At 43.3% G+C, this 57,671-nt stretch carries 51 protein-coding genes, 7 tRNA genes, 2 rRNA genes and 1 pseudogene; 49 read left to right on the forward strand and 12 right to left on the reverse strand.

All coding sequences use genetic code 11. The features are described 5' to 3' along the window. Positions 1–128 precede the first annotated feature (128 nt). The 8 genes from QR721_RS00975 (at position 129) to QR721_RS01010 (ending at position 7,514) form a co-directional block, all read left to right on the forward strand. Positions 129–3,042, forward strand: a 23S ribosomal RNA gene (locus QR721_RS00975). Between the two features lie 119 nt (positions 3,043–3,161). Next, positions 3,162–3,277, forward strand: a 5S ribosomal RNA gene (gene rrf / locus QR721_RS00980). A 41-nt stretch (positions 3,278–3,318) separates the two neighbouring features. Next, positions 3,319–3,393: transfer RNA gene (locus tag QR721_RS00985), tRNA-Asn, on the forward strand. A 7-nt stretch (positions 3,394–3,400) separates the two neighbouring features. Next, a tRNA-Thr gene (locus tag QR721_RS00990) sits at positions 3,401–3,473 on the forward strand. A gap of 570 nt (positions 3,474–4,043) precedes the next feature. Continuing rightward, complete coding sequence (locus QR721_RS00995) at positions 4,044–4,511, forward strand: chemotaxis protein CheX (RefSeq protein WP_348028296.1); 468 nt, start codon at positions 4,044–4,046, stop codon at positions 4,509–4,511. A gap of 135 nt (positions 4,512–4,646) precedes the next feature. Then, a complete protein-coding gene (locus QR721_RS01000; RefSeq protein WP_348028298.1) occupies positions 4,647–5,366 on the forward strand; it encodes a (Fe-S)-binding protein in 720 nt (239 codons plus the stop codon). A gap of 14 nt (positions 5,367–5,380) precedes the next feature. Further along, positions 5,381–6,823, forward strand: coding sequence for a LutB/LldF family L-lactate oxidation iron-sulfur protein (locus QR721_RS01005; protein ID WP_348028300.1), 1,443 nt, complete (start codon positions 5,381–5,383; stop codon positions 6,821–6,823). After that, a complete protein-coding gene (locus QR721_RS01010) occupies positions 6,804–7,514 on the forward strand; it encodes a LutC/YkgG family protein (RefSeq protein ID WP_348028301.1) in 711 nt (236 codons plus the stop codon). The genes QR721_RS01005 and QR721_RS01010 overlap by 20 nt, the downstream gene beginning before the upstream one ends. Positions 7,515–7,594: 80 nt before the next feature. Here the strand turns inward: QR721_RS01010 and fabI are convergent, their stop codons facing one another. Further along, a complete protein-coding gene (fabI, locus tag QR721_RS01015; RefSeq protein ID WP_348028302.1) occupies positions 7,595–8,371 on the reverse strand; it encodes an enoyl-ACP reductase FabI in 777 nt (258 codons plus the stop codon). 284 nt (positions 8,372–8,655) lie between these two features. Between fabI and QR721_RS01020 the strand changes: the two genes are divergently transcribed. From QR721_RS01020 to QR721_RS01085, 14 genes are all read left to right on the forward strand, one after another. Next, positions 8,656–8,727 (forward strand) — tRNA-Glu (locus tag QR721_RS01020). A 7-nt stretch (positions 8,728–8,734) separates the two neighbouring features. Further along, positions 8,735–8,807 (forward strand) — tRNA-Thr (locus QR721_RS01025). A 54-nt stretch (positions 8,808–8,861) separates the two neighbouring features. Continuing rightward, a tRNA-Tyr gene (locus QR721_RS01030) sits at positions 8,862–8,946 on the forward strand. A 17-nt stretch (positions 8,947–8,963) separates the two neighbouring features. After that, positions 8,964–9,038, forward strand: a tRNA-Gln gene (locus tag QR721_RS01035). Between the two features lie 16 nt (positions 9,039–9,054). Beyond that, positions 9,055–9,127, forward strand: a tRNA-Lys gene (locus QR721_RS01040). Positions 9,128–9,369: 242 nt separating this feature from the next. After that, positions 9,370–10,659: a hydroxymethylglutaryl-CoA reductase, degradative gene (locus tag QR721_RS01045; protein ID WP_348028303.1), complete on the forward strand. Its 1,290-nt coding sequence runs from the start codon at positions 9,370–9,372 to the stop codon at positions 10,657–10,659. Then, entirely contained in the window at positions 10,656–11,633 is a 978-nt protein-coding gene (gene mvk, locus QR721_RS01050) for a mevalonate kinase (protein ID WP_348028305.1), read from the forward strand. The genes QR721_RS01045 and mvk overlap by 4 nt, the downstream gene beginning before the upstream one ends. 27 nt (positions 11,634–11,660) lie before the next feature. Further along, positions 11,661–12,638, forward strand: a complete 978-nt coding sequence (gene mvaD, locus QR721_RS01055) for a diphosphomevalonate decarboxylase (RefSeq protein ID WP_348028307.1) — start codon at positions 11,661–11,663, stop codon at positions 12,636–12,638. 18 nt (positions 12,639–12,656) lie between these two features. Then, positions 12,657–13,757, forward strand: coding sequence for a phosphomevalonate kinase (locus QR721_RS01060; RefSeq protein ID WP_348028309.1), 1,101 nt, complete (start codon positions 12,657–12,659; stop codon positions 13,755–13,757). Between the two features lie 225 nt (positions 13,758–13,982). Further along, a complete protein-coding gene (gene rocF / locus QR721_RS01065; RefSeq protein WP_348028310.1) occupies positions 13,983–14,882 on the forward strand; it encodes an arginase in 900 nt (299 codons plus the stop codon). A 248-nt stretch (positions 14,883–15,130) separates the two neighbouring features. After that, positions 15,131–16,183, forward strand: coding sequence for a sulfate ABC transporter substrate-binding protein (locus QR721_RS01070; RefSeq protein WP_348028312.1), 1,053 nt, complete (start codon positions 15,131–15,133; stop codon positions 16,181–16,183). A 16-nt stretch (positions 16,184–16,199) separates the two neighbouring features. Beyond that, on the forward strand, positions 16,200–17,030 hold the full coding sequence (cysT, locus tag QR721_RS01075; RefSeq protein WP_348028314.1) for a sulfate ABC transporter permease subunit CysT: 831 nt from the start codon (positions 16,200–16,202) through the stop codon (positions 17,028–17,030). Between the two features lie 3 nt (positions 17,031–17,033). Next, on the forward strand, positions 17,034–17,912 hold the full coding sequence (cysW, locus tag QR721_RS01080) for a sulfate ABC transporter permease subunit CysW (RefSeq protein ID WP_348028316.1): 879 nt from the start codon (positions 17,034–17,036) through the stop codon (positions 17,910–17,912). A gap of 3 nt (positions 17,913–17,915) precedes the next feature. Beyond that, positions 17,916–18,986: a sulfate/molybdate ABC transporter ATP-binding protein gene (locus QR721_RS01085; protein WP_348028318.1), complete on the forward strand. Its 1,071-nt coding sequence runs from the start codon at positions 17,916–17,918 to the stop codon at positions 18,984–18,986. A 56-nt stretch (positions 18,987–19,042) separates the two neighbouring features. Here QR721_RS01085 and QR721_RS01090 read toward each other — a convergent pair whose 3' ends face one another. Continuing rightward, complete coding sequence (locus QR721_RS01090; protein WP_348028320.1) at positions 19,043–19,201, reverse strand: aspartyl-phosphate phosphatase Spo0E family protein; 159 nt, start codon at positions 19,199–19,201, stop codon at positions 19,043–19,045. Positions 19,202–19,483: 282 nt separating this feature from the next. Here QR721_RS01090 and cdaA point away from each other — a divergent pair, with 282 nt between their 5' ends. The 8 genes from cdaA to glmS all read left to right on the forward strand — a co-directional run bounded on the left by cdaA (position 19,484) and on the right by glmS (position 29,367). Beyond that, positions 19,484–20,305, forward strand: a complete 822-nt coding sequence (gene cdaA, locus QR721_RS01095) for a diadenylate cyclase CdaA (RefSeq protein WP_348029757.1) — start codon at positions 19,484–19,486, stop codon at positions 20,303–20,305. Further along, positions 20,298–21,521: a CdaR family protein gene (locus tag QR721_RS01100; protein ID WP_348028322.1), complete on the forward strand. Its 1,224-nt coding sequence runs from the start codon at positions 20,298–20,300 to the stop codon at positions 21,519–21,521. The genes cdaA and QR721_RS01100 overlap by 8 nt, the downstream gene beginning before the upstream one ends. Before the next feature lie 84 nt (positions 21,522–21,605). Next, a complete protein-coding gene (glmM, locus tag QR721_RS01105; RefSeq protein WP_348028324.1) occupies positions 21,606–22,952 on the forward strand; it encodes a phosphoglucosamine mutase in 1,347 nt (448 codons plus the stop codon). 140 nt (positions 22,953–23,092) lie between these two features. Next, positions 23,093–23,761: a response regulator transcription factor gene (locus QR721_RS01110; protein ID WP_348028326.1), complete on the forward strand. Its 669-nt coding sequence runs from the start codon at positions 23,093–23,095 to the stop codon at positions 23,759–23,761. A 69-nt stretch (positions 23,762–23,830) separates the two neighbouring features. Continuing rightward, positions 23,831–25,207, forward strand: coding sequence for a sensor histidine kinase (locus QR721_RS01115; RefSeq protein WP_348028328.1), 1,377 nt, complete (start codon positions 23,831–23,833; stop codon positions 25,205–25,207). 126 nt (positions 25,208–25,333) lie between these two features. Further along, positions 25,334–26,410, forward strand: coding sequence for an ABC transporter permease (locus QR721_RS01120; protein WP_348028330.1), 1,077 nt, complete (start codon positions 25,334–25,336; stop codon positions 26,408–26,410). Then, positions 26,407–27,102 (forward strand): ABC transporter ATP-binding protein, encoded by a 696-nt coding sequence (locus tag QR721_RS01125; protein WP_348028332.1) that lies wholly within the window; start codon positions 26,407–26,409, stop codon positions 27,100–27,102. The genes QR721_RS01120 and QR721_RS01125 overlap by 4 nt, the downstream gene beginning before the upstream one ends. 462 nt (positions 27,103–27,564) lie before the next feature. Beyond that, positions 27,565–29,367, forward strand: coding sequence for a glutamine--fructose-6-phosphate transaminase (isomerizing) (glmS, locus tag QR721_RS01130; RefSeq protein ID WP_348028334.1), 1,803 nt, complete (start codon positions 27,565–27,567; stop codon positions 29,365–29,367). Positions 29,368–30,085: 718 nt separating this feature from the next. On the opposite strand, the gene QR721_RS01135 is transcribed toward glmS, so the two are convergent. Then, the gene (locus tag QR721_RS01135) at positions 30,086–30,598 is read right to left on the reverse strand and encodes a DoxX family protein (protein WP_348028336.1); all 513 of its coding nucleotides are present in this window, start codon (positions 30,596–30,598) and stop codon (positions 30,086–30,088) included. Between the two features lie 344 nt (positions 30,599–30,942). After that, on the reverse strand, positions 30,943–31,269 hold the full coding sequence (locus QR721_RS01140) for a MazG nucleotide pyrophosphohydrolase domain-containing protein (RefSeq protein ID WP_348028338.1): 327 nt from the start codon (positions 31,267–31,269) through the stop codon (positions 30,943–30,945). Between the two features lie 95 nt (positions 31,270–31,364). Between QR721_RS01140 and QR721_RS01145 the strand changes: the two genes are divergently transcribed. From QR721_RS01145 to QR721_RS01185, 9 genes and pseudogenes are all read left to right on the forward strand, one after another. Further along, positions 31,365–31,949 (forward strand): LOG family protein, encoded by a 585-nt coding sequence (locus QR721_RS01145; RefSeq protein WP_348028340.1) that lies wholly within the window; start codon positions 31,365–31,367, stop codon positions 31,947–31,949. A gap of 139 nt (positions 31,950–32,088) precedes the next feature. After that, positions 32,089–32,298 (forward strand): hypothetical protein, encoded by a 210-nt coding sequence (locus QR721_RS01150; protein ID WP_348028345.1) that lies wholly within the window; start codon positions 32,089–32,091, stop codon positions 32,296–32,298. A gap of 103 nt (positions 32,299–32,401) precedes the next feature. After that, a pseudogene (locus tag QR721_RS01155) lies at positions 32,402–32,727 on the forward strand (antibiotic biosynthesis monooxygenase family protein). 143 nt (positions 32,728–32,870) lie between these two features. After that, positions 32,871–33,359 carry an NfeD family protein gene (locus QR721_RS01160; RefSeq protein WP_348028347.1) on the forward strand — a complete coding sequence of 163 codons (489 nt, stop codon included), beginning with the start codon at positions 32,871–32,873 and terminating at the stop codon, positions 33,357–33,359. A gap of 20 nt (positions 33,360–33,379) precedes the next feature. Then, a complete protein-coding gene (locus QR721_RS01165; RefSeq protein WP_348028349.1) occupies positions 33,380–34,885 on the forward strand; it encodes a flotillin family protein in 1,506 nt (501 codons plus the stop codon). Between the two features lie 376 nt (positions 34,886–35,261). Next, a complete protein-coding gene (locus QR721_RS01170; RefSeq protein ID WP_348028351.1) occupies positions 35,262–35,711 on the forward strand; it encodes a reverse transcriptase-like protein in 450 nt (149 codons plus the stop codon). A 404-nt stretch (positions 35,712–36,115) separates the two neighbouring features. After that, positions 36,116–36,796: a uracil-DNA glycosylase gene (locus tag QR721_RS01175; RefSeq protein ID WP_348028353.1), complete on the forward strand. Its 681-nt coding sequence runs from the start codon at positions 36,116–36,118 to the stop codon at positions 36,794–36,796. 466 nt (positions 36,797–37,262) lie between these two features. After that, positions 37,263–38,825 carry a Vga family ABC-F type ribosomal protection protein gene (locus QR721_RS01180; protein WP_348028355.1) on the forward strand — a complete coding sequence of 521 codons (1,563 nt, stop codon included), beginning with the start codon at positions 37,263–37,265 and terminating at the stop codon, positions 38,823–38,825. 76 nt (positions 38,826–38,901) lie between these two features. Further along, the gene (locus QR721_RS01185) at positions 38,902–39,276 is read left to right on the forward strand and encodes a VOC family protein (protein WP_348028357.1); all 375 of its coding nucleotides are present in this window, start codon (positions 38,902–38,904) and stop codon (positions 39,274–39,276) included. A gap of 298 nt (positions 39,277–39,574) precedes the next feature. Here QR721_RS01185 and QR721_RS01190 read toward each other — a convergent pair whose 3' ends face one another. Then, positions 39,575–40,255 carry a hypothetical protein gene (locus tag QR721_RS01190; protein WP_348028359.1) on the reverse strand — a complete coding sequence of 227 codons (681 nt, stop codon included), beginning with the start codon at positions 40,253–40,255 and terminating at the stop codon, positions 39,575–39,577. A 128-nt stretch (positions 40,256–40,383) separates the two neighbouring features. On the opposite strand from QR721_RS01190, the gene QR721_RS01195 reads away from it, so the two are divergent. From QR721_RS01195 to QR721_RS01225, 7 genes are all read left to right on the forward strand, one after another. After that, entirely contained in the window at positions 40,384–41,373 is a 990-nt protein-coding gene (locus QR721_RS01195; protein ID WP_348028361.1) for an aldo/keto reductase, read from the forward strand. Between the two features lie 359 nt (positions 41,374–41,732). Next, positions 41,733–42,713, forward strand: a complete 981-nt coding sequence (pucL, locus tag QR721_RS01200; protein ID WP_348028363.1) for a factor-independent urate hydroxylase — start codon at positions 41,733–41,735, stop codon at positions 42,711–42,713. Positions 42,714–42,875: 162 nt separating this feature from the next. Beyond that, the gene (locus QR721_RS01205; protein ID WP_348028365.1) at positions 42,876–43,076 is read left to right on the forward strand and encodes a PLDc N-terminal domain-containing protein; all 201 of its coding nucleotides are present in this window, start codon (positions 42,876–42,878) and stop codon (positions 43,074–43,076) included. Next, a complete protein-coding gene (locus QR721_RS01210) occupies positions 43,073–43,975 on the forward strand; it encodes an ABC transporter ATP-binding protein (protein ID WP_348028367.1) in 903 nt (300 codons plus the stop codon). Before QR721_RS01205 ends, QR721_RS01210 begins: the two co-directional genes overlap by 4 nt. Beyond that, positions 43,972–44,754: an ABC transporter permease gene (locus QR721_RS01215; RefSeq protein WP_348028369.1), complete on the forward strand. Its 783-nt coding sequence runs from the start codon at positions 43,972–43,974 to the stop codon at positions 44,752–44,754. The genes QR721_RS01210 and QR721_RS01215 overlap by 4 nt, the downstream gene beginning before the upstream one ends. A 161-nt stretch (positions 44,755–44,915) precedes the next feature. After that, positions 44,916–45,071, forward strand: coding sequence for a hypothetical protein (locus QR721_RS01220; RefSeq protein ID WP_348028371.1), 156 nt, complete (start codon positions 44,916–44,918; stop codon positions 45,069–45,071). Between the two features lie 198 nt (positions 45,072–45,269). Continuing rightward, positions 45,270–45,680 (forward strand): GNAT family N-acetyltransferase, encoded by a 411-nt coding sequence (locus QR721_RS01225; protein ID WP_348028373.1) that lies wholly within the window; start codon positions 45,270–45,272, stop codon positions 45,678–45,680. Positions 45,681–45,739: 59 nt separating this feature from the next. Here QR721_RS01225 and cydC read toward each other — a convergent pair whose 3' ends face one another. The 6 genes from cydC to QR721_RS01255 form a co-directional block, all read right to left on the reverse strand. After that, entirely contained in the window at positions 45,740–47,452 is a 1,713-nt protein-coding gene (gene cydC, locus QR721_RS01230; protein WP_348028375.1) for a thiol reductant ABC exporter subunit CydC, read from the reverse strand. Next, positions 47,445–49,172: a thiol reductant ABC exporter subunit CydD gene (gene cydD, locus QR721_RS01235; RefSeq protein WP_348028377.1), complete on the reverse strand. Its 1,728-nt coding sequence runs from the start codon at positions 49,170–49,172 to the stop codon at positions 47,445–47,447. The genes cydC and cydD overlap by 8 nt, the downstream gene beginning before the upstream one ends. Then, positions 49,172–50,185 carry a cytochrome d ubiquinol oxidase subunit II gene (gene cydB / locus QR721_RS01240; RefSeq protein WP_348028379.1) on the reverse strand — a complete coding sequence of 338 codons (1,014 nt, stop codon included), beginning with the start codon at positions 50,183–50,185 and terminating at the stop codon, positions 49,172–49,174. Before cydB ends, cydD begins: the two co-directional genes overlap by 1 nt. Next, positions 50,175–51,584, reverse strand: a complete 1,410-nt coding sequence (locus tag QR721_RS01245) for a cytochrome ubiquinol oxidase subunit I (protein WP_348028380.1) — start codon at positions 51,582–51,584, stop codon at positions 50,175–50,177. Before QR721_RS01245 ends, cydB begins: the two co-directional genes overlap by 11 nt. A 188-nt stretch (positions 51,585–51,772) precedes the next feature. After that, positions 51,773–52,564: a YibE/F family protein gene (locus QR721_RS01250; protein ID WP_348028382.1), complete on the reverse strand. Its 792-nt coding sequence runs from the start codon at positions 52,562–52,564 to the stop codon at positions 51,773–51,775. Next, positions 52,561–53,688, reverse strand: coding sequence for a YibE/F family protein (locus tag QR721_RS01255; protein WP_348028384.1), 1,128 nt, complete (start codon positions 53,686–53,688; stop codon positions 52,561–52,563). The genes QR721_RS01250 and QR721_RS01255 overlap by 4 nt, the downstream gene beginning before the upstream one ends. 139 nt (positions 53,689–53,827) lie before the next feature. On the opposite strand from QR721_RS01255, the gene QR721_RS01260 reads away from it, so the two are divergent. The 3 genes from QR721_RS01260 to QR721_RS01270 all read left to right on the forward strand — a co-directional run bounded on the left by QR721_RS01260 (position 53,828) and on the right by QR721_RS01270 (position 56,114). Next, positions 53,828–54,322, forward strand: coding sequence for a PH domain-containing protein (locus QR721_RS01260; RefSeq protein ID WP_348028386.1), 495 nt, complete (start codon positions 53,828–53,830; stop codon positions 54,320–54,322). Further along, positions 54,319–55,794 (forward strand): PH domain-containing protein, encoded by a 1,476-nt coding sequence (locus QR721_RS01265; RefSeq protein WP_348028388.1) that lies wholly within the window; start codon positions 54,319–54,321, stop codon positions 55,792–55,794. Before QR721_RS01260 ends, QR721_RS01265 begins: the two co-directional genes overlap by 4 nt. Positions 55,795–55,877: 83 nt before the next feature. Continuing rightward, positions 55,878–56,114: a hypothetical protein gene (locus QR721_RS01270; protein WP_348028390.1), complete on the forward strand. Its 237-nt coding sequence runs from the start codon at positions 55,878–55,880 to the stop codon at positions 56,112–56,114. Between the two features lie 90 nt (positions 56,115–56,204). Here QR721_RS01270 and sstT read toward each other — a convergent pair whose 3' ends face one another. Next, positions 56,205–57,425 (reverse strand): serine/threonine transporter SstT, encoded by a 1,221-nt coding sequence (gene sstT / locus QR721_RS01275; RefSeq protein WP_348028392.1) that lies wholly within the window; start codon positions 57,423–57,425, stop codon positions 56,205–56,207. Between the last annotated feature and the right edge of the window lie 246 nt (positions 57,426–57,671).

Here is a 57,671-nt window from a genome sequence, read left to right on the forward strand (position 1 = left end):
CGGAAGACATAAACAGGTTGTTTGTTCAGTTTTGAGAGAGTGAATCTCTTTCAAACTAGGATAGTTTGTTCCTTGAAAACTAAATAAGAGCAAAACAAGACATCAAAACGTTTTAACGCGTCAAACTTAGTTAAGTGAATAAGGGCGCACGGTGGATGCCTTGGCACTAGGAGCCGAAGAAGGACGGGACTAACGCCGATATGCCTCGGGGAGCTGTAAGTAAGCATTGATCCGAGGATTTCCGAATGGGGAAACCCACTGTTCGTAATGGAGCAGTACGTTCATCTGAATACATAGGATGATCGAGGCAGACCCGGGGAACTGAAACATCTAAGTACCCGGAGGAAGAGAAAGCAAATGCGATTTCCCAAGTAGCGGCGAGCGAAACGGAAACAGCCCAAACCAGAAGGCTTGCCTTCTGGGGTTGTAGGACACTCTATACGGAGTTACAAAGGAACGGGATAGACGAAGCGGTCTGGAAAGGCCCGCCATAGAAGGTAACAGCCCTGTAATCGAAATTTCGTTCTCTCCAGAGTGGATCCTGAGTACGGCGGAACACGTGAAATTCCGTCGGAATCCGGGAGGACCATCTCCCAAGGCTAAATACTCCCTAGTGACCGATAGTGAACCAGTACCGTGAGGGAAAGGTGAAAAGCACCCCGGAAGGGGAGTGAAAGAGATCCTGAAACCGTGTGCCTACAAGTAGTCGAAGCCCGTTTATGGGTGACGGCGTACCTTTTGTAGAATGGACCGGCGAGTTACGTTTGCATGCAAGGTTAAGCAGAAGATGCGGAGCCGCAGCGAAAGCGAGTCTGAATAGGGCGATTTGAGTATGCAGGCGTAGACCCGAAACCGTGTGATCTACCCATGTCCAGGGTGAAGGTCAGGTAACACTGACTGGAGGCCCGAACCCACGTATGTTGAAAAATGCGGGGATGAGGTGTGGGTAGGGGTGAAATGCCAATCGAACACGGAGATAGCTGGTTCTCTCCGAAATAGCTTTAGGGCTAGCCTCAAAGATCGAGTACCGGAGGTAGAGCACTGATTGGACTAGGGGCCCTCACCGGGTTACCGAATTCAGTCAAACTCCGAATGCCGGATACTTAGCTTTGGGAGTCAGACTATGGGTGATAAGGTTCATAGTCGAAAGGGAAACAGCCCAGACCGCCAGCTAAGGTCCCAAAGTATACGTTAAGTGGAAAAGGATGTGGAGTTGCCCAGACAACCAGGATGTTGGCTTAGAAGCAGCCACCATTTAAAGAGTGCGTAATAGCTCACTGGTCGAGTGACTCTGCGCCGAAAATGTACCGGGGCTAAACGTATCACCGAAGCTGCGGATTGTCTTCGACAATGGTAGGAGAGCGTTCCAGTCGCTGTGAAGTCAGACCGTGAGGACTGGTGGAGCATCTGGAAGTGAGAATGCCGGTATGAGTAGCGAAAAAGAGTGAGAATCTCTTTCACCGAATGCCCAAGGTTTCCTGAGGAAGGCTCGTCCTCTCAGGGTTAGTCGGGGCCTAAGCCGAGGCCGAAAGGCGTAGGCGATGGACAACAGGTTGATATTCCTGTACCACCTCTTAGTCGTTATGAGCAATGGGGGGACGCAGTAGGATAGGGAATGCGCACTGATGGATATGTGCGCCCAAGCAGTTAGGGAGTCAGATAGGCAAATCCGTCTGGCAATCCTGAGCTGTGATGGGGAGGGAAATTTAGTACCGAAGTTCCCGGTTCCACACTGCCGAGAAAAGCCTCTAGCCAGATTAAAGGTGCCCGTACCGCAAACCGACACAGGTAGGCAGGTAGAGAATACTAAGGTGAGCGGGAGAACTCTCGTTAAGGAACTCGGCAAAATGACTCCGTAACTTCGGGAGAAGGAGTGCTTCTCTGCCGAGAAGCCGCAGTGAATTGGCCCAAGCGACTGTTTAGCAAAAACACAGGTCTCTGCGAAGCCGAAAGGCGAAGTATAGGGGCTGACACCTGCCCGGTGCTGGAAGGTTAAGGGGAAGTGTTAGCGCAAGCGAAGCACAGAACTGAAGCCCCAGTAAACGGCGGCCGTAACTATAACGGTCCTAAGGTAGCGAAATTCCTTGTCGGGTAAGTTCCGACCCGCACGAAAGGTGCAACGACTTGGGCACTGTCTCAACGAGAGACCCGGTGAAATTATACTATGCGTGAAGATGCGCATTACCCGCGACAGGACGGAAAGACCCCGTGGAGCTTTACTGTAGCCTGATATTGAATGTTTGTACAGCTTGTACAGGATAGGTGGGAGCCTGAGAAACGTGAGCGCCAGCTTGCGTGGAGGCATCCGTGGGATACCACCCTGGCTGTATGAACCTTCTAACCCAGGGCCGTGATCCGGTCCGGAGACAGTGTCAGGCGGGCAGTTTGACTGGGGCGGTCGCCTCCTAAAAGGTAACGGAGGCGCCCAAAGGTTCCCTCAGAATGGTTGGAAATCATTCGTAGAGTGCAAAGGCAGAAGGGAGCTTGACTGCGAGACCTACAAGTCGAGCAGGGACGAAAGTCGGGCTTAGTGATCCGGTGGTTCCGCATGGAAGGGCCATCGCTCAACGGATAAAAGCTACCCCGGGGATAACAGGCTTATCTCCCCCAAGAGTTCACATCGACGGGGAGGTTTGGCACCTCGATGTCGGCTCATCGCATCCTGGGGCTGTAGTCGGTCCCAAGGGTTGGGCTGTTCGCCCATTAAAGCGGTACGCGAGCTGGGTTCAGAACGTCGTGAGACAGTTCGGTCCCTATCCGTCGTGGGTGTTGGAAGTTTGAGAGGAGCTGTCCTTAGTACGAGAGGACCGGGATGGACACACCGCTGGTGTACCAGTTGTTCCGCCAGGAGCATAGCTGGGTAGCTACGTGTGGAAAGGATAAGTGCTGAAAGCATCTAAGCATGAAGCCCCCCTCAAGATGAGACTTCCTCGCACTTTAAGTGAGTAAGATCCCTCAGAGACGATGAGGTTGATAGGTCCGAGGTGGAAGCGTGGTGACACGTGGAGCTGACGGATACTAATAGATCGAGTACTTAACTATCTTTAATTTGATTCTTGTCTAACGCTCTTATTTAGTTTTCAGGGTGCAAATATCCCTTGAAAAAAGCTTGCATTCTCTTGAGGATGCGCTATAATAAGCTTTATTCACAAAAGCATATGTCTGGCAGTGATGGCGGGGAGGTCACACCTGTTCCCATACCGAACACAGCAGTTAAGTTCCCCAGCGCCGATGGTAGTTGAGGCTTTGCCTCTGCAAGAGTAGGACGCCGCCAGGCAGATATTTCTTACATATAAGCTTCCATATAATTTTCCCCATTCCACAGTAGCTCAGAGGTAGAGCAATCGGCTGTTAACCGATCGGTCGTAGGTTCGAATCCTACCTGTGGAGCCATTTGCATGCTTCCATAGCTCAGTTGGTAGAGCACCACCATGGTAAGGTGGGGGTCGCAGGTTCAAATCCTGTTGGAAGCTTAGGAAAACACCCATTCAGAGTGAATGGGTGTTTTTTGTCTTTGACATGCATTTAGGGAGCATTCTTTTATACATATAGTCAATTAATCCTCAGTGGATTGACTTGCTCGGCAAGAGTAAAGGATGATCATTTCGGAACTTCTTTTCTCTTCAAAGTTAAGACTGGCCAACCTGAGGTTGTCCAGTTGCTACGAAATTCAGTTAGTAGGATGAGATTCACTTTCTTGTATACTGCAGCTTTATCTAGGAATGAGATAAACCCTTTATTTGAAAGTATACCTGAGTGATTCAAATAGGATTACTTATTAGCTCCATGAAGCAAATCAGGCTATTATATTCCTCCTATACCTATTTGCTCATTAACAAACATTTAGACACAAGAGGCGAGGAGTGAAATAGGATGAAAATCTCAATATAATTAAGAAAATGATTTACAAGGAACTCCTATTATGATTCAATAATACTATGTGACTATGACTTTTGAATTATTTACTCTGGGGATTTGTTCTTCGGATAATTGGTAATATTTGCAGGCGAAACAAAAATAAAAACAGCATGAGGAGGGCTTGCATGAGTATACAGCTACTTAGGGATCAGGAGCCATGGACGACGGAGTTGCTTAACATGACAGTAACTGCTTTAAAAAATGTCGTGCCATTGTCTCCTAAAGTAACACCGCCAAAGGTGCTAAGAAGTGAATTGGAAATGACTTATGGTGTTTTGATCGGATTCACTGGAGACTTAAAGGGGAACCTCGTCATCAGGGGAGATGTCAATACATTTGGTAATCTGGGACAGGTGATGTTTGGGATGCCATTGCAAGATGAGATGCTTCAATCGTTTACTGGAGAATTGGGTAATATGCTTGCTGGTTCCATGGCTACACTTGTTTCATTGGAAGGTAGAGCTACAGATATAACAGCTCCGACGGTCATGCAGGGAAGCTCCATTCTCGCTGGCTATGAACAATCCATTATGCTTTCGGTTCATTATGAAATGGTGGGCAAACTGGATATTTTCCTTATGTTAAAAGAGTAATTCGTCAAGCGGATGCAGGACAGTGTCAGACACTGGTTTTGCGTCTGCTTTTTTGCTGCCTTTTAAAAAGGGAGTTTTTCCATTAGAATAAAAGGATAAGAATCATGAAAATTAGAACAGCGGTGGTGACAACAGTTGAAGGTTTCTCTATTTATAACGTGCTTGTGCGATACAATGACGCCGCGTGTCGGTAGAAATACAGTAGAAATTTTGGAACGTCTCGGTTGTGAAGTGGATTTCCCAGAGTTGCAGACTTGTTGTGGGCAACCTGCTTATAACAGTGGCTACTTTAAACAATCTAAAGAAGCGATGAAACAGATGATGCGGGCCTTTGAGCATTCAGAATACGTAGTTGGACCGTCGGGGTCTTGTGTAGCAATGTTGAGAGAGTATGCGCATATTTTCAAAGACGACCCTGAGTGGGCGGAGCAGGCTGAAGCACTTGCTAAGAAATCTTATGAACTCACTCAATTCCTTGTAGAAGTACTTAAAGTAACAGATGTTGGTTCAACATTCAAAGGAAAAGTGACCTATCATCCTTCGTGCCATATGACGCGCCTGCTTGGTGTAAAAGACGCGCCGCGTATTCTTCTTGATCATGTAGAGGGCTTGGAATTGGTTCCTCTGCCGCTAGCAAGCGATTGTTGCGGGTTTGGCGGTACATTTGCGGTTAAGAGTCCGATCATTTCTGAACAGATGGTACAGGAGAAGGCTCGTCATGTCATCGAAACAGAAGCAGAATATCTTGTTGGCGGAGACATGGGTTGTCTTATGAATATCGGTGGTCGGTTGAGAAGGATGGGCGAACGAGTAAGGGTCATTCATATTAGTGAAATTCTGAACCACTGCGATTAAAGGAGGGGAACATCATGGGAATCAAAATTGGCAGTCCTTCATTCAAGGAACGGGTACAGCAAGGAATTGACAATGACTTCATGCGACATGCTGTCTCTTCCGCTCAAGGGCGATTCAGAAGCGGCCGTGAGAATGCAGCTGAAGAACTTGGCAACTGGGAAGAGTGGAGAACGCTAGGTGAAGAGATTCGCAGTCATACGATTGAGAATCTTGATTATTACCTTCACCAGCTTAGTGAAGAAGTAGCAAAGCGCGGCGGACAAGTCTATTTTGCGGATACGGCTGAGGATGCCAATAAATACATTCAAGAAGTCGTTAAAAGGAAGAATGGCAAAAAGGTAGTCAAATCAAAGTCAATGGTAACTGAGGAAATCAGTTTGAATGCAGCTTTGGAAGCGGTTGGTGCCGAAGTTGTGGAAACAGACCTTGGGGAGTGGATTTTGCAGCTGGATGATGAGCCGCCTTCTCATATCGTAGCACCTGCTGTTCACCTGAATAGAGAACAGATCAGAGAGACATTTGCAGAAAAGAAAGGTTATGACTCCACCAACACTCCGGAAGACCTTGCTCTTTTTGCGAGAGAGAAGCTTCGTGAAGAATTCTTGAGCGCTGATATCGGAATCACTGGTTGTAATTTCGCTATCGCCGAATCAGGGACTGTGACACTTGTTACGAATGAAGGAAATGCCCGTATGGTGACAAGTTTGCCTGACACACAGATTACAGTTATGGGAATGGAGCGGATTGTGCCGACATGGGAGGATATGGAGGTTCTCGTCAGTTTGCTTACGCGAGCAGCAGTTGGACAAAAGCTTACGAGCTATATTACATCGATTACCGGAACGAGACTTGAAGGGGAAGTAGACGGACCGGAAGAATATCACCTCGTCATTGTGGATAATGGCCGATCCAAAATACTCGGCACAGAATTCCAATCAGCTCTTCATTGTATACGTTGTGCGGCATGTATCAATGTATGTCCGGTTTATCGCCATGTTGGCGGGCATGCTTACGGCTCAATCTATCCAGGGCCGATTGGTGCCGTGCTAACACCTTTGCTTGATGGATATGAGGATCATCAGGATCTTCCTTATGCATCCACACTATGTGCAGCTTGCACGGATGCATGCCCGGTCAAAATTCCACTGCATGAACATTTGATCCGTCATCGGGAAATTATTGCTGAGCAACAAAAAAAGGGGCCGATGTCTGAGCGGTTCATGATGAATGGTTTTGCAAAATGGGCCTCAACACCGGCTGCTTATAAAATGAGTTCAAAAATGGCCCGAACAGCGTTAAAGCCATGGACAAAGGATGAGTATATTTCTAACGGACCGGGACCGCTAAAAGGATGGACGGATGTGCGTGACTTCCCAGCTCCAGCAAAGGAGAATTTCCGATCCTGGTTTAAGAAACGCGGAAAAGGGGGGCAAACAGATGGCGATTCAGAATCGTGATGTTTTTCTTGAGCGGCTTGCAGGGAGACTTGGACGCGGCCCACGTACTGTAGGTGTTGAGCGCCCAGAGTGGACCGTAAGACCTCAGCATAAGGTGCTTGTCGATGCTAGTCAGGATGAACTTGTTGACGTACTTAAAAGACAATGTAAAGTCATCCATACGGATTTCAGGAAGACGAACATTGAATCCCTAGCCCAAACCCTTGATGAGGTTATTAAAAACTACAGTGGGAACAAAATTATTATTGCAAATGATCAGCGTACAGCAGATGCTGAGCTGGATTTTTACTTTGATAGGAAACGTGCAGATGGATGCCTGGTGCACGTATGGGATGAGGAAATAGGTAAAGAAAATCAACAAAGGGCGGAGCAGGCGGATATCGGCATTACATTTAGTGATATGACGTTGGCCGAATCTGGAACGATTGCGCTGTTTAATGATAAGAACCAGAGCCGATCCATCAGTCTGTTGCCACATAGCTATATTGCGATTATTCCTAAAAGCACGATTGTCCCGCGCTTTACCCAGGCGGCGCAGCAAGTCCGTAAGCGTTTGGCTGCAGGTGAAAAAGTCGGTTCATGTGTCAGTCTTGTGACAGGTCCGAGCAATAGTGCGGATATTGAGATGCATCTTATTGTAGGGGTGCATGGTCCAGTTGAAGCGACATATATTGTTGTTGAGGATATGTAAATTATCTTCTAGTGATGTTCTAGAGAAAGATAATAAAAAGCTTCTGCTCACTTTAAGTGTGCAGAAGCTTTTTATTGAGATTAGCCACCAATAATATGATAGCCTGAATCAACATGAATGACTTCACCGGTAATTCCGCGGGCCATGTCACTGATAAGGAAGAGAGTTGCATCTCCGACTTGATCTTGATCTACATTACGGCGTAGAGGAGCTTTTTCCTCTATGACAGCTGTTTTTTCATTAAATCCAGATACACCTTTTGCGGCTAATGTACGGATTGGGCCAGCTGAAATGGCGTTGACACGGATACCGTCTTTACCAACATCTTCAGCGAGGTATTTTACGCTTGACTCTAGTGCTGCTTTGGCAACGCCCATTACATTATAATTCTGAATGACGCGTTCGGCACCAAGGTAGGATTGTGTAACGATGCTGCCGCCCTCTGTCATCAACTTGCGAGCTTCCCTTGTCACAGCTACTAAAGAGTAGGCGCTAATGTTCTGAGCGAGCAGATATCCTTCTCGTGAAGTACTAGCATACTCTCCTTGAAGTTCTTCTTTTTTTGCGAAGGCGAGAGAGTGGACAAGGCCATGAATGACACCGACCTTTTCTTTGATTTCAGCAAAAGCAGCTTCAATACTTTCATCGCTCTCAACATCGCAGTTGACCATCGCTTTGGGCTCAATCCCATCTTTTTCAAGCAACTTCTGCAGCTTCTGTGCAGATCTTTCCTGTCTATTTGTAAATATAAGTTCTGCTCCTGCATTATGCAGAGATTTTGTAATACCCCATGCAATGCTGCGCTCATTGGCAACACCCATGACGACAATTGTCTTTCCTTCAAGCAAACCTGCCATATGGACACCTCCAAAAAATATGTAACTTTCTTCATTATAGCGTATCTGTTTGAATAATCTCCAATGCTTTCATTCATAATAGAAAATGTCGTATTAAAAGCTGATATTTAGATGTTCTCCTCTTATATTGCTGAATTTGTGATTCCCTTAAACTCAAGCGGGGCAAGGGTTTAGCCGTTTCCTTTTTAAAACGTAAAAAAAATTTTTAAAAACCCTTTACTTTCGTCAAAAACCGATATATAATAAATTTCGTTGAGTTGAGAGACACAACGACTACTGAAACTGGCCCGTTGGTCAAGCGGTTAAGACACCGCCCTTTCACGGCGGTAACACGGGTTCGAATCCCGTACGGGTCATCAAAATGCCGGCCTAGCTCAATTGGTAGAGCAACTGACTTGTAATCAGTAGGTTGGGGGTTCAAGTCCTCTGGCCGGCATCTTTTTTTATTTTCATTTTATTGAATAGACTTTCAATAAAATGTTCATTATATGGAGGGGTAGCGAAGTGGCTAAACGCGGCGGACTGTAAATCCGCTCCCTACGGGTTCGGCAGTTCGAATCTGCCCCCCTCCACCATCTTTATTGTGGATCGTTGGGCTATAGCCAAGCGGTAAGGCAACGGGTTTTGGTCCCGTCATTCCTAGGTTCGAATCCTAGTAGCCCAGCCACTTTTTATATTATAACGAGCCATTAGCTCAGTTGGTAGAGCATCTGACTTTTAATCAGAGGGTCGTAGGTTCGAATCCTACATGGCTCATCTCGTTTTAAACAAAATTTTGGGCCACCAGAATACATAATACATTGAATAAACAAGGTCGTTCTGAATGGGGCACCTTGTTTATTTGCATTTTCGGACGTTTTTTAACATAATGAGAACAGTCTTTTACATTCAAATGAAATCGTATTCAAATTTTATTATAAAAATTCTCTGTGTTCAGACAGTGTTAAGGCTCTGTCGGAATTGCATCCAAATAATCTGTCGAAAAAGGATGGGTTTGTATGAAAACTTCGAGGATTTCCGGATTCTACCGCAAACCTGTGGAAGAACGCAAGGAACTGATTTTAGATATGATGGAGCTTAACGGGGGAGAGCGCAGCGCTTTTTTCCCGACTGAACCACTGGAGCTGGAGATTGCTGATCATATGGTTGAGAATGTTGTCGGTACTTTCCCGTTGCCTCTCGGTGTCGGTCTTAATTTCCTTATTAATGATAAGGAATATGCCGTTCCGATGGCGATTGAAGAAGCATCGGTCATCGCCTCTGCCAGTCATATTGCCAAAATTGTACGAGATGCCGGCGGCTTTAAAGCAAGTTCAGGAGAGCGGTTGATGATCGGTCAGATTCAAGTAGTTGGCTGTCCGGACTTTGAAGAGGCGAAAGCGGCGGTTCTAAATGAAAAGTCCGAGCTAATTGAAATTTGTAATGATGCCTATCCGAGTTTAATCCAACGGGGAGGCGGTGTGCGCGATCTAGACGTACGCATCCTTAACGAGCATGAAGATTCGGATTACAGTAAAATGCTGATTGTCCATATATATGCAGATACTTGTGATGCAATGGGTGCCAATATGATTAATACGATGGCAGAAGCTGCAGCTCCAAGAGTAGAACTGCTGACAAAAGGGAAAGTATATTTGCGGATTCTGTCTAACTATGCAGTAAAGTCACTTGCGCGTGCGACTTGTATCATTCCGCCAAGCTTGTTGAAGACTGGTGATTTTGATGGGGAAGCGGTTCGTGATGGTGTTATACACGCATATGAATTTGCTGCATCGGATCCTTTCCGCGCAGTTACACATAATAAAGGCATCATGAATGGTATTGACCCTGTAGTTATTGCAACAGGAAACGACTGGCGCGCAGTCGAGGCGGGGGCACATGCCTACGCAGCTAGATCCGGTCAGTACAGCTCAATGTCTGTCTGGAGCAAGGATGAAGCGGGAAATCTTGTCGGTGAGCTTGAACTGCCAATGTCGATTGGGACGGTAGGTGGTGCGACACGTGTACACCCAATGGCGCAAATGGCTCTTAAAATGCTTGATATCAAGTCGGCTTCAGAACTTGCCCAAGTCATTGTTTCTGTTGGTCTTGCACAAAATCTTGGGGCACTGAAGGCACTAGCGACGGACGGCATCCAAAAAGGCCATATGGCTTTGCATGCACGCTCTGTTGCTGTAGCAGCAGGTGCGACTGGTGAACTTATCGAAATAATAGCTGAGAAAATGATTGAGACGAAAGAAATACGCTCAGGAAAAGCTAAAGAATTGGTGGAAGAGTATACGCTATGAGTGCAGAAAAAGCAGCAAGTTCAGAACAAATCGCAGTCGGTATTGCTCACAGCAAGCTCATACTGATTGGTGAACATGCGGTCGTACATGGACAGCCAGCCATTGCGATCCCATTTCCGTTAGTCGGTGTGGAATCATCCATTGAGCATAGACCGGGAGAAGTCAGATTGGAAAGTAACCTATATGAGGGTGTTATGGATCAGGCTCCAGAGCCACTTATCGGTATTAGGAATTGTGTAAGAGCTACTATGCAATATTTGGAAATCCCGTATAAGGACCTTATTATTCGCATAAAGTCGAGCATCCCGCCTGGAAAAGGGCTTGGCTCCAGTGCATCAGTAGCGATTGCCGTTGTACGTTCATTGTTCGCCTATGCGGGCAAAATGTATAAGCGGGAAGAGTTGCTGGAGCTTGCGAATATTTCGGAGACTTACGCCCATGGGGCTCCATCAGGCATCGATACTTTGACAATTACGTCCAAATGTCCTGTATGGTTTGAGAAAAACGGTGATATCGACTATATATTCCCAAGCGATGATTTTCACTTTGTTGTAGCTGATACGGGAAGAGTCGGTGATACACGTACAGCAGTAGAATCTGTAGCTAATCTGCTGAAGGCAGCACCTAAGAAAATCCAATCCAAAATCAGCCGAATTGGAGAAGTGACACATCAGGCACGTCACGCGCTTGAAAAAGCGAGCAAGCATCTGCTTGGACAGCTTCTCGATGAAGCACAGAAGGAATTAGAAGCGCTTGGAGTAAGTGACGCAGGGTTGAACAGGCTTATTCAGTTTGCCCGTCAGGAAGGTGCGCTTGGTGCCAAACTGACTGGAGCTGGAAATGGCGGATGTATTATTGCGCTTGCAAGAAATGAATTGCATTCGCGTCAGCTCTCTGAAAAGTTAAAGCGTTTCGGTGCGGATAAAGTTTGGCCTTTCGTATTAAAGAGACAAGATCATGGCGAGGGGCAGTAGAACGGTATATTGGAAAAGGGGAGCATTATGAAAGCAACCGCAAAGGCGCATACAAATATTGCGCTGATCAAATATTGGGGAAAGCGTGATGAATCGCTTATTCTCCCAATGAACAATAGTCTTTCACTCACGCTTGACGGTTTCCATACGACTACGACTGTGGAATTCCAAGAAGGGTTGGAAAAGGATACTTTCAGCTTGAACAGTGTTGGAGCGGAAGGTGTTGAATTGGAACGGGTTTCGGTATTTTTGGATTTGATCCGCAGCCAGTATGATATCGGACCAATTCATGCTCAAGTCCAATCGACTAACACGGTGCCAACAGCTGCCGGATTTGCATCATCTGCTTCCGGCTTCGCTGCTCTTGCAGCAGCTGCGACTAGAGCTCTTGGTCTTGAACTGGATGATACAGAACTTTCACGCCTGACGAGACAGGGATCGGGTTCGGCTTGTCGTTCGGTTTATGGCGGCTTTGTAGAATGGCAGATGGGGGAGCGGGCTGATGGAATGGACTCTTATGCAGTTCAGGTCGCTCCGGCCAACTACTGGGATGTACGTATGGCTGGTGTTGTCCTTTCTGATAAAATGAAGAAAGTTTCCAGCCGTGAAGGGATGAAACGCACTGTCGATACATCGCCGTTCTACAATGCTTGGGTTGATAGCATCGCGCCTGATCTTGCGGGCATTAAAGATGGAATTCGTGAACAGAATTTCGAAAAGGTTGGAGAAATAGCCGAAGCGAACTGTTTGAAGATGCATGCAACGACGCTTGGAGCTGTGCCACCGTTTACGTACTGGTTGGATTCAACAATGGCAGTCATGCAGACAGTCCGTTCCATGCGAGATGCAGGAGTTCCAGCTTATTTCACGATAGATGCCGGTCCGAATGTAAAAGTGCTATACTTACCTGAAAATGAAGAAGCAGTGCATACGACATTGCGGAATATCCCTGGTGTTGCAGACGTTATTTTGAGCAGAACAGGACAGGGCATCACATATTTATAAAGAAGAGGAGTTGACAGGATGGTAAAATCACCACTAACGGTTAAAGTCCCTGGCAAGCTGATGGTTGCCGGGGAGTATGCCGTACTTGATCAGTATCAGAGACTTATCGTCATGGCCGTGGACAAGTATTTGTACGCGACAATCGAAAGCGCAGAGGAAAATAAATTGAGCCTCGTAAACTTTGATTTAAAGAACCTTAGCTGGTCTTTTGATGAGGACACTATACATATTGATTCAGATGTCGAGCAAACACGTTTTGTGAAAGAAGCACTTCGCGTAGTGCTTACATATGTCAAAGAGCAGGAAATTGAAGTTCCAAACTTTGCCTTGGAAATCCGAAGTGAACTTGATGACGTCTCTGGTGCAAAATACGGCCTCGGGTCAAGTGCGGCATCTGTAGTTGGAACTGTTTCTGCCATCCTGACACATCTGTTGCCGGAAGAACCTGATACAGAGCTCATCTTTAAGCTTGCGGCAATTGCACATATAAATGTCCAGAAGAGTGGGTCTGGAGCAGATATTGCTGCATCTTCATATGGTGGCTGGCTCGCTTACTCTTCATTCCAAGCGGAGTGGCTGCTAGAAGAACTTGAGAGAAAAAACATGTCCATTTCTCGCCTTGTAAAGAAGAGCTGGCAATACCTAAAAGTAGAACAGCTTGACTTCCCTGAAAGCCTTCATCTATGTGTAGGCTGGACAGGTGAACCTGCCTCCACAACAGAACTTGTTGCAGCTGTTCGCAAAATGAAGCATGAGAAGCATTCGGATTATGCTGGTTTCATGGTTAAGAGCGGTACTTCTGTACAGGGGATTACTCACGGAGTAAAAGAAAATGACGATTCTCTTATCCTTGAAGGGATTACAATGAACCGTCAAGCATTGAAAAAGCTCGGTGAGGATGCAGGTATTGAAATTGAAACTGCAGAGCTTGCCAAGCTTTGTGACATTGCGGAGGAACATGGTGGTGCAGCGAAGCCATCCGGAGCAGGTGGCGGTGATTGCGGCATTGCATTTGTACCAACCCTCGAGCAAAAGGAACAGATTGAGGCAGCTTGGAAGGGAGCGGGCATCGTGCCGCTTCCAATCCAGCCTCAGAAGACTGGAGCCCATATTTTATAAAGTTTAAGAGAAGTTCGGCCTTTCCCGGTCGGACTTCTTTTTTTGCTTGGAAAGCCCGTTCTGTTTATTCTGTGGCTGAATACTATGATGAGTACAGAACTTTGCCTGTTCGTTTGCATGTGATTATAATTCGATAATCTTGAAGATTGCTTGACTGGCGTATGCTTTGGGAAAAGAAGAGTAAGGTTGAATTCCAGCGGACAGACAGAATAAGGGGGAGCTCATATGAATGTAAACAGAAATATCTCCATTATTGGGGTACCTATGGATCTCGGCCAGTCGCGTCGGGGCGTTGATATGGGGCCGAGTGCTGTGCGATATGCCGGAATGAAGGAACGTTTGCTCGAGATTGGGTATGAAGTGAAAGACCTCGGAGATATAACAGTGGATCACACACTGGATGAAAGTGAAGGGCAGCTTAAGAATCTTAATGAAATTGCAAGAGTATCAGATGAACTTGCCGCAACATCAGACGGCGTTATAAAAGAAGGAAATTTTCCCCTGATCGTCGGGGGAGACCATAGTATTGCGATTGGCAGCTTGGCTGGCATTTCCCGTAACTATGAGAACTTGGGAGTCATTTGGTATGATGCCCATGGTGATCTGAATACTCCCGAAACCTCTCCTTCAGGCAATATTCACGGCATGCCGCTTGCCGCAAGTCTTGGTATTGGTCACAAACGGCTCGTTAACCTGTATGCTGAAGGGGCGAAAATCAAGCCGGAAAACCTTGTCATAATCGGAGCAAGGTCGTTGGATCCCGGCGAGAAGGAGCTTATTAGAGAAAAAGGCATTCGAGTCTATACAATGCATGAAGTAGATCGAATGGGCATGCCAGCAGTGATTGATGAGGCAATTGGTTATTTGAAGGAGCGGACAGACGGCTTGCATCTGAGCCTTGATCTCGACGGTCTGGATCCTTCCGAAGCTCCTGGAGTCGGAACACCAGTGATGGGAGGCATGACTTACAGGGAAAGTCATCTTGCCATGGAAATGATCCACGAATCTGGTATGCTCACTTCAGCTGAATTTGTAGAAGTGAACCCGATACTTGATGATAGGAATCGGACAGCTGACCTAGCCGTAGGGTTAATGGGCTCTTTGTTTGGTGAAAAGTTAAAATGAAATTTCTAGATCGATTTGCCATGAAGGCGGATCGGTCTTTTTTTATGAAATCAAAATTTACATAAAACATAGTTTACTTATCGGTTTAATTATATTATGATGTATGGAACCATAAAGGGAATGCTTCCCAGTTGGAGAAAGGGGATGATGATTTGGGAGCGGTGCGAACAGTTGTGAATGGTTTGCGATGTTGGTCGGCATAATTCAAAAGTTGGCAGATCAATAGAAAAACCAAGGGGGATTTCCAAATGTATAAACGTTTTGGTAAGAAGTTTATCCTAATCGCAATTTTAATCGTATTCTCACTTATCACAGCAGCTTGCGGCAACTCAGAGAACGCATCCAACGGTAAGGCAAAAGGTAAGAAGACGAGAGAACTACTGAATGTCAGCTATGATCCTACACGTGAACTGTACAAGGAATTCAATACAGCCTTCAGTAAACATTGGGAAGAAGAGACTGGCGAGAAGCTGACAATCAAGCAATCACATGGAGGTTCTGGAGCTCAAGGTCGCTCAATCATCGACGGGGTTAATGCAGATGTAGCTACACTCGCGCTCGCCTATGACATTGATGCAATTGCAGAATCACGCAAACTTTTACCTGATAACTGGCAGGAAAAACTACCGGAAAACTCGACACCATATACGTCTACAATTGTTTTCCTCGTACGAAAAGGTAATCCGAAGCAAATCAAAGACTGGGACGATTTGGTTCGTAAAGACGTCTCCATAGTTACGCCGAATCCGAAAACATCAGGTGGTGCACGGTGGAATTATCTTGCAGCCTGGATTTATGCAAAAGACAAATACAACGGTGATGAACAGAAGATAAAAGGGTTTATGAAAAATCTTTTCTCCAACGTGGCTGCTTTGGACTCAGGAGCGCGTGGAGCAACGACTTCATTCGTTGAACGGGGAATTGGGGATGTGCTGATTGCATGGGAAAACGAAGCGATTCTTTCACTTGAAGAGCTTGATAAGAACAAATTCGATATTGTCGCTCCTTCGATTAGCATTCTGACTGAACCGCCAGTAGCCGTTGTCGAAAAGAATGCAGACAAGAACGGAAACCGTGAAGTCGCAGAAGCTTATCTGAAATACCTCTACACTGAAGAAGGACAGGAAATTGCAGCCAAGCATTATTACCGTCCGCGCAACAAAGAAATTTATGAAAAGTACAAAGATGTTTTCCCCGAGGTGAAGCTTGTAACAATCAACGATGAATTCGGAGACTGGCAAAAGGCTCAGAAGACGCACTTCGCTGATGGTGGAACATTTGACGAAATCTATCAGAAGTGAAGAGGAGGGACCTGAGATGAAAAAGAGAAAAGTGAAAAACGTACTCCCCGGCTTCGGACTGAGTATGGGTCTCGTCCTTGCATATTCAAGTCTGCTTGTTGTAATCCCTTTGCTCATGGTTTTCATCAACTCATCACAAATGGGGTGGAGCGGCTTCATTTCAGCTGTAGGCAACCATCGAGTGCTTGCAGCATTGAAGCTCAGCTTCCTGACAGCTTTTCTTGCAGCTTCCATTAATGTCATCTTCGGTATATTGCTTGCCTGGGTGCTTGTCCGGTATTCTTTTCCGGGCAAGCGCATTATTGACGGACTGATCGATTTGCCGTTTGCGCTTCCTACAGCGGTGGCTGGAATTGTTTTAACTACGCTATATTCGAAAAACGGCTGGATAGGGAAGTTCCTGCCTTTTAAAGTATCTTTTACAGAGTTCGGAATTGTCATCGCCTTGATTTTCATAGGCATTCCATTTGTTGTGAGAATGGTACAGCCAGTGCTTGAGGATTTGGATCCGCAGCTGGAAGAGGCGGCTGTAAGTCTTGGGGCGAGCCGGGTACGTACAATCACTAAAGTGATCATGCCGGAGTTGACACCAGCCATACTGTCCGGCTTTGGCCTGGCATTCGCGAGAGCGGTCGGTGAATACGGTTCAGTAATTTTTATAGCTGGAAATCTTCCATACAAGACAGAGATTGCTCCACTACTCATCATGACAAAGTTGGAGCAATACGATTATGCGGGAGCAACCGCTATTGCCGCAGTTATGCTAGTCATTTCATTCGCAATCTTAATTACAATCAACTTCCTCCAAATGCGTGCTGTAGGACGTGTGCTGGCGAAAGGGGTGTAGCAAATGGAAGCTTTGGAGACTTTGCAGACATCACATAAGGTGAAAAGCTTTAAAAAAGCAAACACAGAGCCGCGCTGGTTGCAAGGACTTCTGATCAGCATTGCGGTTCTGTTTATCGGATTGTTTCTCATAGTGCCGATGGTGGCCATTTTCACTCAGGCATTTGCCAAGGGAGCTGATGTTTATTGGGCAGCGGTTACAGAGCCGGATGCACTTTCCGCGATTAAACTCACCTTGCTCGTTCTTCTAATCTCCCTGCCAATCAACGTAATATTCGGTATTGCGGCAGCCTGGTTGATTACGAGGTTTAGATTTAGAGGGAAAAACCTGCTGCTTGCTTTGATAGATCTTCCATTTGCCGTATCTCCAGTTATTGCCGGGCTTGTCTTCATCCTGTTGTTTAGCTCAAATGGTTTATTTGGACCGTTCCTGGAACAGTATAATCTTCAAATTGTTTTTGCCTTACCTGGTATTGTACTGGCCACATTATTCGTAACAATGCCGTTTATCGCCAAAGAGCTCATTCCTGTTATGCAGGCTCAGGGACGAGAGGAAGAGGAAGCAGCGCGTACCCTAGGGGCAAATAGTTGGCATATGTTCCGCTATGTCACGTTCCCGAATATAAAATGGGGCTTGCTCTATGGAGTAATCCTGTGCAGTGCTAGAACTGTAGGTGAATTTGGTGCCGTATCCGTTGTTTCCGGACATATTCGCGGTTTAACAAATACTTTACCGCTCCATATCGAAATCCTTTATAACGAGTATCAATTTTCTGCTGCTTTTGCAGCAGCTTCGCTTTTGTCAATTATCGCGATCTTTACAATTGTCATTCAGCATATCTTGCATTACAGGAAAAGTGGTAGCTTGGGAAGGAGTAGATGACAGATGGGCATTGCAATTAAGAATATTTCAAAGGAGTTTGGGAGTTTCAAAGCGGTAGATGATATCTCACTCGATATACCAACAGGAAAACTTGTTGCATTGCTTGGTCCCTCTGGCTCCGGAAAGACATCGCTTCTTAGAATTGTCGCTGGATTGGAGGAGGCAGATCAAGGTGTCGTTTATTTTGATGATGAAGAAGTGACGAATGCGAGTGCGAAAGAGCGCAATATCGGTTTTGTTTTTCAGCATTATGCACTGTTTCGTCATATGACCGTATTCGACAACATTGCATTCGGCTTGCGGGCAAGACCTAGGAAAACAAGGCCATCAAAAGATGAAATACGCAATCGTGTTGAGGAACTACTCGCTCTCGTGAAACTGGAAGCATTCGCCGACCATTATCCTATGCAGCTATCTGGAGGACAAAGACAAAGGGTGGCACTTGCCCGTGCAATTCTTATCGAACCACGTGTGCTGCTGCTTGATGAACCGTTTGGGGCGCTTGATGCAAAGGTAAGAAAGGAATTGCGTAAATGGCTCAGAAATCTGCACCGTAATCTGGACGTAACAAGTGTATTCGTGACTCATGATCAGGAAGAGGCACTTGAAGTGGCCGATCTTGTTGTCATCATGAATAAAGGACGTATTGAACAGATTGGGACACCAAGAGAGGTTTATGATAATCCAGCATCTCCTTTTGTCTATGAATTTCTAGGAAATGTAAATAGAATCAGTGGAAAAGTTGAGGATGGTGTTTTGAAAGATGGTTTCCTTCAGTTTGATGCACCTGCACATATTCCACATGACCAGGAGGTCGTCGGTTACGTGCGGCCGCATCATATTGCAATTGAGCGTGAAGCCAATTGGCCGGATATGATTATGGTTGAGGTCACTCATATCCAACCATTCGGTTCTACAGTACAGATCGAAGTGCTCCGCAAGGATAATGGTAAGTATCTTGAAGCTGAAGTTTCAAGAGAGCAATACGAGGAGCTGGATTTAATGCTGAAAGATCATGTGTTCATACGCCCCAACCAGTTTCAGATTTTTATACCAGATGATTATATTATATAAAAAGAAACAGGAAGCCTTGCAAACTGGTTGTTCGCAAGAGCTTCCTGTTTTTTAGGTTAACCTGTCCGCTCGACATCCTCAAGGCGATTGAGCAAGTGATCCAGATGCTTACTCGTCTGAATTACAACAAGGGCACTTAGCCCATATTTATCAGATAAGCTGATCATTTCCTGGCGACATGACTCAATGGCTGCCTGTAGTTCAATCTTGTCCACTTTTCTATCTCCCCTCGCGCCTGATTCAGTTAACAAGATACCCCTCAAAGAAGAAATTAAACATAAATTGGAATTAAAACATTTTATCACAAAATTCGACAATACCTGCATCTTTCTTCATAGTTTAATAAAGGGAAGTAGCGTGAACTTATGTTATAATTACTGAATAAGTTTTCATGAAATCATTTAACATGGGCAATCATATGTTAACTTGAAGATAATCACTTTCCCCCTAAGGGAATCATTATATAATCGGCGCAAGAAGGATGTGGAGACATGGGCATATTCGACGGGGGAATTGATCTTATAAAGTGGTTAAAAATAGGCGTGGATATCGCGCTTGTCTGGTATATCATATACAAGCTCATCATGCTGATCAAAGGCACAAAGGCGATTCAACTTCTTAAAGGAATTATCGTTGTGCTGGCAGTACGGATGGCGAGTCTGCTTTTTGGTTTAAAAACATTACAGTGGCTTACATATCAGGCAATTCTATGGGGCTTCCTTGTTATTATCATTCTCTTCCAGCCTGAGCTGAGAAGAGCACTAGAGCAGCTCGGTCGAGGCCGTCTGTTCTCAAGGGGAGCCAAATCTGCCGAGGATCATCTTGAGAAAACAATTACAAGTATTGTGGACTCGTGCAATTATATGGCCAAGCGCCGTATCGGAGCACTGATCACTATTGAACGTGAGACAGGCATTGGTGAATACACTGAGACAGGAATACCAATCCAGGGAAAACTGAGCAACCAGCTTTTGACGAATATTTTCACACCGAATACACCGCTTCATGACGGAGCAGTTATCATCGTCGGTGATAAAATTGAGGCAGCGGCCTGTTATCTTCCACTCTCGGAGAGTCCTTTCATTTCTAAGGAACTCGGTACACGCCATAGGGCTGCAATGGGAATCAGCGAGGTAACCGACGCGCTTACAATTGTTGTGTCTGAAGAAACCGGCGGTATTTCCTGTACGAAGAACGGGGAATTAAGACGTGATCTGGACCTCGACAGCCTGAGGGATTTCCTGAAGAGCAATTTGGCTTTGAGCTCGAAGGTTTCGCAAAGCAAAGGCTGGAACTGGAGGGGGAAGAAAAATGGATAAATGGCTGCGCAGCAAGTGGTTTGTCAGCATTCTTTCTCTCGCTTTGACAATCTTGCTTTATGTATTTGTAAATGTTGAAACGACGACATCACAAAAAGATCCCCGTTACACTCCGAGTAACTCAGAAGAGACAGAGCAGGTTGAGAATATGCCTGTTAATATCAAAATCAATGATGAAAAGTATGTTGTCAGCGGCGTACCGGAATCGGTCAATGTATCTCTTGAAGGGTCTGCGAGCATTCTGCGCCCGACAGCGAGACAACGGGCATTCGATGTATATGTTGATTTGCGTAACCTCGGACCGGGTGAACATACAGTAGAAGTTGAGTATGCGAACATTCCCAAAGGGTTGAAAGCATATATAGAACCGAAGACAGTTGATGTCACGCTTGAAAAGCGGGCGACAAAAACTTTCAAGGTAAAAGCAGATTATATTAACGAAGATAAGCTTCCGAAGGGCTATGAACTTGGCGAACCGGTCATCGAACCGGACACGGTCAAGATTACGAGTTCTGATAGTGTCATTGACCAAATTGCACTTGTAAAAGTGTTTGTGGATGTGACAGGCTTGACGGATTCGGTACACAAGCGGGAAGTTCCGGTGAATGTATACGATCATCTTGGCAATGAACTTGATGTTAAAATTGAGCCGAAAAATGTACTTGTTTCGCTTGATGTACACAATCCGAATAAGCGTGTTCCGGTAAAGCTGAAGACCGAGGGTGAACTGCCGGATGGGCTTGAGCTTAACTCAATCAAGGCGGAGCCAAATGAAGTAGAAATCTACGGGAAGAAAGATTTGTTGAAGGAAATAGACAGCATATCCACTGAAACAATTGATCTGGCAAAGGTAAAGGGCAGCGGTAAAATTGATGCCAATCTTAAATGGCCAGACCAGGTGAAGGCATCTAAGAAAACAGTGATCATTACAGTTGAATTAAAGCAAAAGCTCACGATTAAAGATGTGCCGATTCAGGCAGAGGGACTTGGCGCAGGTTTGCAAGTTCAATTTGAAAAACCTGATGATGCGGTTACGGATGTGGCGGCAGAGGGTAAAGAAGAGCAAGTTAGCAACCTTGCAAGCGATGATCTGAGGGCGAAAGTGGACCTCAGTGGCCTGGATAAAGGCAAACATGAAGTGATCATTACAGTAACAGGGCCAGATCAGGTTAAACTCACTCCTAAGACAGAAAGTGCAACTGTAGTAATCAGTTAATGCAATACCGTTCTCCGCTTGAGTAAGCAGCGGATGCGTGAAAATAAACTTATTTAATCATAAATAGAAAGAGGTACACGATCTATGGGTAAATATTTTGGAACGGACGGTGTCAGAGGCATCGCCAATAAAGAGCTGACACCCGAGCTTGCATACAAGCTGGGCAGATGTGGCGGATATGTACTGACAAAGGATGCCGATCGACCGAAAGTGATGATTGGAAGGGATACGAGGATTTCCGGTGAAATGCTGGAAAGTGCATTGATGGCAGGCCTTCTATCAATAGGTGCTGAAATCATGCGCCTTGGTGTTGTTTCCACACCGGGAGTTGCGTTCCTTACAAAAGCCAATAGCGCACATGCAGGTGTAATGATCTCCGCATCGCATAATCCTGTGGAGGACAACGGCATTAAATTCTTTGGTCCGGATGGTTTCAAACTGTCAGACGCCCAGGAAGCTGAAATAGAAGAGCTGATGGATGCGGAGGAAGACAATCTTCCACGCCCAGTCGGCGCTGATATCGGCATGATCAATGACTACTTTGAAGGCGGACAAAAGTATCTCTCTTATCTTAAGGAGACAGTCGATACGGACTTTGAAGGAATACGGATTGCTCTTGATTGTGCTCATGGTGCAACATCATCATTGGCAACGCATCTCTTCGCAGACCTTGAAGCTGATATTGAAACAATTGGCTCTTCACCAAATGGCCTTAATATTAACGATGGATATGGCTCAACTCATCCTGAAAAATTACAGGCCTTCGTTTTGGAAAAGGAAGCCGATATCGGGCTTGCTTTTGACGGTGACGGTGACAGATTGATTGCTGTCGATGAGAAAGGACAAATTGTCGACGGTGACCAGATCATGTTCATTTGTGCGAAGCATTTGAATGAAAAAGGATTGCTACGTCATAATACAGTTGTCTCTACAGTAATGAGCAATCTTGGGTTCTACAAAGCTTTGGAAGCAAACGGCATGAAAAGTGATAAGACATCCGTTGGTGACCGCTATGTCATGGAAGAAATGCGCAAAGGCGGGTACAACCTCGGCGGTGAACAGTCCGGACATATTATTTTCCTAGACTTCATCACAACTGGTGATGGACTTCTTTCTGCGATCCAACTTGTGAACGTCATGCGTGAGACAGGCAAGAAGTTGTCTGAGCTTGCTGCAGAAATGGAAAAATTCCCGCAAGTCCTGAAGAATGTAAGGGTCATCGATAAAGAGAGCGCGATGGCGAATCCTCAGGTACTAAGTGAAATTGAAGCAGTTGAAAATGAGATGAATGGAGCTGGCCGTGTACTTGTGCGCCCATCTGGTACAGAACCGCTCGTCCGTGTCATGGTTGAAGCGAAAACTCAGGAAGAATGCGAACGTTATGCAGATCGTGTAGCGAATGTAATAGATGAATTACTTGGTGTAAAATAATATTATCGAAAAAGGCTGCTTTCTACTGGGGGAGCAGTCTTTTCTTGTTTTCAGGATAACCAGGTAACTGTTTAGAAATTATAATCCTGTAAGTGATCCGCATCCGATAACCATTTTCCAAAAGGAGGCATTACTTTCCGGTGAAGAGAATTCTAATTGTTGATGATGATATGCATATTCGTGAGCTGCTCAGATTTTATCTACAGCGTGATGGTTATCAGACGGTAGAAGCTGCGGATGGAAGAGAAGCGCTTGCCGTGCTTGAACAGCAAGATGTTCATTTAGCAATTGTTGACATTATGATGCCACATGTCGATGGTTATGAACTTTGCAAAGAGATCCGCGAGCTTCATGATCTTCCTGTCTTAATGCTCACAGCGAAAGGCGAGCTTGCGGACAAAGAGAAGGCATTTATTGCAGGGACTGATGATTATCTCGTCAAACCATTTGAGCCAAAGGAAGTACTATTCCGTGTACGTGCCCTTCTGCGTCGATATCAGATGGCGTTTGAGGATAAAATCCGTGTTGGCAATGTTACGATTAATAGAAAAAGCTATCAGATTGAAACAGACAGTAGTACATTTGAAATGCCGTTAAAGGAGTTTGAACTGCTGGCCCAACTGGCGGAATTCCCAAATCGAATTTTTACAAGAGAGCAACTGATTGACCTCGTTTGGGGAAGTCAGTTTGAAGGAAATGACCGGACTGTTGATGTTCATATCAAGCGACTGCGTGAACGGTTTCCTGCCGAATCAAGCGGATTTTCCATTGAAACAGTTCGAGGTATGGGATACAAACTTGTTGTATAAATGATTTGTTCATCCTAAGTTCATAGAACGCTGGTTAAATGAGAGTTAACGAAAGTAGGAGGTGGACTTATGCGGACATTGTATTCCAGAATTATACTGTTTGCACTTGGAATCATGGTTGCAAGTGCACTTGTCGCCTTTTGGGTGACGAACTTGTACTACCATTTTAATCTTAAATCGGAGAATGACGAGAAAATAACGGGCATTGCGAAAAATATTGCAAACATATACGAATCGGGGAGTGGGCAGCCGCTTGGCGACTACTTAGACGAGCTTACAGCGCTTGGTTATCAATTCCATGTCGTGGAGCCAGACGGAAAGGAATACCAATATGGTGCAAGTTTCCGTTCTGACAGATTGGACCAAAAGGATGTTACAAATGTTTTGCATGGTAAAGTCTATCACGGCATAGCCGCCTACCCATGGAAAATCAATGTGACCGGTTTCTTTGATAATGAATTGAAAAATACTGTCGGCGTTCCAGTCCAGACAGATAAGGGCACAGTTGCCATGTTCGTCCGCCCGAATACACAGCTGCAATTCGGGGAAATGCGTACATTTCTGGCCATCATGCTCATATTGTTGCTTGTACTCAGTTTCTTGCTTATTCTTTTCGGCTCACGCTTTATCGTAGAACCGATCAAAAGGCTCGCAGCAGCCACGAGGAAGATAGCAGGGGGGAATTATCATCTGAAGTTAGGAATAGAGCGCAAAGATGAGCTCGGCAGGCTTTCAAAGGACTTTCAAACGATGGCACATGGACTTGCTCAAGTAGAAGAGAAACGTCAAGAGTTCGTATCGAATGTCTCTCACGAAATTCAGTCACCTCTTACATCTATTAAAGGTTTCTCGCAGGCATTGCGGGAAGAAGGGTTGCCGGATGAACTCCGGACACACTATCTTGAGATTATTGAAAGCGAAAGCACCCGACTATCAAGTCTCAGCCAGCAATTACTCACACTTTCTTTTCTTGATCATGAAACGGATAAGAGTGCGTGGTCATCATTTGATATTAGTGAGCAATTAAACGGTACGGCTGCAACCACAGCATGGCAGAGGCAGGAAAAGAATCAGACGATTGAGCTTGATCTGGAGCCGGCTGTGATTCATGGCGACCCCAAGCTTTTGCAGCTTGTCTGGACGAATCTTATTGGCAATGCCATTCGTTATACACCAGATGGGGGATTGATCAACGTTCGTTGCCGTGATTTGAGAAATGAAGCTGAAGTAGTTGTTTCGGATACGGGTATTGGAGTAGACGAAAAGGATCTGCCTAATCTCTTTGAGCGCTTTTATAAAGCAGATACTGCTCGAACCCGGACTGAAAAAAGTACTGGGCTTGGTCTATCTATCGTCAAAAAAGTACTCGAACTTCATAACGGTACAATTGAAGTTAAAAGTACACCAGGTGAGGGGACGACCTTCACGTGCAGATTACCGAAGTGATTCACTCGAAAAGAGGCTTGAAGATTTTTATCTTCAAGCCTCTTTTGTTCTGTAATTATCTGTTCATCATCTGTTCACATTGACGGAATATACTTGCCTTATTGAAACGGAAGGGAGCGGAAATGAATGTTTCTCGCATTGAAGGAATTAATTTATGCAAAAACACGTTACTTGCTGATTGGGTTCATTATCGTGCTTGTAGCGAGCTTGATTTTCATCATTTCCGGTCTGGCAAAAGGACTTTCGGCGAATAATGCTTCTGCGCTGGAAGATTTGCCGGCTGATTACATCATCATGGATAAGGGAGCTGATACAGAGCTTGCCAAGTCAACAGTCCCGAAATCGGATATTGAAAAATTGAAGAACATTAAGGATGTACAGGATGCGGCACCGCTTTCCATCCGCATGGCGAATACAACGAATGCAGACGATAAAGCCGTGGATATCGCACTTTTCGTGACGGATAAAGGAAGCATGCTAATTCCGAAAGCAGTAAAAGGATCTGGCATCAAGAATACAAATGACATCATTCTTGATGAGACCGCAGCAGACGACGGCGTCAAGTTAGGCGACACATTAAAATTCGGTGATATGAAACTACACGTTGCAGGCTTTTCCGAAAATCAGCGCTATAGCCATACACCTGTCGCTTATGTAACGAATGAGGTTTTTGGTGATCAATCAAAGGCTGAGAATGAGAAAGTGAATGGTTTCGCTGTTAAAACAAACCTTGGTAAGGACGAGGTCTCTTCTAAAATGAAAGGTTATAGTGTCTTTACTAAGAAAGAAGCTCTCAAAGGCATCCCAAGCTATTCTGAAGAACAGGCTTCATTGCAAATGATGATCGTCTTCCTACTGATCATTGCTGCATTCGTCCTCGCCGTTTTCTTCTATGTAATGACTTTGCAGAAGCGAGGACAGTTCGGTATTTTGAAGGCGCTTGGAGCTAAAACGGGTTACCTTGTAAGAAGTTTGCTTAGCCAAGTAGCGACAATCTCGATCGTTTGTATCGCAGTTGGCGCTGGATTGACTTACTTGATTGGAAAATTCCTGCCAGATGGAATGCCATTCGTCATTGAGCCTGGTATGATGGCACAATCAGCTGCATTGATACTTGTAATGGCGCTCGCTGGATCACTCGTATCTATGTTCCAAGTTGCCCGAATTGACCCACTGGAAGCGATTGAGGGGGGAGAGAAATGAGTCTAGTTCTTGAAAACGTGACAAAGGTATTTAAAGACGGACCAAAGGAATTCAAGGCGGTAGACAATGTATCGCTCACAGTCGAACCAGGTGAATTTGTCGGGGTTATCGGTCCTTCGGGTTCGGGGAAAAGTACGCTTCTTTCCATTACTGGAGCCCTACTGTCGCCGACAAGCGGCAAGGTCATCCTTGATGGACAGGATGCTGCCAAATTGTCCGGCAAAGAATTGACCGAGTTACGCTTGGAGAAAATCGGCTTCATTTTCCAGGCGGCTCATCTCATTCCGTATTTGAAAATCCGCGATCAGCTGAAAATGATCAATATTTTGGCAAAAGAGAATAACAAAGAACAAGAGCGCCGTGCTGAGGAGTTGCTAGGACATTTCGATCTTTCTCATCGGCTGAACAGCTTTCCGAATGAGCTTTCAGGCGGAGAACGTCAGCGTGTTGCTATTGCCAGAGCGTTAATAAATGACCCGAAAATCATTCTTGCTGACGAACCTACGGCAAGTCTTGATTCCAAAAGAGGTCGTGATGTAGTAGAGCGCATTTCCCAGGAAGTAAAGGAACGTGGCAAAGTCGGTGTCATGGTGACACATGATGAACGTGTGCTAGATCTATGTGATCGTATTATCACAATCAAGGACGGAAAGCTTGTAAAAACAGAGCATGAATTTGTTGCCTCACATTGAGCGATGGCAGCCAGTCTATAGGATTGGCTGCCATTTTGCCTTTTGAAGAGAATAAATAGTCAAATCGTCAATTCAAATTTGGAGAAAATTGTTTGACCATATTAGTCTAAGTCATGTAAAATATGATGAACTCTTTTTCACCATGTCGCATCTTATATAATTGTTTAGAAATTTAGCGAGAGGGGTATCTAGAGTTCAGCAAGCAACCAACCAAGCGCCAGGACTGTTTTCGAACGGATATGAGAACAGTTGACGAGGTGGAGGAGTATCGAATGTTTCGGCGGATGCCTCCCGATTGTACATCTCAATCGATAAGCTCTTTTTAAAAGCGGCAAGGTGACTTGACGGACAAAGAAAAGGGCAAGATGCATATAACTGGGAGCAAGCAGGCAGAGTACTGCTTTTTTTGGGCTTTTTAGTGCTTTGGCCTGCCTGTTCCTCGTATGAGGAGGATTTATACGCATGTGCGGAATTGTAGGTTACATTGGAGAGAATAATTGTAAGGATATATTACTGGATGGTCTGGAGAAACTGGAGTATCGCGGTTATGACTCAGCAGGTATCGCATTGCTGGAAAACAACGATGTCCAGGTTATTAAAGTAAAAGGCCGGATTGCTGCTCTAAGAGAAAAGGTCGGAACAACAGCGGCAGGAAAAGTCGGCATCGGTCATACACGTTGGGCAACACATGGGGTACCAAGCGAGACGAATGCTCACCCGCATCAGAGTGCGTCCGAAAGATTCACGCTTGTTCATAATGGCGTAATCGAAAATTATAAAGAACTTAAGAAAGAATACTTGCAAGGCGTTGAATTTAAGAGTGAGACAGATACAGAAGTTGTCGTCCAGCTCATCGAGAAATTCAATTCAGAATCAGATGATACAGCTGAAGCGTTCAGGAAAGTAATACGTCTTTTGCATGGATCATATGCATTCGGCCTAATTGATAAGGAAAACCCAGAAACACTTTATGTCGCAAAGAATAAAAGTCCGCTTCTAATCGGTGTAGGCAAAGGATTTAATGTAGTAGCTAGTGACGCAATGGCTACACTAAAAGTGACAGATCAATATGTGGAGATCCATGACGAGGAAGTTGTTCTTCTGAAGAAAGACAGCTTCACAATCATGAATCTTGATGGTGAAGAAATTGAGCGCGAACCTTACACAGCTGAATTGGATATGAGTAATATTGAAAAGGGCACATATCCGCACTTCATGCTTAAAGAAATTGATGAACAACCATTCGTCATGCGCAAAATTATCCAGGAATATAAAAATGAAAAGGGCGAGCTCAAGCTGGATGAGGATATTCGCCAGGCAATGAAAGAAGCAGATCGCCTGCATATCATCGCAAGCGGAACAAGTTATCATGCGGGACTTGTCGGGAAGCAGCTTATTGAGAACTTGGCAGAAATTCCAGTAGAGGTCCATGTGGCAAGTGAATTTGCTTACAATACACCACTTCTTTCTAAGAAACCGTTATTCATCTTCATCTCTCAGAGCGGCGAGACAGCAGATGCCCGTGCGGTTCTTGTGAAAATTAAGAAACTCGGCCATAAAGCAATGACAATTACAAACGTTCCTGGCTCCACACTTTCCCGTGAAGCCAATTACACATTGCACTTGCATGCCGGACCAGAAATCGCGGTTGCTTCAACAAAAGCTTATACAGCTCAGATTGCAGTTCTCGCTTTGCTTGCTGTTGATACAGCAAATGCTAAACAGCTTAAGCTGGACTTTGATCCACTGCAGGAGCTTGCAATTGTAGCTAATGCGATTGAAGCGTTGACAGACCAGAAGGAAGCAATTGAGGAACTTGCGAAAGATTATCTTGGTACAACACGCAATTCGTTTTTCATCGGCCGTAATGTTGACTATTATGTATGTCTTGAAGGTGCCCTGAAGTTGAAGGAGATCTCCTATATTCAGGCAGAAGGCTTCGCAGGCGGAGAATTGAAACACGGTACAATTGCGCTGATTGAAGAAGGGACTCCAGTCGTGGCATTGACTACACAGAAGGACGTCAACCATCCAATCCGCAGCAATGTGCAGGAAGTTGTAACCCGAGGTGCCAATGCGCTGATCATTAGCATGGAGGGGCTTGAGCAAGAAGGCGATGCCTTTACAATTCCACAAGTACATGAAGCTTTGACACCACTTGTCAGCATTGTGCCAATGCAATTGCTTGCTTACTATGCAGCACTGCATCGTGATTGTGATGTTGATAAGCCGAGAAACTTGGCGAAGAGTGTGACGGTGGAGTAAGGGATTGAGAGGATTCTTAAGATTCTAGTCCCTCTGAATTAAAGTCCGTACCCATGAAATAAAGTTCTTCCCTTATGAAATAAAGTCGGTATCGGAAGAGCGGAAATTGGGCAGGAAATAAGGACATTTTCAAATATTTTAAATCAAATCCAGGCTGGATCCAATATGGATCTGGCCTTTTTCTTTTGTCTTTAAACCACTCTTTCTTAGTACTTTAAAGGCAAGGTAAGTTATTTTATAATTATTATTTAATTAATTATCATCTTTTTGTACTCATTACAAATGATATGCTGAGAGGAGGTCCTTGAAATTAGGAAGGTTACTGCAGCAATATATCTCTCATTTGGCTTCCTGTTCTTTCTTATGAATGGTTTCGAAAATTATATCCCCCCGGATTATATCTATTACATAATTACACTGTTTTTAATCCTAGGTATATATAATTACGTGAAGAGTTTCTTTGAAAAAAAGCTATAATCTTTAATTAAAAAAAGGATTCCAGTAATTTACTGGAAACCTTTTTTTTTATTGAATCTGATGAAGCATGCGTATCCCGGATGGAGCATGTTTTGGTGAGGGACGAACTTTGGTTCAGGAAGACAAATTTGTCCTTGATTTTTTATGAAAAGTTAGTGCCGGAAGAATGAGTATTGTGACGGAAATAAGGTCATAGGACCATAATTTAAATAGAAAGGCCCCTCTGAGAGAGGACATTCTATTAAGCAACTTTGGAAATCTTTCTATTATCAGATCGTTTATATGTAAGTTTTCTCAATGCTGTCATTATCCAACGGTCTAAACCAATTTTACTAGCGTTCATTCCTGCAGAGAGAATTAGAAGTCCAAGTAATGCCATTTGTGGATTTGTACTTGTTGTTCCAGATAACATATAAGCAAAGTTCATGGTAAGTCCCATTAAAATAGAAAATGGAGTGAAAATTCCAAAAATTAAACCAATACCTACTAATAATTCTCCCCAAGGAACCATTAAATTAAATAGTTGAACGTTTGGAATTGCAAACTCATTTAAAAAATTCCCCCACCAAGGTTGCACAGAAGGGTGTTCACCAGACATATTGCTTACTGCCCCATATAAAAAGCCACTGGCATCAAAATTTCCGCTGGATATTTTCCCCCAACCAGCATTCAACCACTCCCATCCAAGGTATAGCCTACAAAAAGTAAGAATTAAAGATATATAACGGTTTTCCTTTAAAAATCGATTAAACATAATAACCTCCTATGTATATAAAAATTGTTATTATTGATAACGATTATCATTATCATATAAATCTTTATAATGGTCAATAAGTAAATTGAGCTATTTATTAAAAAAATTTTCAGTAGTAAAGGTGTTTAATAGCATAGTGAGGATTACAGTAGTTGAGAAAGATAATCTAAAGAACATAAGAAAAAAGCCAAATCATTAGCTGATCTGGCCTGGATTCAATTCAAAAATAATTGGAATATGAATTGTCTTGTTCAATTATATTTTAGAGAATATGGAAAAGTATTGACCGTTTCTTAGTATCTTGATGTTAATCTTAATTTGCCCGTCTATTTTATGGCACCGAATTAACTTTTTTCTTCTACATAACGCTTCAAAAGTTTCTCTTTATGCGATTCAAAAATCTCTTCCAAAGAAATATCATACTTGTTAGCAATGACAATCACATTGCCTAAGACATCTCCTAACTCTCCCACTAGCTCTTCTCTATTTTTTGTGTACGATTCAGCTTCTTCATCTGGTCGATCTCTTCCAATTTCAAGAGCTCTTATTGCCCGTGCAACTTCTCCAGTTTCCTCTGCTAAAAAGCCAATGCGTATGAAAATATCCAAATTAGACCAACCACGTTTGTCATAATAGTTTTTTACCCAGTGCTGAAATTCAGTTACGTTCATGCTTGCTCATCCTCCAAAATCTACTAACGTATAATTTAATACTTCATGCGGTATTATGTATAATATTCTTTGAGTATACATAAGGAGTTGGCCAAATGAAAAGCATAGCTGTGTTTTGTGGTTCCAGCAATGGAGCTTCTGAAGTTTATATAGAGAGTGCCAAAAGGTTTGGTAAAGAGCTTGCGAAACGAGGTATTACTCTTGTATATGGTGGAGCAAGTGTTGGGGTAATGGGTGCAGTTGCTGATGCCGTATTGGAAGAAGGCGGGAAAGTCATAGGGGTAATGCCAGATTTTCTGGATAAAAGAGAGATATCACATCAAAATCTAACAGAACTGATTGTTGTTGAATCCATGCATGAAAGAAAGGCGAAAATGGCTGATTTGGCTGATGGTTTTGTCGTTTTGCCGGGTGGACCTGGAACATTAGAAGAATTCTTTGAGATTTTTACTTGGGCTCAGTTGGGACTTCATCAGAAGCCATGTGGACTGTTGAACGTCAACAACTATTATGACCCGTTGGTTGAGCTGTTCAATCATATGACTCGTGAACAATTTTTGCATGAGAAATATCGCTCGATTGCGATTGTTGAGACAGAGCCGGATCAATTAATAGAGAGCTTTAATAGTTATGAGCCACCTGCTGTAAAGACTTATATCAAGAACCCAGACCAGACTTAATTTAGAGAGAAGACCAAGGCTAATCATTATTAGTCTTGGTCTTTTTTTATAGAGTTATTGCAAATGATTGGAATACAGTGTAAATTTAGGTAAATATTATTTGTTGCTTAAGTGAAAGTATGGAAAGGGGGCAAGCATCATGACAGAAGAAGCAAATAAAGAATTACGAAGGATCCGAATTGCACTCGTATTTATTGCTATATTTATATTATTTTCGGCAGGAGAACGAACTATTACGGTAGATCAGGATTCAAACTATAATAAACCGGAACTTTCTTTATCAAATATGGTTCAGTTGGGTGATTGCTATTTCGGGGTTTTGTCGAGTGAAACAAGCTATAGTTCTTAGATATTGAAAATCTATTTTTTGATAAAGAAAAGAATAAATTTACTTTTATTCCAGAAAAAAATCTAGACGATGATGAGGAAGTGAGCAATGAGGAGTGAATAGGGTGATTTTAGAGGCCACAATGCTGCAAGTGAGATCAGGAGAAGAAGAGAACTTTGAGCAAGCCTTTCGTAAGTCTTCGAGTATCATTTCTTCAATGAAGGGTTATATCTCACATAATCTGCAAAAATGTATAGAGGAAAATGGGAAGTATTTGCTTCAGTAAATTGGCAAGAGCTTGAGGATCATACAGTAGGTTTCCACCAGTCGCCAGAGTATCAGGAGTGGAAGAAACTGCTGCATCATTTCTATGATCCAATTCCTGTTGTAGAGCAATTTTATAAGAAAAAGCTGTTAACTGAACTTAAAGTCTGGGCCATTTATATTTAAAATAAATTAGCATATTCAATGTTCTTTAAATATATGTATGAACAGAGTTATGAATTATTCCCCAGTGATAATTGGGGCAAATGCGAGTAAGACCCATAATATAATAGATGTGGAAAATTACAAAAGGAGTGAAAATATTGTAAATGACAGCAGAGACATATCTCGTCATTTTGATTGCTGGATTTTCTTTAATGGTAATCTTGACGCTCATACTTGGGGACATTGATCTCGGATTCATCAGTGTCATGGAACTTGGTAATTTCATAACGCTATTTGGTCTATTTGGATACCTGGGTACAGAGCATACGGATTACGGAAAAACGGCTGTTACTGTTATTGCTGTAATATTGGCAGCTCTTGTAGCAGTCATCCTGCAAGTATTCATTTTCAAACCATTGATGAGGAGCGAGAATTCAATTACGTTGCGAGACAATGATTTGGAGGGATCCGAAGGCAGGGTCATAACATCAATTCCTGAAGATGGTTTTGGAGAAATCCTTATAGAACGCAAGACAGGAAATGTATTCAGGAGTGCCAAAAGCCAGGATGGTTCACCAGTCGATTTTGATGAGATCGTGCAGATTATTAAGATAGAACAAGGCTGTGCAGTGGTGAAAAAACAGCGGAAATAAAAAATAAAGGGGGAGCACGAATGAATTTGAATTCAGATATAATTTTCATTGGAATTGGAATAGTAGCCTTACTTATTATTGTTATTACGTTCGTTTCAAGGTATAAGACAGTACCAAAAGATAAAGCGTTGATCGTTTCGGGCTCTTTTCTTGTTGGAAATGGTGTCCACACGGATACTCAGGGAAATAAGATTAAAATTATTAGCGGTGGTGGAACATTTGTAATTCCAGTATTCCAAAACGCAAAGATCTTAAGCCTTGCCAATAGCCAATTGGAGATTTCAACAGGGGAAGAAATCTACACAGGACAGGGAGTTCCTATCCTTGCTGATGGTATTGCAATCGTAAAAATCAGTGGTGAAGTGGCATCAATTGCTACAGCAGCGGAACAACTTCTTAGTAAGGCAAAAGAGGATAGAGATAGGGAAACTTCTATGGTTCTTGCCGGACATTTGAGGGCAATCCTTGGTGGAATGACCGTTGAGGAAATCTATAAGGACAGAGCGGCGTTTAACCAGAAAGTCATGGGCGAAGCAAGTCCAGATCTTATGAAGATGGGTCTTGAAATTGTATCATTCACTTTAAAGGATATCCGAGACAATCACGGTTATTTGGACAGTCTTGGAAAGAAGCGCATCGCTGAGGTGAAAAAAGAAGCAGCGGTAGCTATGGCGGATGCAGAGAAAGAGACGCGAATCAAACAGGCGGAAGCAGATCAGATTGCTAAAGAGGCCGAAATTGAGAGAGAAACTTCTATTGCAAAAGCGGAAAAGGAACAGGCAATGAAAAAAGCAGCGTATAAGAAAGAACAGGATAAAGCCCAGGCCGATGCAGATAACGCCTATAAACTACAGAACGCAATTCTTCAACAGGAAATTAAGGAAAAGGAAATGAACATCGAAATTACGGAGCGTACCAAGCAAATTGAGTTGGAAGCGAAGGAAATCGAGCGTAAGAGCAATCAGTACGAAGCCGATGTTAAAAAGAAAGCTGATGCGGATGCCTATGCTGTGGAGATAAAAGCTGATGCTGAGAAACACAAGGCTCTGACGGAAGCAGAAGCATTTGCACAAAAAACTAAATTGGCCGGGGAAGCTGAAGCCCATGCCATTCGTGAAAAGGGGATTGCCCAGGCAGAGGCAAAAGAGAAGCTAGCACAAGCAATGAATCAATTTGGTCAGGCTGCAATTGCTGAAATGGTAATCTCCGTATGGCCTGAAATAATCAAGGAAAGTGCTGCAGGATTGTCTGCAATCGATAAAATCACTGTCGTGGATACAGGTAATGGAGAAGGTGGAGGCGGGGCAAACCGTGTTGCTGGATACATGACCGATTTGATTACGACATCCCAGGCCCAACTTGAGGAAACAACAGGTATTGATGTAAAGGGAATCATCGAAGATTTTGCAGGAAAGAAGAATCTCAAGCCGGGGCTTTCTGAAATTTCCGATGGATTGCAAAACTTAAAAGCAAACCAAGTTCCAAGTTCCCCTGATGAGGAAAATGGAAATAACGAAAATATTTAAAAGAAAGGGAGAGGAGTACCCTCTTCCTTTCATATTTTTAGTTCTCATAAAATTAGATGGTAACGTCCTAACTAGTAAAGGGCGTTATTGTCACATAGTGTTTAGTGTAAGAAACCTTTTCCATCGGGAAGGTTCTTTTTATTTTTAAATCGAATTAGGAAGCTAACTGGGGAATTAAACGAGATATAAAAATATAGATAACCGTATCAAAATGATTTCAACAGGAGTGAACATGGAGAGCAATGGCATATTCTTTGAATATGATACAGAAAACAAAGTCCTTGATATTGGATAGATGCTAGCTAAATTGCGGAGGCGCTATCTTATTCGCGTAAAAATATCCGCGCTTGCAAATAAAGCGGCAGGAGAGGGAGATATGAAATGCAGAGGATACTTTGACGGTTCTGTAATCTATAATCGGAGAAAGGATGCTTATTGTGCTTTCGTTTTGATTTCGGAGGACGGGAGGATAATCCATCAGAGTGCAAGCAGGCATCATTCAGCAAACAGCCAGTATGCAGAGGGTATGGCGCTTGCAGAATTACTTAGGACCGCACTTCAATATAATATAAGAAGTCTGGAGGTCTTTGGAGATTGCCAGAACATTGTCATAACGACAAAGATGCGAAAACAGACGGATATGAATAGGCATATCATACCTTTACTTGACCAGTTTGACGAAATTACTATCCGATGGATCAAGCGCAGGTACAACAAGTATGCTGACAAGTTATGCCAGCTTTATCGGAGAGGGATTCCTTTTGAGGAAAGTGGCGGGTGGTTCCCGCAAAACGGGCTGCCTATTTGGAAAGAGGAAACGATTTGAACGAGAAACCGAAAAGACAAAGGACTCCAAAAACTAAATAGGATATTAAGGAGGGAGTTTTGTTACCCCTTCTTTTTCCTTTTGATAAGATAACAGAAATTGGTGTTGAGATATCACGGGCTGCATTTATGACGGAAAAGGTAGATATGGTGAATGATCTTATTAATGAGAACTCTGAATTCATCGATAATCTAAAGTAAGCCTATGGGTATTGAAAATACTGCTGGAGAATTATCGGATAATATATTATTAGTATTATGCAAGGAATATGGAAGAGATTCAACCGCTCGTTATTAATCTGGATGATGTGCTGAATGCTAATAATCTGCTAAGATAATTAGAGGATTAAAGACGGTAACTTCAAGGCTATATATAAAGAAACGTGCACATCAGGAGTGGATACAGTGACGATTTTAAAAAACGACTGGGCAGAAGTTCTGAACAAGGAGTTTGACAAGTCTTACTATTTGGAGCTTCGGGATTTTTTGAAGCATGAATATGCTGAGCATACGATTTACCCGGCAATGGATGATATCTACAATGCTCTTCACTATACGGATTATCACAATGTGAAAGTGGTAATTCTTGGACAAGATCCTTACCACGGGCCGAATCAGGCGCAGGGTTTTAGTTTTTCTGTTCAGCCTGAAGTGAAAATACCGCCGTCCTTGAGAAATATTTATAAGGAGATGCATGATGATCTTGGGCTGCCAATTCCTGATCACGGTTGCTTGAAAAGCTGGGCGAAGCAGGGGGTTCTGCTCCTTAACACAGTGCTCACAGTAAGGGCGAAACAGCCGAACTCCCATAAAGGGAAAGGCTGGGAGCAATTCACGAACGAAGTCATTCGGGAAGTGAATGCCAAAAAGGACTCGGTCGTCTTTATACTGTGGGGTAAGCATGCACAGGAGAAAGAGACTTTGATTACCGGGAGGCAGCATTTTATCATCAAATCTGCTCATCCAAGTCCATTTGCGGCACATAAAGGCTTCTTTGGCAGCAAACCGTTCTCTAGGGCGAACGAGTTTTTGGAGCAAAACGGGCGTACGCCGATTGATTGGCACGTAAATATAGAAGATTGTTGAGTATATATGAGTTAAAGAACAGCCGAATGCTATGTTATTCGGCTGTTCTATTTGTGGAGAATTAGAATCTTTGCCTAAAACAGTGGCAAGCGTTTCAGGAAAGACAGTGGTTACAATAAAGTCCGGAGAAGTCCCAGTGCTAAAAAAGGAAAAACTCAAATGTGGATTGACAAATTATGAATAGTTGGTTTAATGTTTTAGGTAACTATTATACGAAAGGGTGACCCAACTAAATGAAGTTCTAATCCTATTTATTGAAATCGTCAATTGAAAGCTTAATGGCAAGAAACGTTTACTTTGCCATGCATTCAATCTGCGTTTTTTAGAATAGGGTTGTGCTTTGTCTGTAGTTGGACCTCGGGAAGACTAGTCTTCTTTGGTGCACCTATATGTTTTATGACGCCTCCTATTCTGTTATTGGATTATAGGAGGCTTTTTTGTGCCTCTTCAACAGGAGAGATGTTTTATGCAAATATTAAAAGCGAATCATATCAAGCACGATATTCAGGACCACAGGCTATTTGACATCAGTCAGCTGCTAATACATGAGAATGAACGGATTGGTCTTGTCGGGTCAAATGGCTGTGGAAAAACAACATTGCTTCGGATTCTTTCTGGTGAGATTAAGCCGGATGAGGGCATGGTTGTTAGAAAGGTGACATGTAAGCTGATTCCTCAGCTGAAGAATATTGATACAACAGATAGCGGCGGTGAAGTGACCCAGAAATATATTCAACAGGCACTTGCTGAAAAGCCTGGATTGCTGATTGCGGATGAACCGACAACGAATCTAGACACAGCTCATATTGAATGGGTGGAGAAAGAATTGAAGATTTTCAGAGGAGCACTTCTTCTTGTTTCTCATGACCGTGCCTTTCTCGATGCCCTATGTACAACGATATGGGAAATAAGTGATGGCTGTTTGAGAATCTTTAAAGGAAACTACAGAGATTACGCAGAACAGAAAGAGTTGGAGAGAAGGCAGGAACAGCAGGCGTTTGAACAAAACGAAAAGGAAAAGAGAAAAATAATAGAAGCAATAAGGCAGAAAGAACAAAAGGCTGAACGCGCTACGAAGAAGCCAAAAAATCTAAGCGGTTCCGAGGCTAGGATCACTGGATCGAAACCATACTTTGCAAAGAAACAGAAGAAACTTCAACAAACGGCAAAAGCAATGGAGACACGGTTGGAGAAGCTCGGTGAAGTGAAGAAGACGAAGGAATTGCCGCCATTAAAAATGGATTTGCCTAATGCGGATTCATTCAATAAAAGGGTCATCATCCGAGCGCACGAGCACTCTGGGCAAATTGGGCAGCGTGTTCTTTGGAAGAATAAGAGTTTTACGATCAAGGGTGGAGACAAGTTGGCCATCATTGGAACAAATGGGAGCGGCAAGACGACATTTATTAAGAAGCTAATTGAAGGAGCGGAAGACGTCACCGTTTCACCTATAGTTAAAATTGGATACTTCAGTCAGAATCTTAGTGTACTCGATACGAAAAAAACAATCATAGAAAATGTTCAGCTTTCCTCGAAGCAGAGTGAAACAACAATCCGTACAGTGCTGGCCAGAATGCGCTTTTTCAATGGTGATGTGTATAAGTTGGCTGGTGTGCTGAGTGGCGGTGAGCGGGTAAAGGTTGTGCTCGCCAAAATTTTTCTTAGTGATGCCAATGTACTTGTACTAGATGAACCGACGAATTATCTGGACATGGATGCAGTTGAAGCGTTAGAGCAACTGTTACAGGAGTATGAAGGCAGTGTGATTTTTGTATCTCATGACAGATGTTTCATAGAAAATGTAGCAACACGTATTTTTGAAATTAAGGATCAGGAAATTATGATTACTGAGGGAGCCCTTGAAGAAAAAGATGAAAATCAATTTTCAAGGAGCGATAAGGGAGAGCAGTTGCTTATAATAGAGACTAAAATATCAGAAGTTCTTGGCAAACTGAGTATTATGCCAAATGCGGAGCTTGAGCAGGAGTTTCAGAGATTGCTGAAACATAAAAGAGAACTAATGGAGTAGTGGGTCTGATAATAGTATCAAATGTATGTATCTGGTAAAATTGGTTAAAAAGTTATCCTGGAGTAGGAGGATTCATATGATTACCGGATTGCACCATGCACAAATTACGATTCCCGAAGGAACTGAGCAAGAGGGGAGAACGTTTTACTGTGACTTGCTTGGACTGGAAGAATTGGAGAAACCCGATGCTCTTATAGGGCGCGGAGGGTTTTGGCTGCAAGTTGGGAACAGTGAGGTCCATGTAGGAACAGAGTCTGGGGTTGAACGGTTGGCGACTAAGGCACATTTGGCATACAAAGTTGAGGATATTATATATTGGAGAAGACTTCTTCAAAAGAATAATATTGAACTCTATGATTCTATTCCTATACCAGGCTATGAACGATTTGAGTTCCGGGATCCTTTTGGGAATCGAGTTGAAATGATTCAGGAAATATCCGGTTTAAAATGAGTTTCCTTGTATTAATATTTTTAATCATTTCCATCCTTTCTTCTGTGGGAGCCCTTTATAACACTCACGTAATTTTGAGAGCTTGCTCTTATTAAGAAAAGACTTGGAATGGAAGAAAAGGGAAATAACCAAACATTATTGAGTCGAGATTTGGATGATGAATAATCAACGAGGGGTGAAGCATGCAACAAAAGGATTACTGACGTCGGATATTTAACATCTTTTATGAGGGATTCCTTAGGAGAATAAACGAAGGCCAGACTGCAATAAAGTGTCCGGCCTTTCAATATGATCATCTTTACTCTTGGTCAACCCAGTTATATTCCAATTCATCCACCGCATTATGTTCATTCAGATTAAGATGAACATATTGACCATCGAGGTCGGCTTCTTGCTTTTTAGCTTCATCATCGAGTTCGAAATCATCTGACATCTTATACGATTTATTGCCGCTATCTGTGTGGATTGTTATTTGATCCTGATCAATTGAAATAAGTTTACCAATGACTTTTTTCTCTTTACCCTCTGTTTCATAAACCCCATCTTTATTAGCACGTGTCCGATCTGTCGGCTTCATGTTTTCGGCTTCTTGTTTATCCATTGATACTTCAACGACAACTTGCTTGCCTTCCAATGCTTTTGTATAGCCCTCAGTATCTTTCTTATAAGAAGATTTCTTATGGATGTCTACCGTTTTCCCTTTAATATCCAGCGTGATAAGCTTGTCCGTTTCTTTAACGAGTATGCCTACAAGGTCAAAATCGTCTTCGGAGGATTGACTTTTGTCAGGGTCGTTTGAGTAGCCTTTGAGGTCTTTGTTTGTTCCTTTATTTTCTTGATTATCGCTTTGGGATTGCTTTTGTTTACTATTATCTGTGTTGTTTTCCGATTGATCTGTCTTATTACCGCAAGCTGAAAGAATAAATCCGAATGTTATACAAACAGCAAGGACCAAAAGTCTTTTTTGAAGAAACTTCATTTCAACACTCCTTTTAGCCTCAGTATTTCCTTAAGCTATTAGCCTTTAAACCTGCATTCCTTAAGTATTAATCTTTAGTAATTCAGGGTATCGATTATAAGGTTACGAAGTGTAAGGAGGAAAATAAAATGAAAAACTGGCAGAACGTCATAAAGGGGAAATTCGGGATGGGGACGGCCCCTCTGGGAAATATGTTCAAAGATGTTCCTGATGAACAGGCCTACGAAACAATTGAAACAGCTTGGAATGAAGGTGTGCGCTATTTTGACACGGCCCCACTTTATGGAGCAGGTCTTGCGGAACTGAGACTGGGGAAGGTGCTGTCCCAATATAGCCGCAATGACTATTTGCTGAGTACAAAAGTTGGACGAGTCATCCTTGATGAAACAGAAGAAAAAGAAGGGTTATATGCGGACGGCCGCAAAAATAAAGTGGTGACCAATTATACTGAAGATGCGACGAAGCGTTCCATTGAGCAGAGTTTGAAGAGACTGCAAACAGATCGTATTGACTTCGTCTATGTACATGATTTATCTCCGGACTACTTCGGTGATGAGTGGGTTGCCAAGTTTGATGAGGCAAGAAAAGGGGCTTTCCATGTACTGGACCAACTTCAAGATGAAGGTGTTATTGGTGGCTGGGGCCTAGGGGTGAATACGACAATTCCAATCGAGCTGGCCCTTTCAATGGAAGATGTTAATCCGTCCATCAGCTTGTCAGCAACACAATACACTTTGCTCCAGCATGAACAAGCTCTTCAAAGTATGATGCCTCGTGCGGTAGATAACAACATGGGAATTGTAGTAGGAGCACCGTTCAGCTCTGGTGCCTTACTTGGTGGTGACCATTTCAATTATGAAAAGGTCCCGCCAAACGTTAAATCAAAAATTAAGCAGCTAACAGAAATTGCAAACCATCATGATGTAAGCTTGAGTGCAGCTGCTTTACAATTCGCAACAGCACACCCTGCGGTAGCGGCAGTCATACCTGGTTCGACACATCCGAATCGAATCAAAGAAGACATTCATGCAATGGAAGAAAAAATCCCAGAAGCCTTTTGGAAGGATCTCATTGAGAAAAAACTTATATCTTCAAGGGCTCCATTACCTGCTAAATAATGAACATATATAAAAGAAACCCGGAGCGCATTGACTTCGCCGGGTTTCTTTGTCGTATCAAGTGATAATTAGACATTTTAAGTTTTAACAGAGGATTTTTGTATTGTAAACCTCAATTAATTATTTTAATTTTCTGTTTGTTCATTGTGCACATTAACCTAATCGCTTTAAACAAATAGCCTTAAAGTCCTGTACAATATGGCTAATGAAACTTGTGCAATTTGTATAAATGAAATGATGACGCATAAATCCCCGTCGCTTATTATATATTTAACAACAGGTTAGACGTTCTTCAAAAGAGGAACCGGCAACTTAGAAATTATAACCATTTTAAACATATAATTAGGGGGATTTTTATTATGCCAAGTACAGCTTCTTTGCACGGTCAAGTAACAGGAAACGCATCTACAACGAATCGTCCAACAATGCATTATGGTAAGAAGGACGTTTTCGTATATCGCACATACGCAAAACCATTGAAAGCAAACAAACAGATTCCTGAGTCCAACTTCCAGGAAAGAAAGAACGTTCTTTTCGGAGTGGACGTGCAAGTTGCGCTACATGGCCAGGAATTCCTTAAAAACTATACAGACGGTGACAACTCTACATGTGTTGCGACTGACTCCATGAGAAACTTCATCGAGCTTTCAGGCGGCAAGATCGAGTTCTCAACAATCGACGGTTTCCTCGTTGAAACGGCTAAAGGCTTCTTGAAGCAGTGGCCACATATCGAACAGGTTGACCTTGCAGGCCAGTCTGTAGAATTCGATGATGTGCCGGTTGAAAAGAACGGCGTCATCGAGAACAGCGGCATCATGTTCCGCCCACGCAAGACTGAGCGCCCACGTGCATCAGTATCTGTTCGCCGCAACGGTGACAACTTCGAGGTCGTGAACCATGTATCCGGTATTACAGATGTTCACTTGATGAAGATCACTGGAAGCTCCTTCAAGGACTTCATCCAGGATGAGTACACGAAGCTTCCTGAAAAAGAAGACCGTAACCTATTCATCTATGTTGACATCGACTGGACTTACAACAACCCTGAAGACGGTGCGAACCTTGACACGTCCAACTACGTGCCGGCTGAGCAGATCCGTGACATCGCGGCTACAGTCTTCCACGAGTTGAACGACCAGTCCATCCAGCATCTTGTATACGTAATCGGTCAGCGCATCCTTGAGCGTTTCCCACAGCTTAAAGATGTAAGCTACTACACAAACAACCGTACGCTTAGCGAAGTTGCTGAAGCATCCAACGGACAAGGCAAAGTATACACTGAGCCAACACTTCCATACGGTTTCCAGGCGTTCACAGTTACTCGTGATGACCTTAAATAATCTCTTGAAGTAAAGAGAAGCATTTCCTGATTCAAATCAGGAAATGCTTCTTTCTTTGTTTAAAAGAGCAAAAAAATAAAAAAACACTTGTTATATAATTTATATAACAGTATGATATAATTGTTATACAATATATATAACAAAGATTGGGAGTGAAGAATTATGGAAGAACTCGCTAATATACCTTGGAAACTGATTTGGCCTCTGATTGGCATCCAACTAATTCTCATTGTGGTAGCGCTTGTTGACCTGTTTCGAAATCGTAATGTAAAGGGCCCTTTATTCCTTTGGATACTCATCATCGTTTTTATTAATATCATTGGGCCTGTTATTTACTTCTTGTTTGGGAGGCGCCAATCATGAATTCATTGCTGAATGTTGATCAATTGACAAAGCAGTATAGCAACCAGTGTGTTGTCGATTCGATATCTTTTCAATTGGAACCAAACACATCAACTGCACTCATAGGTCCCAATGGAGCTGGAAAAACAACAACTCTCAGCATGCTTGCTGGGTTAGTCAAACAAACAAGTGGCGTTATTAAATTCAAAGATACTGCTCAAGGAGACGTTCGAACTTGTGTCGGTTTTTTACCCCAATACCCAAAGTTCTTTCCGTGGATGACTGCTTTGGAGTTTGTTGAGATGGCAGCCAGGTTGAGTGGGATGGATAAAAGGAAGGCTCAAGTGGAATCCGAGAGAACACTTGCGTTTGTTGGGCTAGGCGAAGTGATGAAGAAAAAAGTAGGCGGCTTTTCTGGAGGAATGAAGCAACGACTTGGCCTCGCTCAAGCGGTTGTTCACAAACCTAAGCTGTTATTACTTGATGAACCCGTTTCTGCACTTGACCCTGTTGGTCGTCGGCAAATCATGGATTTGTTAAAAGAGCTTCAGAAAAACACGACGATCTTGTATTCAACTCATATTTTAAATGACGCTGAGGAAATGACAGATCAGTTGATTTTTATGAAAGCGGGTAAAATCGTTGAGCAGGGTAGTTTGGGTAAAGTAAGAAAAAAATACGAGGAGCCAAAAATTCTCATTGAGTTTGCGCAAGAAGAGGAACTGAACCGATTTAGAAGCAAAGTTGCCTGGAATATAAAAACAATCAAAAATACGGGGATTATCGAGGCCAAAGAGGCCCCAATTACTATGAATGAAGTAATCTGCAAGTTAAGTGAAGGAAGCTTTGACATACTGAAGCTGGAATGGCAAACGGCAGATCTTGAGGATATTTTTCTTAAGGTGGTGGAGGGGAAATGAATGGTTTCAATGTTCTGCTCAAGAAGGAGTGGCGTGAGTATAGCAGGAATTACAAATTAATCTGGATTCCGCTTGTTTTTATCTTGTTTGGTGTCATTGAACCTCTGACAAATCGTTATCTCCCCGAAATTATGGAGAAGGTCGGTAATTTGCCAGAAGGAGCCGAATTCCCTTGGCCTGAATTTACCGGCCAAGATGTGTTCATCTCGCTCATGAGTCAATACCAGATGATCGGTTTGCTTATTATTATATTGGGATTCATGGGAGCGATTTCTGCTGAAAGAAAGAATGGAACAGCTTCACTGTTATATGTAAGGCCACTCTCTTTCACAAGCTACTTTATGAGCAAATGGATTACGATTAATGTAATCGTCTTGGGAAGTGTTTGGGTAGGCTTTGGCTCTTCATGGTACTACATCTGGGCGCTATTCGGTAAAGTCCCAGTTCAGGATGTTATGGTGTTCCTTGCTGTTTACAGTCTTTGGATTGTTTTTGTTACATCGATTGTACTTGCACTGAGCGCTTCTTTCTCTACAGGAGTGACAGCAGCGCTAGGGATTGTTCTAACCATTATTGGCTCTGTGCTGGATTCGGTTATTGGTCAGTTCTGGACTATTACACCATGGAAGTTGCCGAATTACGCCGCGTTAATGCTGACAAAAGGAGCAGACAGAACTGATTTTTGGCTCACGGTTGTACTGACGGCGCTGTTGATAGGTATATTGGTTATAGCTGGTATTCTTATGTCAAAGCGTAATGCATCAAAAGCAACTGTGTAAATTTCCTTGTATTGTTTAAAGCACAAATAATATTCATTATGGAAAAATGATGTTTATGAATTTGAATTATGGGAATATTCCATATACATGTGTTAATAAATCCAGTTTAGACAAACCAGGAGCTCCGAATTTCTGACAATCAGAAGAATGGAGGATTCTTGATGGCTACACGAAAAGATGATGAGAAGGCACCAAATATCTCGGGCAGTTTTCAGATTGTAAGCGACGAACAGCAAAGAGATTTGGAAAAGGTGCAAAGAGAACACGATCTTGATGAGAAAAGTTTATACTATGCTCGGAATTTCATGGAGGATTAAAAGTACAATGTAAGACAAGAAAGAGTCGGCTTTCAGAAGCTGACTCTTTCTTGTTGTGGATTTGAAGTTAGTATTGGTGTCAGCCTTTTGAACTTTCCTTTTGTGTCGAACACCTATATAGGTACAAATATATTCAATAAAACAACTCATGTTAAAATAAGAATAGTTAGTCTTATAACTCATAAGGAGATATTGGCGATGAATAAGGAATATATGTTCAAAAACAAACCTCCAGAGCCTGAAGCATATATGGCTTTGCGTTTGGAGTGTGGGCTTAGCGGCAAGTCACGCGAGAGTGCTGAGGCTGGTCTGCCTAATTCGCTGTTTGCTGTAAGTGTTTATGATGGCTCTGTATTGGTTGGTATGGGCCGTGTGATTGGAGATGGAGGGACTTTTCTACAAGTGGTGGATATTGCGGTTAAGCCGGCTTGCCAAGGGCAGGGGCTTGGTAAGAAAATCGTGCGTCAAATTATGAACTATCTTGATAAAAACGCATATGAAGGGACGTATGTTAGCCTCTTAGCAGACATTCCAGCTGATGAGCTTTACAAACAATTTGGCTTTAATTATACATACCCACGCTCATGTGGGATGGTGAGGCGTTACTAGATAAGGGTAAACTAACGAAAGCCACTCCGGTCTCATTCTCGGAGTGGCTTTTGATTGATTCAGATGCCTCTGTCCATCTCATACAGGCTTCGGTAATAAGTGCTCTCTGAAAGCAATTGTTCATGGTTGCCTTTTAGCTTTACGGCTCCTTTTTCCATGAAAATAACTTCATCAACCCATTGGGCTCCCACAAGGTGGTGAGTGACCCAGATGATCGTTTTGTCTTCTGCAGCTGCAAGCATTGTCTGAAGTACGTTGCTTTCCGTTCGGGGATCGAGCCCGGTTGTCGGTTCATCAAGCAGAATGATAGGAGTGTTTTGGAGCAAAACCCGTGCAAAGGCAATGCGCTGACGTTCTCCTCCAGAAAAACGTTCTCCCATTTCATCCATTTGGGTATGAATCCCTTCAGGAAGTGTATTGAGAAGGTCCATCATCTGAACTTTTTCAAGTGCCGCGATAACCTCTGTATCTGTAGCATCCGGTTTACCCATACGGACGTTATTGGCAACAGTAGTATGGAACAGATGTGGTTTCTGATTCAATACGGATACTGCCTTTCCGAGCAAGTCTTTACTCATTGATTCGTTGCTGATGCTTACCTCTCCAGAGTCTGGCTCGATCATACCTGCAAGAAGCTTCAGCAAAGTGGATTTTCCGGTTCCACTTTTCCCGAGAATTGCAATTTTGCTGCCAGGCTCAATTCTTAAGGAAAATTGGTCGAGCACCGGTTGATGCTTATGTCCGTATGCATAGCTGACGTTGTTAATCTGGATAACTGGATGCTCAGGAAAAGGTATCTTTTCTGATGTGTCATTAATTGTACTGTCTTCAATTTCAAAACGGCTCATCCGTTCTATGGCCTCGCGGTAGGAGGGGATTTCCTCGACAGCTGGGCTGATTGGGATGAGTGCGTCTGTTACTGAGAACATCATCAAGGTAAAGGCGGCAATAAGTGTTGCTGAAATTGTTCCATCATTTGTCTGTATGTTTGCCCAAATCATTACAGCAATGATTGCCAGTCCTGCAATTAGCCTTAACATTGCGTCTCTCATATGATGCCGATGCGCTACTTTGGTCTCCAGACGAAGAAGCTGTTTATTTTCTGCGGATGTTTTTTCTAAAACTTCACCCACACGTCCGCTTGCCAGCCAGTCAAATTGTCCAAACATGGCATCGGTGATGTGCTGATAAAGACTACCGCGCTTCCGTTTTATTTGCAAATGCTGTTTTTTCATCAATCTGTATGATATCAATGGAACGAGGAAGACGATAATGCCTAGCAATGCAAGTGTAAGCAGCATGAAAGGCAGGTCAAAGAATCCAAACATAACAGCGATGACAGCATATACAAAAATGCCGGACAATGTTGGCAACAATGTGCGGATATAGAAGTCTTGAAGACGCTCGATATCGTCCGATAGCACGTTCAAAATATCTCCAGTCTGATAGCGCCCTTCAAGAAATACAGCTTGTGGTTCAAGCATGTCATAAAGCCTGTGGCGATATTTTGCCAGGATGCGCAAAACGATATCATGGCCGACGAGTTTTTCCAAATATGGGAAAACGGCCTGGCCGATGCTGAAAGCCCGTACAGAGACAATTGGAACATAGACGAGAAGCACGTTTTCTGGTCGGAGGGCCGATTTTGAAATCAAGTAGCCGGATACGAAGAGCAATAAGGCGCCCGATGCAACTCCAAGAAAAGAGAAGAAAAGGGCGAGGGCTACACGTGATTTATATTGTTTTACATATGGAATGATCCAATCATGCATTGTGAGCACCTCTTCCCCATTCAATGAAGTCTTGATATGCCTTGTTGTCTTGCATAAGATTCATATGTGTTCCGTTTGCGGTTACATGACCTTTCTCGAGCAAAAGGATCTGGTCGGCACTATTGAGCCAATGAAGCCGGTGTGTCGCAAGGAAAATGACTTTGTTCTTGGCAAGTGAGAGGACCAGCTGTTTTATTTCATACTCCGTTTCAATGTCAAGGTGGGCGGTCGGTTCATCAAGCAGAATCACCGGTTTCTCACTCAAGAGAGCACGTGCTAATGCGACGCGCTGAGCCTGTCCGCCACTTAGTGTGCGTCCACCTTCACCGATGCGCTCATGTATACCGTTTGGAAGGCTTGCGACAAATTTGCCAAGCCCAATATTGCTAATCAGTTTTTCCACTTGCTCGTCTGTCGCTTCCGGTTCATAAAAACGGATATTGTCAGCAAGTGACAACGGAAAAACATATGGATGCTGTGGGATATAGGCGATTTTGCTGATCCACTCTGGATCATTTAGAGTATTGGTGAGCTTGCCATTCCCATAAATTTCTCCTGAAGAAGGCGAGAGTCTTCCAGCAAGCAACTGAAGCAAAGTGGATTTGCCGGCACCGCTTGGTCCGACAATCGCATTAAGTCCGGTAGTTGCTTTAAACGAGATGTCATCAAGCAGCTTAGCTCCATCAACTTCTATATCTATATGTTTCAAAGCAACAGCAGGAATTCCTCTGAATCCTTCAATATTTCCAGCCTTCTGTCCTCTTGTTTCCTCATCTTCAATCAGCTTATCAACTTCTGCCATTGCAATTTGACCATCCAATGTTGCGTGATAATCTTTGCCGACTTGTTTAATTGGCGAGAAATATTCTGGAGCAAGAATGAGGATCGTAAGGGCAGGTAGTAGCCCAATTGCACCATCGATTAAGCGCAATCCAAGTCCGACAGCAACAAAGGCGATAGAAAGGCTTGTGAAGAAATCGAGTGCAAATGATGATAGAAAAGCGACCTTCAACGTTCGCATCGTTGCATTTCGATAATCGTCACTGACACGTTCAATATTACTAGCATGCTGTTTGCTTCTTCCCAAATAACTAAGTGTCTCCAGACCTTTTAATGAATCTAGAAAATAGTTGGCCAGCCTTGTATATGTTGCATACTGTCTATCTGCCATCTTCTGAGCCGCAAGTCCAAGCAAAATCATGAAAATGACGACGATAGGAACGGTGACAACAAGGATCATGGAGGAAATCGGATCAAAAAAGAAAACAAAGACAACGACTGTAGCCGGGACAATCATTGTTTTAATCGTACGGATGCCAATGATGCCAAGATAATCTTTTACTTTGTCAATTCCCTCCATAGCCAACGTGACGAGATGTCCTGTGCCATGACGGCGAATGGAAGAGATATTCGGTTGAAAATAGACTTTCAATATCTTCTCGCGCAAACTTCCAGCAGCCTGTCTTGCAAACCTTTCAGCAAGTGCTGTTTCAATATGGCCGATGGTATGCCTGATCATAAATGCGGCAAAAAAGATTCCGATACCACTAAGCACATCGGGTAAGGGTGTTCTGCTGAACAACGCAGTAACCGACTTTGCCAGGAAATAGGCTTGAGCCAGGATGCTGCCAGCTTCAAGTATAATGAGCAGCGCAAGGAGAAGATGCGCCCGCCGTGAACCAGGATAGGCGGGCAGTCCTCTTTTTCTTTGCTTCTTCATCAGTATTCCAACTCGTCATCCTGCTTGATTCTCTTGCGGAAAATAAAGTAGCTCCACGCCTGGTAGCCGAGCACGAAAGGCAATAGGAACAGTGAGAAGATTGTCATGACCTTGAGTGTATAACCGCCTGATGAAGCATTGTAGACAGTTAAGCTATACGCTTCTGAAAGGGAACTGATCATCACTCTCGGGAACATGCCAAGGAAGATGCTCCCTGTCAGTAGAATGATTGTAATACTTGTCAGCATGAAAGCTTTCACATCAAGCTTCTGGTTGTTGTGCAAATTTGCGAAAAGCAGGGCAACCCAGGCGAGAATCGGTATAACCATGAATGTCTGTCCGTGATAGCTGAACACATCAGAAATGAAGTAGCCAATAATGATGAAGGCTAGGAACAGTACACTTGTAATTGGTGTCAACTTCCGAGCCATACTGCGCGCACGCTCCTGGAGTTCTCCGTGTGTGCGAATCGTAATGAACTGCAATCCATGCGTTAATGTAAGGAATAGGAACATAACGCCGCCGAGTAAAGCAAAAGGATGAAGGAACTGTAGGAAGTTTCCAGTCATCTCCTTATTGGCATCGATCGGCATACCGGTCATGAAATTCGCAAGCACAACTCCCCAGAGAACAGGCGGGAGAAGGCTGCCTATAAATAATGACCAGTCCCAAATACGGCGCCATCTGTCACTATCGACTTTGCCTCGGAACTCGAAGGAAACTCCGCGCATGATGAGTGCCAGCAACATGAACACGAGTGGAATGTAGAATCCGCTGAACATCGTTGCGTACCAGTGTGGGAAGGCGGCAAACATCGCTCCGCCAGCAACGATGAGCCATACTTCATTTGCGTCCCAGAACGGGCCAATCGTATTCATATAAACCCTGATTTCCTGATCATTTTTTCCGAGGAGTCGGGAAACGACGCCAACTCCGAAGTCAAACCCTTCCAATACGAAGAAACCAATAAACAAAACGGTAATGAGGATGAACCAGAATTCACTAAGAGACAATTTCAGCACCTCCCTTGTTATTGAACGGATCCTCTTCGGAAACAGGGGATTCCGGATCTTTGCGTTGCTCCGGCTTAATGTGACGAACGAACAAGTAAATTGTCAGAGCACCGAGTATGGCATAGATTGTTGTAAATGAAATGAGCGAAAACAGCATTTCACTTGCGGAAACAGAAGGAGATACAGCATCTTCTGTTTTCATCAGGCCGAATACGACCCAAGGCTGCCGTCCAAGCTCGGTCAAAAGCCAACCGGCTGTATTTGCGATGAAAGGCAGTGCTATCGCAAAAGGCATCAATTTCATAAATTTATGGTGTTTTTCAAGTGTCACCGTGTTCTTGCGTGATGCATACATGCCATACAGGCCAAGCAAAAGCATGACACCACCGGCACCAGTCATAATACGGAACACCCAGAACAGAGTTTTTACCGGCGGAATATAGTTGCCAGGACCATATTTTGCCTCATACTGATCCTGCAGCTGGTTGATTCCTTCTAGTGAACCATTGAACTGGTTATAGGAAAGGAAACTAAGCAAGTAAGGAATCTGAATTTCAAAATCATTTTCCTTTGCTTTCTCATTGATTTTTGCAAAAACAGTGAAAGGTGCAGGATCTCCGCTTGTTTCCCATAGCGCCTCGGCAGCAGCCATTTTCATTGGCTGTTCCTGTACAAGGTGCTGAGCTTGCCAGTGGCCTGTGAACAGGACGGCAAAAGCTGTAAGGAAGCCGACAACTATTGAAATGCGGAACGATTTCTTGAACATTTCCAAATCGTGTTTACGCGCGATTTTCCAAGCACTAATGCCAGCAATCAAGAAGGCGCCCGTTGTAAGTGATGTCAGCAAAACGTGTGGGAACTGTGCCCACAGATGTGGATTGGTTAGAATGGCAAGGAAATTATTCATCTGTGCGCGACCATCTGCTATTTCATATCCGACCGGGTTCTGCATGAATGAATTGGCTGAGAGAATCCAGAATGCAGAGAAAATCGTACCAAGTGATACAAGCCAAATGGAGGCAAGGTGAATCTTCTTAGGCAAACGATTCCAGCCGAAAACCCAGATTCCGATAAAAGTAGATTCCATAAAGAAAGCGAGCAGACCTTCAATAGCAAGAGATGGTCCGAAAACGTCGCCTACAAAGCGAGAGTAGGCGGACCAGTTCATTCCGAATTGGAACTCTTGGAAAATACCTGTGACGATACCGACTGCGAAGTTGATCAGGAACAGCACTGCCCAGAACTTCGTCATCCTCTTGTAAATTTCCTGTCCTTTAAAAACATACAATGTCTGCATGATCGCAATGACAAAGGCGAGTCCAATAGAAACTGGTACGAAGAAATAATGAAAAATAGTAGTCGATGCAAATTGAAGACGGGCAATAATCAGTGGATCCATCAAATTTCAACTCCTTTGCAAGATTGAGAGAGCAAGAATCGTATGCAGTCTGATTCTCCCTGTCTCTTAGGTAAATCGATTTATAAATGCTATACACTTATTATATGCACTAGGGCATTCTGAGAATGTGAAATTTGTCACAAACTATGTACGAAACAGTGACAAATTCATGACAAAGCGGGCAGATATCATATCTGCCCGCTTGTAGTTTGTTCCGTATTTTTATCGCGTTTTTTTATAAGGTGTGAAGCGTTGATCCAGGAGGCGATGGGGATGATTGCTGCAATGCCGATTCCAGCGCAAAATATTGTCAGCATTTCATCACTGAACACTTTGGAATTGGCAATTGCACCGACAGAATACTTCAAGTCGCGGAACCATAGAAGAAGTCCCATGTAGCTGCCGATAAAGGCGAAGAAAAGTGTATTCGTATTTGTCCCGAGAATATCTTTGCCGATCGTCAAACCCGAAAGGAAAAGTTTGCGCCTCTCAATTTTCGGTTGGTGATTGAAAATTTCCTGCATAGGCGAGGTGATCGAAATCGCAACGTCTGTTATTGAACCAATCGTACTCATAATGATGACGGAGGTGGCGATTTTTACAAAATCAACTCCGAGATGGAGAGAGTATATGCTGATTTCTTCTAATTCTTCTTCGCTGAAGCCTTGAATCATGGACTTCTTAGTAACAATGAGAATGAAAATAAGCATAACTGCGATTGTGATCATCGTTGCCATAAAGGCTGTTGCAGTCTTTTGGTTGACCCCATTAATGTAAAAGAGATTGATTGCACTGATTCCCGTGCAGGCGATGAATGTAAGAATGATCGGATTTATGTGAGGATCGGTCATTAGTAAAACGGTTATGAGAAGCATAATGAAATTCAGGAACAATGCAAAAAATGACCGTGCTCCTTTTTTTCCGCCGACCCAGATCATCAGAATGAGCAATATGGCTGCCAGAACAAGATTCGTACTCATATTCTCGCCTTCTTTCTCTTAATGAAGAAAATACTCGTATACAGGCCGACCGGAATTGCGAGGACAATGCCGATTCCACCAGCAAGCGCTCGAGTCAGCTCCAAGGAAAGATTCATGGAAAGCGTGAAACCGAGCGGATTGGCATTTTTTAAATAAAGAATGAGTGACGGAATGGCGCCACTTATATAAGCGAAGAAAAGTATGCTCGTCATCGTTCCCATAATATCTCTGCCGATCTCCAGAGCGGAACGCTTCAAAGCTTCAATGGAAATCTCATTGTTTAATTCAAACAGTTCAAAAATCGATGCTGACATTGTAATGGCAACATCCATAACTGCCCCGAGTGAACCGATTAGCAATCCAGCAAAAAATACGAGCCGGTATGGCCGCGTCAGAAATTGCATCTCTTCATAATACATGCCTTTCTCCCCGGTGAGTCGCATAATGAGGAAGGTAATCGTTAGTGACATAACTGTGCCAATAAGTGTTGCAATAATGGCGGCAAATGTCTTCTCGTTCCACCCATTTGAAAATAGTAATGAAATGACGGTGAACAGGACGGCGATGACTCCACAAATGAGAAGCAGATTCGTATTCGTCCGCACGTTTAAGTCAATGGCGTAGGCAAGGAGTGCCCCATTAATGAAAAGGCTCGCTGCGGAGAGCAATCCTTGCCGTTTACCAACTAGAAGCAAAACCAAAATGAATATCCAGCCTACGATTACGATGTAATAATCACGCTTCACATTTGTAATATCCCCAGTCAAAATTTTCTTTCCTAAAGATTTTTTATCAATTATTACGAAGAGCTCATTGCCTGGGTTGTATTTCTGATCACTTGCTTGAGCCAAAGAATATGTATTCTCCAGTATGATTGTTCTGCCTTTGTCCTTGCCATTTTGCATGACAGCCGTCAAACGCTGGGTGAATAGCTTGTCTTTATTGCCGTAGCTGTCTTGCTCCGATTTCATCTGGAGTAGTTTTGAAGACGTAACTTTAGCAATGGGCTTGCCATAAAAGCGTGCATTATTAAAGACGAACAACATAGATCCGAGACAAAGTACGACAAGTATTACATATATGAGTATGTTTCGTTTAGATATCCGATTTAAAAGTTGTAACATTTCAAGGAACCTCCTCATTTGTCTATCAATTGTACTGTTATGAGAGGAGAAGGACAAATTTCAGAAAAAGTGCCATTGAACAACATTGGTTAGTCTGTTATACAGGTAGTATGGAATTATTTTGAAGAGGGTGAATGAAATGGAGAGCATCCAAGCGCCGGGAAATCGAATATCAAAAAGTTATATACGTGTGCAGAGAATTGCAGGGGCGTTGTGGCTAGCTGGTGAGGTCTTTGTTCTTGCCATCATATATCTTTTAGCACGGAATTTTCACTGGTATGCATGGATTGATTGGTTTTTATATGGGCTTGGGGCAGTCTCTGTTCTCTATGCAGTCTGGTCGATTGGGCTTGCTCCTATGCTCATGCAACGATACTGGCGCTATGATGTAGGAGAAGAGTTCATTCAGCTGCAGCATGGCCGACTAATCCGTTCGAATCAGCTTATACCGCTAACAAAGGTACAATATGTTGAGCTAGGGCAAGGTCCGCTTCTTCGATCACAAAATTTGTTCAGGATTGAAATCGGAACAATGGGTTCGCAACATGTAATTCCTGGTCTGTCAGAGCAAGAGGCATACAGGGTAAGAGAAAGAATTGCAGAGCTTGCCCGTATTAAGGAAGTGGAAGAATGAATGTGAGAAAACGTATGCATCCGATGATGATTGTTGTATCGCTGCTTAAAGCAATTAAATCATTTTTCTTTCTCATCATTTATTTCTTTGTTTTTGGTTGGGGGGATTCGTCGCTCTGGGTACAAATGATACAAGTTGTGTTTATAGTAGGATTTATATTACTGATGATCCACCTTTTTCTGAAATGGCTAAGGACCTTATATGAAGTTCAAGAGAATGGAATTGCGGTTCAGGAAGGCGTATTTCAGAAAAAAGAACGCTATATCGCATTCGAGAGAGTGCAGAATGTCCAGAAGAATAAGCCGTTTTATTTGAACATATTCGGGCTTGTCGCACTAAGATTCGAAACTGGAGCGGAAGGGGACGGGGCAGATCTCGTCTTCTCAGCATTAAAAAACGAGGAAGCCGAGCGCATTGAACAGGTGCTAGATACCGCTAGAATGTCTGGTTTCATTCGTCAAAAGAATCATTTGGCTGATGAATATGAAGGGGATGAGTATGCGGAGGAACGGAGTATTCATTTTGCTTCCACAAGTAAAGATATATTGAAGGCCTCTTTTCTTTCGTTCAGTTACTTTGCTATCATTCCAGTCATCTTTGCATTTGTTTCGAATGCTAAGGACCTGATAAATATAGAAAAATATGAGAAAGGGTTTTTTGAATTCCTTCTCGGCTCTTGGCAGGCGACTATCCTCATAAGTATTGGTTTATTAGTAATCATGGGGATTGTAGGGGTATTAATAACATTCGTAAAGTATGGTAATTCAATTATTTCTTCAGATAACCAGAGGATATATTTGAGGAGCGGGATGTTTAGTGAACGTCATTTTTCTATTAGAAAAAACCAGGTGCAAGCTGTAAAAGTTCATCAATCTTTGTTAAAGCGTATGCTTGGTTTAGCAAGTGTCGAACTTGTCACCGCTGGGGGAATCGATGAAGAAATGGAAGGCGGCAATACATTGTATCCTTTCCTCCCTGCAAGGAAAGCGACGGAAATCATTGCAGAACTGCTTCCCGATTTTGAAATTAGAGATGAATCTGTAATGAAGCACCTGCCGAGGAAATCACTTGTTGCAAGACTGCTGCGTATTCCGTGGCTGTTTATTGCTTGTTTTATCGTGATGATGATTTTCTACCGTATGTATTGGTACCTTTCTTTCGTTCTCCTTATTTTTTCTGCTATCGAGCGTTATCTCGATTTCAAGTATAGCCGTTTTCTGATCAATAATGATTTCATTCAGCTACAGACGGGTGGGATTTATACTCATCTGACCGTTATCAGCCGAACACGTATGATTGAAATGGATGTAAGACGGTCAATTGTGAAAGAACGTTTTGGCCTGTCAACATTAAAAGCGACGACCCGCGGCAAACCTGTTAACGTTGAAGAACTTTCCGATATACCAGATGATTGGGCGAGAGAGGCTTATAACTGGTATTCCGAACGGCGGCCAGTCTTTATTGTGAAATAGTCTAGGGTTGGAATAATGCATCGTATAATGAATGGGTTGTGTGACAAGGCTAAGGAAGAAATGAAAAGCCGGGAGGTAACAAAATGAATAAAGGACAACATAGATTTCATGATTATATTTTGGAACGCACTCATGATGACCGGATTGAGGATGCAAAATTACTTCTAACGGAGAGCTTTAAGAAGCAGGACGAGCGCAGCTTTGATAAAGCTTATCTGCAGGAGCAATTCATGCCCCAAATGCAGAAGCTATTGAAGACGGAGCATGTAAAAGAAGTCAATGGAATTATGAGAGAGTTCGGGGATAAATACAAAGGTTAAAAGTCGATTTGGCGCATCCCGATTATTAGTTTTATAAAAGCCCCGATATCCAGTCTGTGTAGTCTGGATATCGGGGCTTGCGTTGTTGGACTATTTATTAGTAGTCTGTTCTAATCTACGCTTACGGTAATCAGCGGTAGCAGTAAATAGAACGTCTGTCGATGAATTCAGTGCTGTTTCGAAAGAATCCTGAAGCACGCCAACGATGAAGCCGACTCCTACAACCGTCATGGCAACGTCATTGGATATTCCAAACAAGCTGCACGCGAGCGGAATAAGCAGAAGGGAACCACCGGCAACTCCGGAAGCACCGCATGCACAGACGGCTGCCAGGACACTCAAGATCACTGCTGTCGGAAGGTCGACTGGAATATTCAAAGTATGGACCGCTGCTAGCGTCAGAACAGAAATCGTAACTGCAGCTCCGCCCATGTTGATTGTTGCACCGAGAGGAATGGAGACGGAATACGTATCTTTATCCAACCCGAGTTTGTCACATAGACGCATGTTAACCGGAATGTTCGCAGCTGAACTGCGTGTGAAGAATGCTGTAATACCACTTTCACGGATGCATTGGAAAACGAGCGGGTATGGATTCATGCGAGTCGCAATGAACACAATAATCGGATTGACGACAAGTGCAACGAAGAGCATGCAGCCAATTAATACGACTAGCAGCTTTCCATAGTTGAGCAAAGAACTTAGACCGCTTTCTGTAATCGATGCAAATACAAGTCCAAGAATACCAAGTGGTGCAAAACGAATAACCCAGCGTACAATATCAGATACGGCATCTGAGAAATTGACTAGCATCGTCTTGGTGGAATCCGGTGCTTTTTTCAAGGCAAGACCAAGAAGAAGTGCCCAGGAAAGGATGCCAATATAATTCGCTTCTGCAATGGCATGAACAGGATTATCAACGATGTTGAGAAGCAATGTTTTCAAGACTTCCGCTACTCCTCCCGGAGCTGTCAGATCCTCTGGGCTTGCTGGGAGAGACAGGGTGACTGGAAACAGGAAACTTGCGATGACCGCGATGAACCCAGCGAGAAATGTCCCGAGTAAATAAAGTAGAATAATGGCTTTCATGTTTGTCTTCTGGCCGCTTCTATGCTGTGCAATTGCCGACATGACAAGGAATAGGACGAGCAAAGGAGCAATCGCCTTTAAAGCCCCAACGAACAAGGTTCCAAGAAGAGCAACCGGTTTTGCCGCAGGTACTGCTAAGGCAAGAATGATACCAATGATAAGGCCGATAACAATTTGTTGGACCAGGCTTAGTCTGTTCCATCTTTTGAATAAGTTTTTCACATGAATTCTCCTTGTATGCAGAGTTATCGCAAGTATATGCGTAATCTGCATCAGTTGCTTACAACTTAAAATTATAAGTATTTTTCTGACATCCAGCAATGGCATTTTAAAATCAATGTTATTGAAATGGACATATTTAGTTGATTTACACTATTGAGTCCCTTTTTCATTACCTACTGTGAGAAATCCCAGCTTAATATTATAGAGGAAAGGGAAAAGATTAGAGTATAAATCGACAGGAGGTTT

The organism is Aciduricibacillus chroicocephali (assembly GCF_030762805.1).
Taxonomy (GTDB): Bacteria; Bacillota; Bacilli; order Bacillales; family Amphibacillaceae; genus Aciduricibacillus; species Aciduricibacillus chroicocephali.

Coding starts and splice junctions, on each gene's coding strand:
- QR721_RS00995 (WP_348028296.1), top strand. CDS start 4,044: ATGAGTATACAGCTACTTAGGGATCAGGAGCCATGGACGACGGAGTTG.
- QR721_RS01005 (WP_348028300.1), top strand. CDS start 5,381: ATGGGAATCAAAATTGGCAGTCCTTCATTCAAGGAACGGGTACAGCAA.
- QR721_RS01010 (WP_348028301.1), top strand. CDS start 6,804: ATGGCGATTCAGAATCGTGATGTTTTTCTTGAGCGGCTTGCAGGGAGA.
- fabI (WP_348028302.1), bottom strand. CDS start 8,371: ATGGCAGGTTTGCTTGAAGGAAAGACAATTGTCGTCATGGGTGTTGCC.
- QR721_RS01045 (WP_348028303.1), top strand. CDS start 9,370: ATGAAAACTTCGAGGATTTCCGGATTCTACCGCAAACCTGTGGAAGAA.
- mvk (WP_348028305.1), top strand. CDS start 10,656: ATGAGTGCAGAAAAAGCAGCAAGTTCAGAACAAATCGCAGTCGGTATT.
- mvaD (WP_348028307.1), top strand. CDS start 11,661: ATGAAAGCAACCGCAAAGGCGCATACAAATATTGCGCTGATCAAATAT.
- QR721_RS01060 (WP_348028309.1), top strand. CDS start 12,657: ATGGTAAAATCACCACTAACGGTTAAAGTCCCTGGCAAGCTGATGGTT.
- rocF (WP_348028310.1), top strand. CDS start 13,983: ATGAATGTAAACAGAAATATCTCCATTATTGGGGTACCTATGGATCTC.
- QR721_RS01070 (WP_348028312.1), top strand. CDS start 15,131: ATGTATAAACGTTTTGGTAAGAAGTTTATCCTAATCGCAATTTTAATC.
- cysT (WP_348028314.1), top strand. CDS start 16,200: ATGAAAAAGAGAAAAGTGAAAAACGTACTCCCCGGCTTCGGACTGAGT.
- cysW (WP_348028316.1), top strand. CDS start 17,034: ATGGAAGCTTTGGAGACTTTGCAGACATCACATAAGGTGAAAAGCTTT.
- QR721_RS01085 (WP_348028318.1), top strand. CDS start 17,916: ATGGGCATTGCAATTAAGAATATTTCAAAGGAGTTTGGGAGTTTCAAA.
- QR721_RS01100 (WP_348028322.1), top strand. CDS start 20,298: ATGGATAAATGGCTGCGCAGCAAGTGGTTTGTCAGCATTCTTTCTCTC.
- glmM (WP_348028324.1), top strand. CDS start 21,606: ATGGGTAAATATTTTGGAACGGACGGTGTCAGAGGCATCGCCAATAAA.
- QR721_RS01115 (WP_348028328.1), top strand. CDS start 23,831: ATGCGGACATTGTATTCCAGAATTATACTGTTTGCACTTGGAATCATG.
- QR721_RS01120 (WP_348028330.1), top strand. CDS start 25,334: ATGTTTCTCGCATTGAAGGAATTAATTTATGCAAAAACACGTTACTTG.
- QR721_RS01125 (WP_348028332.1), top strand. CDS start 26,407: ATGAGTCTAGTTCTTGAAAACGTGACAAAGGTATTTAAAGACGGACCA.
- glmS (WP_348028334.1), top strand. CDS start 27,565: ATGTGCGGAATTGTAGGTTACATTGGAGAGAATAATTGTAAGGATATA.
- QR721_RS01135 (WP_348028336.1), bottom strand. CDS start 30,598: ATGTTTAATCGATTTTTAAAGGAAAACCGTTATATATCTTTAATTCTT.
- QR721_RS01140 (WP_348028338.1), bottom strand. CDS start 31,269: ATGAACGTAACTGAATTTCAGCACTGGGTAAAAAACTATTATGACAAA.
- QR721_RS01145 (WP_348028340.1), top strand. CDS start 31,365: ATGAAAAGCATAGCTGTGTTTTGTGGTTCCAGCAATGGAGCTTCTGAA.
- QR721_RS01150 (WP_348028345.1), top strand. CDS start 32,089: ATGACAGAAGAAGCAAATAAAGAATTACGAAGGATCCGAATTGCACTC.
- QR721_RS01160 (WP_348028347.1), top strand. CDS start 32,871: ATGACAGCAGAGACATATCTCGTCATTTTGATTGCTGGATTTTCTTTA.
- QR721_RS01165 (WP_348028349.1), top strand. CDS start 33,380: ATGAATTTGAATTCAGATATAATTTTCATTGGAATTGGAATAGTAGCC.
- QR721_RS01170 (WP_348028351.1), top strand. CDS start 35,262: ATGAAATGCAGAGGATACTTTGACGGTTCTGTAATCTATAATCGGAGA.
- QR721_RS01180 (WP_348028355.1), top strand. CDS start 37,263: ATGCAAATATTAAAAGCGAATCATATCAAGCACGATATTCAGGACCAC.
- QR721_RS01185 (WP_348028357.1), top strand. CDS start 38,902: ATGATTACCGGATTGCACCATGCACAAATTACGATTCCCGAAGGAACT.
- QR721_RS01190 (WP_348028359.1), bottom strand. CDS start 40,255: ATGAAGTTTCTTCAAAAAAGACTTTTGGTCCTTGCTGTTTGTATAACA.
- QR721_RS01195 (WP_348028361.1), top strand. CDS start 40,384: ATGAAAAACTGGCAGAACGTCATAAAGGGGAAATTCGGGATGGGGACG.
- pucL (WP_348028363.1), top strand. CDS start 41,733: ATGCCAAGTACAGCTTCTTTGCACGGTCAAGTAACAGGAAACGCATCT.
- QR721_RS01205 (WP_348028365.1), top strand. CDS start 42,876: ATGGAAGAACTCGCTAATATACCTTGGAAACTGATTTGGCCTCTGATT.
- QR721_RS01210 (WP_348028367.1), top strand. CDS start 43,073: ATGAATTCATTGCTGAATGTTGATCAATTGACAAAGCAGTATAGCAAC.
- QR721_RS01215 (WP_348028369.1), top strand. CDS start 43,972: ATGAATGGTTTCAATGTTCTGCTCAAGAAGGAGTGGCGTGAGTATAGC.
- QR721_RS01220 (WP_348028371.1), top strand. CDS start 44,916: ATGGCTACACGAAAAGATGATGAGAAGGCACCAAATATCTCGGGCAGT.
- QR721_RS01225 (WP_348028373.1), top strand. CDS start 45,270: ATGAATAAGGAATATATGTTCAAAAACAAACCTCCAGAGCCTGAAGCA.
- cydC (WP_348028375.1), bottom strand. CDS start 47,452: ATGCATGATTGGATCATTCCATATGTAAAACAATATAAATCACGTGTA.
- cydD (WP_348028377.1), bottom strand. CDS start 49,172: ATGAAGAAGCAAAGAAAAAGAGGACTGCCCGCCTATCCTGGTTCACGG.
- QR721_RS01245 (WP_348028380.1), bottom strand. CDS start 51,584: ATGGATCCACTGATTATTGCCCGTCTTCAATTTGCATCGACTACTATT.
- QR721_RS01250 (WP_348028382.1), bottom strand. CDS start 52,564: ATGAGTACGAATCTTGTTCTGGCAGCCATATTGCTCATTCTGATGATC.
- QR721_RS01255 (WP_348028384.1), bottom strand. CDS start 53,688: ATGTTACAACTTTTAAATCGGATATCTAAACGAAACATACTCATATAT.
- QR721_RS01260 (WP_348028386.1), top strand. CDS start 53,828: ATGGAGAGCATCCAAGCGCCGGGAAATCGAATATCAAAAAGTTATATA.
- QR721_RS01265 (WP_348028388.1), top strand. CDS start 54,319: ATGAATGTGAGAAAACGTATGCATCCGATGATGATTGTTGTATCGCTG.
- QR721_RS01270 (WP_348028390.1), top strand. CDS start 55,878: ATGAATAAAGGACAACATAGATTTCATGATTATATTTTGGAACGCACT.